This window comes from Candidatus Eisenbacteria bacterium, assembly GCA_026388185.1.
Lineage (GTDB): Bacteria > Eisenbacteria > RBG-16-71-46 > JAFGJU01 > JAFGJU01 > JAPLKG01.
Map to the genome: position 1 here is coordinate 173015 of JAPLKG010000008.1, position 57671 is coordinate 230685.

Genomic DNA, 57671 nt, shown 5'->3' on the forward strand with positions numbered 1-57671 from the left:
GGCTTAGGCCTCTGCGAGGGAGGCTCAAGGACTCTCTGACGGAGCTGAGGAGTGCCCTGGGCCACGTTGACAGGCTGGGTCGCTTCGCCAGGCTTCCCCTGTGGGGCGAGGAACGAAGACTCGCGCTCCTTCCTTTGGTCCTGTATGCGATTCAGGAATCCGTGAGCCCGCCAAGGGAGAACGGCTATCTTGAAGCAGCGTGCATGATCGAATTCGGGCGCAGGAGAGTCGAGGCTCAAGACTGGAATCTGTTGGCGAGCGCGCTTGTCGGGGAATCTCATCCATGAACAACAAGAGAAGCGTCAGGAGCAAGCGTGGATACGGGAGAATCTCCATTTTTGTGCTTGTGGACGCACTCGGATGGCAGTTTGCCCAGGCGCACGCCTTTCTCTCAGACATGTTGCCCTTCAGGTATCCCGTGGAGACAGTCCTCGGCTTCAGCTCGGCAGCGATCCCCACGATCCTGAGCGGAGAGATGCCGGAAGTGCACGGCAACTGGTGTCTGTTCAAGAAGGCGAAGTTCTCCTCTTGTTTCAAGTGGACTCTTCCCATGCTCGTCTTGCCCGCGCTGTTGAGAGAGAATCATCGTACCCGCAGCCTCGTGTCTGCGTTGACCCGCGCGATGTACGGAATCTCAGGCTACTTCTGTCTGTACGAAGTCCCCGTCTCGATGCTCCATCGTCTTGACTACGTCGAAAGGAAAAACCTGTGGGCCCCCGGCGCACTGTCAGGGTGTCCGAACATTTTCGATAGACTCACGTCGTGTTCTGTTCCCTACTACTCCAGCGGATGGAATCGCTCCGACGAGCATAGGACGGAGGCTTCGTCCGGCGCTCTCTCGGACGGGCCACTTCGGTGCTGTTTCTTGTACTTGAGCGAGCTGGATGCCGCCCTACATCGCTTCGGCCTGGAATCCAGACAGACCAAGGAGGCGCTTGCGGCTGCGGGCGTAAGAATCAGAAGGCTCGTTGCGAGGGCCGAAAGACTCTATTCGTGCGTTGAACTCTTTGTCTTCTCTGACCACGGCATGACACCCGTCACGGAATGTCATGACCTACAGTCGGTGATGACTTGTTCCGGGCTCGACGGCTCCCGCCATCAGGCATTTTTCGATGCGACGATGGCGCGCTTCTGGCCCAAGGACACTGAGGCGAAGGCACAGATCGAGAAGGTGCTCGCCCCGCTCCAATTCGGCAGAATCCTGTCCGACGCGGACAGGACAGAGCTGGGTCTGAGATTTAGAACCAACGAGTATGGGGAGATCATCTTCGTCATGAATCCGGGCCATCTGATCGTGCCGAGCCACGTGGGAAGCAAGGCTCTCGAGGCGATGCATGGCTTTCATCCTTCGGACGAGTACAGCCGTGCTTGCTTTCTCTCTTCGAAGGAGCTCGATGTCCCTCCGCATCACGTGCGCGATCTGTTCTCGTTTTTTGTGAGGCAGCTCGATCTCGATGTCACGAAAACTGTCGGGGCGACGGGACCGCGCCGGTCTGGGATCAAGGAAGGCGATCGTGAGGACACTGCGGGATTCGAGTCTGAACAATCCAGTGCGCCCCAATTCTAGGTTGACGAACAAAATACAGGGAGAAGCGTGAGAGACTGGGACGATCAGGGCGAGCCGACGGCCGATGGACAGGCCGCGGTGCCACATCGGAAGGGGTTGTGACCGGAGACGACGCGAGACGAAACTTCACTGCACGCAAGGTCTCCGTGGCGATGGGCTGGAGTGTCGGCGCAAGGGTGACACGGCTTGCCATAGGTGTGGCCACTTCGATCATCGTAGTGAGGGGTCTTGGAAGGTATGACTATGGTGTTCTGAGCATCGTAAGAACGATTCTGACCTTTTTGGCCTTCGTCTGCGGATTGGGATTGGGTCAGGCTCTTCTGAGATTCATGCCCGAGCTGAGGATCAAGCGTGACGTCGAGGGAATGAGAGGGCTTTTTGCTTTCGTGCTCGTCGTACAGGTAATAGCCTGGGCAGTATTTCTTGCCATCTTCACCTTTGGGGCGGGCAGCATTGAAGTTCTGTACCGGACACCCGGTCTGGCTTTCATTCTCAAAGTCGGAGTGGCCCTCATTCTGATCGATCTTGTGGGTCTTCTGCTTTCGCAGATGCTGACTTCTTTCTACGACGTGAAACTCCTCAGCGTGTACACGACCATCTCGCTTCTCGTCACACTTGGCCTGACCGTAGTGTTTCTGAAGATGGGCTATGGGGTCTTGGGTGTTCTGGTGGCGGCAGCCGTCTCGGGGGCCATGCTTGCGGTGGCTCTGTTTGATCGCTGCGCTCTTCATGTCCCCCTGAGTCTCAGACCCTCCCTGTCCGACGCGAGGAGAGTACTTAGGTACTCTATGCCTTTTGCCGTGATATCTCTGCTCAACCTCATAACGTGGAGACAGTCGGAGACGCTGTTCCTGGGCTACTTCAGGACTCCCGTCGAGGCGGGACTCTTTGATCTCGGCTACAGGATTCCACAACAGATGCTCGAGCTGGTGCCTGGAGCCGTGTGGCCGTTGCTCCTGGCCACGTTTTCGGAAGTCTATTCGAGGAGGAGAGAATCTCTCGGGGACGCCATCAGCGGCTACTACAAGCTTCTCTTTGTCTTGGTGGCACCGATCTCCATTTTTGGCGCGGCGATTTCGGGACCAGCTGTTAGAATACTCTTCGGTTCGGAAATGGCCAGCTCTGGAACGCTGGCTCAGATGTTCTTCTTGATTTTCTCGGTCTCGTTCTTTTCAACTCCACTGAGCATGGCACTGTACGTGAGGGAGCTCACCTGGTTGAATCTCGTCATATACATCTGCAATGCTACCGTGAACGTGGGATTGGATTTTGTACTGATACCCAGATACGGGTTGTACGGCGCGGTGGTGCCGGTGGGATTGGTAGTATTGGCCTCGCCTTTTGTCTATTACTACACGCTCAGACGAGTGGGCTTCAGCTATTCGATACCTTGGGGTTTCATCGGGAGATGCTACCTGGCCTCTTTGCCCTTGCTGAGTTTCTTTGTCTTTGCGAGGCGGATTAGCTCGGTCGGCAGTCTGATCGCGATATGCGTACTGGGAATCCTGGTTTTCTGGGGATCGGCCAGGTTGGTGCGCATTTTCAGGAATGAAGAAAAGATCCTTCTCGAGGGGCTCGGTCCCCCCATCAGGTCGCTCGTTCTGGGCGTGTTCGGTTGGAAAGGTCAACGTTAAGAGTGCCGATCCATATTGACTGAGGTGGTAAACATGGAAAAAGGAAGAGTCCTTGTCACGGGAGGGGCCGGCTACGTCGGCTCCCACTTGGTACGCAAGCTGCTCTCAAGGGGCTACGCAGTCAGGGCTTTGGACAGCCTGCTCTTCGGAGACGCTTCCGTCAGCGAACTCCACTCGAACCCCGACTTCGAGCTCGTGAAAGGAGACATCAGGCACATCGAGGACGTCGCCGAGTCGATGGAAGGCTGCTACGCGGTCGTTCATCTGGCAGGACTTGTGGGAGACCCGGCCTGCGAATTGAAGCCGGAACTCACGCATGCGATCAACTACGAGGCCACGAAATTGATGGTGGAGATCACGAAATACAAAGGGCTCAAGAGGTTCATATTCGCCTCTACGTGCAGCGTTTATGGGGCCGCAGAAGACTACGTCTTGAACGAAGGCTCCGTAGTCAATCCCGTGTCTCTATATGCGGAAACGAACCTCAGGTCCGAGCAGATAATACTCAGAGGCTTCGACGGGACCGACGTGGTTTGTTCAATCATGAGATTGGCGACGGTCTACGGCGCGTCCTACAGGATGAGGTTCGATCTCGTCGTGAACATCCTCTCGGCAAAGGCCGTGAAGGAAGGGAAGATCAAGATATACGGCGGCAAGCAATGGAGACCCAACGTACATGTCGAAGATGTGGCGGAGGCTTGCGTCATGCTGCTGGAGTCGCCCCCTTCACGGGTGGACAAAGAGACCTTCAACATCGGCAGCAACGAACAGAACTACAGGATCGCCGAACTCGGAGACATCGTCAGACAGTGTATCCCCGGCATCGGCGTCGATACCCTCGACGAAAGTCCTGACCCGCGCAGTTACCATGTCTCTTTTGACAAGGCGCGTCACGTGTTAGGTTACAGGGTAGGACGCACCGTGAAGTCCGGAGTGCTGGAGATTCAGAAGATGTTCTCGGATGGGCTGGTAAAGAATTACCTTGACGACGTGTACTACAACGTCAGGTACCGCTACAAGTGAGGAGGCCGATGAAATCTTCACTCGCATCCCTGGGGGGACGACCTGTACGTGAAAAGTTCTTGCCCTTCGCGCTTCCCCTTCTGGGCGAAGAAGAAAAACAGGAAGTCCTCAAGGTGCTCGACTCAGGATGGATCACCACGGGTCCCCGAACCTTCGAGTTCGAAAAGAGGATCGCCGCATACGTGGGGGCTTCCCACGCAATAGCGCTCAGCTCATGCACGGCGGCGCTCCACGTCTCGCTGGCCGCTCTCGGCATCAAAGAGGGTGACGAAGTCATTACGTCGACCCTCACGTTCTGTTCTACCGCGAACGTCGTATTGCATCTGAGAGCGAAACCCGTGCTCGTTGACGTCGAACGTGAGACTCTGACGATGGATCCGTCCCAGCTCGAAGGAAAGATCACACGTAAGACAAAGGCCATCGTGCCCGTCCACTACGCGGGCCATCCGTGCAGGATGGACGAAATAGCGGCCATTGCCCGGGCCAAGGGGATTCCGATTGTGGAGGACGCCGCTCACGCTCTTGGCGCCAAGTACAGGGACAAGAAGATAGGCACGTTGAGCGAGGTCTCCTGCTTCAGTTTCTATGCGATCAAGAACATAACGACCGCCGAGGGGGGCGCCGTGACTCTGGAGGACGAGGAATTGGCAAACAAGATTCGTCTCTACAGCCTTCACGGAATGAGCAAGGACGCGTGGAAGAGATACAGTTCCACGGGCTCGTGGTACTACGAGGTCTTGTACCCGGGTTTCAAGTACAATCTCACCGACATTCAATCTGCCCTCGGTCTCTGCCAGCTTGAGAAGATCGAAGCCTTTCTGGCCAAGAGGCACGAGCTCGCCTCGCTCTACGACGAGGCATTCTCCGACGTGGACGAGGTAAGTACTCTCTCCGTTCGGCGTGAAGCTACTCATGCGAGGCATCTCTATCCAGTGCTTCTCAATCTTGGCAGGCTTGGCATAGACAGAGCGAGATTCATTGAGGAATTGAGAGCGGAGAACATAGGAACTACCGTGAATTTCGTGCCCGTGCACATGCACCCTTACTATCGTGACACTTTCGGCTACAAGAGCGGCGACTTTCCGGTCGCAGAAGATGCCTACGCGCGGCTTATCTCCCTGCCGCTTTATCCTCGGATGACCGTGCGGGACGCTCAGGACGTGGTCGAAGCCGTGAAGAAGATCGCCCTCTATTACAGGAAGGGCTGACCGCGACGGAGGAGAAGAGAAGAATGAAGGCAAATCGAGTCTCCCTGCGTGCCCTGGGAGCAGAGGATCTGGAGAGAACGCTCCAGTGGGTGAATGATCCGGAAGTGACCAGATTCACTGGTACCGTGTTCCCTGTCTCCGGGAGTGAGCACCAATTCTGGTATCAGGAGCTTCTGAAGGACCACACAAGACGAATGTTCGCTATCATGACGTCGGACGGCAAGCACATCGGGAATATCGGCGTGAAGAACATCGACTGGGTCGCGAGAAACGCCGAAGTCTTGGTCTACATCGGCGAGGCAGACTTCAGAGGGAAAGGATACGGAACCGAGGCAATTGCGGCCCTGAGCGATTTCGCCTTCCGGAGGCTCAACCTGCACAAGCTCTACGCCAGGGTCTTTTCCTACAATGAACGCGCCGCGAAGAGCTTCGAGCAATGCGGTTTTCAAGGTGAGGGGCTCTTGCGGGAGCACGTCTTCAGGGACGGTCGCTATCATGAGGTTGTCATCCTGGGTCTCTTGAGAAAGGAACAGGAGTCTGGTTCCTGATCTTGCCAAATGATGTCGGGGAAAGTGCTCGTCATAGGGGCAGGCTTCCTACAGGCCTTTGTGATCAGACGAGCCTGCGAAATGGGGCTCACCGTCGTAGCCGTTGACAGAGATCCCAGGGCTCTCGGCTTCGAGTGGGCCCACAAGCGGGTGGTCGTGGACATAAAGGACCAGGGGAGCTGTCTCGAGGTCGCTGAAAGCGAGAGCGTTGACGCCGTCCTGTCGGTCTGCACCGATCTTGCGGTGAAGACGGTGGCTTTTGTTGCGGGCTCTCTCGGTCTTCCGGGGCTTCCCGCCGAAGCAGCGCGAACGTGTACAAACAAGGCGCTGATGAGAGAAACACTCGCGCGTGCGCACGTGGGGCGTGTCGCTTTCGGGAAGGCGAGCTCTCCGGAGGAGGCGGTCCGGGCTGCTTCTTCGATTGGTTTTCCCTGCATCCTCAAACCGGTGGATTCGGTGGGGAGCAGGGGAGTCACAAAAATAGATAACGTCTCGCTGGTTGTGGCAGGTTTTGAGGCCGCGGCTCGAGCGTCCGCTTGCGGAGACGTCATCGTAGAGGAATTCATAGACGGTCCGGAGATTAGCGTGGAGGCCGTCACGCGGGGAGGAGAAACTACGATTGCCGCCGTGACTGACAAGATTACGAGCGGCCCGCCGCATTTCGTTGAACTGGGGCACACCCAGCCGTCCGTGTTTTCGGACGAACGGGCAGTGAGAGAGACCGTTCAGGACTGTGTGCGTGCGCTCGGAGTGGACTGGTCAGCCAGCCACACCGAGCTAAGACTTACGGAAGAAGGCCCGCGAGTCATGGAGGTGGGTGCGAGGCTCGGAGGTGACAGGATCACTTCGGACCTCGTGCCTCTTTCTACCGGAATAGACCTCATGGAGGCGGTGATCCTGACTTCCTTCGGCCGTGCGCCGCAAATGACACCGCGGTACAGGAAGGGTTCGGCCATACGTTATTTGCGTGTGCCCCCCGGTAGGATAACAGCGATACGGGGAGTCGAGTCCGCCCGTTCGGTGGCGGGCGTGACGGACGTACACATGGACATGTCAATCGGGGACACCGTTCCTCGACTCAGGAGTAGCCTCGATAGAGTCGGGCACGTCGTGGCACAGGGTCCTAGCGCATCTGAGGCAGCCAGCGCGGCCGAAGAGGCCGTGGCCAGGATAGAAGTAGAGGTGAGACAGTGACAAGAGGTTCACGTATTCTCGTGGTGATTCCGGCTTACAATGAGGTCTCAAACGTGGGCAAGGTCGTGGAAGAGGTGAAGAGAGAGGCTCCCTCTGTCGACGTCTTGGTGGTAGACGACGGATCCATCGATGCTACGGCCGACGCGGCTCTCAAAGCCGGAGCCATCGTTGTCAAGCTGCCCTTCAACCTCGGAATGTTCGAGGCGGTGAGGACGGGTTTTGTCTACGCGGACAGGAAGGGCTACGACATCGCAATCCAGGTCGACGCCGACGGGCAACACGTTCCCCGTGAGATAGGAGCGCTGGTAGATCCAGTCGTCAGAGAGGGTTTTGATGTCGTAGTGGGCTCCAGATATCTTGAGAGTCGCGGATACAGAACACCTTTCTTTCGCAAGTGCGGCATCAGTCTGTTCGCATGGCTCACGTCGGTGGTGTTGGGACAGAAAATCACAGATACAACATGCGGTTTCAGGTCCTACGGCACGCGCGCAATAAGGATGTTTGCCAGGTACGACTCGGCCGAGTTCAAAGACTCCGTGGGGCTTGTGATTCTTGGAAGGGCAGGGCTGAAGATAAAGGAAATCCCGGTGACAGTGCGTGAAAGGATTGGAGGCAGGTCGACGATCTCGACCATCAAGGCGCTCATCTATCCCTTCGACTTCGTCCTTTCGCTCGTGGCCGTACTTGTGAGAACGAGACTTACCGTTCCTGGAGGTGAAGCATGATAACTCCCAGAGTAGAGCGCTTCGCTATTGTGATTAGTATAGTGCTCATACTCATCGTGCTGGACATGGTGAGAAGACGAAGGCTGAGAGAAAGGTATTCGCTCGTCTGGCTCTTTGCAGTTGTGGCAATGACGACACTCGTGGTGTGGGAGAAGCTCTTGGTCTCGATCACTTCCATGATCGGAGCCACGGATCCTTCTTCCACTCTGTTTCTTTTCGGAATCCTATTTGCACTCGTGATCCTTCTTCATCTTTCAAACAAGGTCTCGGATTTCTCAACGCAGCTCAGGATACTGGCCAAGGAAATGGCCGTGCTGAACGCCCAACTCTCGGAGGTTCGCCCTGCGCATTCAACTCGTGAGGAGGGGGCGCGAGACAAGAACCTGGGCCGTGAGTCGGAAGGAAGCAGAGTAATCGAGGAGGGCCGGTTATGAAAACCGCCGTCTACGTATTCGTGTGCGTGACCATGCTTGTGGCCGGGCAACTTCTGGTCAAGCATGGACTCACTCTGAAGGGTGGGTTTCAGCTTTCTCTCTCTTGCTTCTGGCCCGAGTTCACCAAGCTCATCACGTCCGGCTACATATGGCTGGGAGCGTTCGTGACCATGAGCAGCGGGCTACTCTGGATGGACGTGCTTTCGAAGAGAGAGCTCAGCTTCGTCTATCCCTTGATAAGCCTGACGTACGTGTTTTCTCTCGCCGCATCGACCCTCATCTTCAGAGAACATGTTTCTCCGCTCCGCTGGTTGGGAGTGGTCGTCATTTGTCTGGGTGTATACATGGTTTCGAGGAGTTGAGAACGTGAACACGGTGGCCAGCGAGAAGACCGTCGCGCGGTTCTTCCTCGCAGTGTTTCTCGTCTCTCTGGGCGGCCTCTGGCTTTGCCGCGCGTGTGGGATAACGAACGGATTCAGTCTCGCCCCATCCCTTTTTCTGTTTCTGATCGCTCCCGGTTTCATTCCTTCGCTCAGGATAGGACGGAAGCTTGGGCTCGGTCTCCTGGAAGTGCTTCCGTTTGCTGTCAGTTTGAGCTTGGGGCAGGCTGCTCTCTTGCTTCTGGTGTTCGATTGGCTTGGTCTCTCCGTGTTCAATGCAACGTGGGCACTGCCGACCTGCACTTTGGCGTGGTACCTTTGGATCGAACTCGCGGGCACGAGGGGAACGGAATTCGGAGCCGGATCGGACATCGACTCCGCCCAACCGCGTCTGAGTCGACGGGCCACGAGGTTCCTCTACTTGGCCTTGCTTCTCTACCTCATTGCCGTCTCCGTTCTGCTTCTCAGGGCCGGCGCCCCTCTCCAGTGGCAGACTGATGCGCCGGCGCATCTTGCTGCTATCCGCGGTGTGGTTGAGGAAGACAGGGTTTTCCCCGCGATGCAACCTTACGGCCCAAACGGAGTGGTGAAACCCGACCCACGATTCGGCGTTTTTCATGCGCTGTGCGCGCTCCTTTTCGTCGCCTCTGGAACAGAGATATACACTCTCTGGAAAGCGCTGCCCGCCTTCTTCACTCCATTCCTTGCCCTGGGGCTCTTTTCTGCCACGAGGTCTCTGACTGGAAACGTCAGAGCAGCCTTCGCCGCCGCCTTTCTTTTCCCGCTCTGCTATGGTGGTATTGGTGGTGGCGCGCTTCGCACAGTTGGTTACCCGAACAGAGTGTCCATGCTTCCGTACCTCGTCTCGTTGGCAGTGCTTTTCACGTATCTCCGAGCGGAGAGAAGATGGCTTCTGATGCTACTCGGGATTCTCGCCGTGACGACGGTCGCGGTACATGTCTACTATTTCATCGAGTTTCTCTTCGTCGTCACTTGTTTCTTCCTTCTGAAATTTCTGGTGTCGTGGGCCGACGCGTCTCGGATTGCCAAGTGTTGGGCTCGCGTTGTCGGGGTCACCGTAGGCATCTCACTGCCGTTTCTCGTGTACAGGCTTCTAAGCTCGTATTCCACGGCGAATCCATATTCCGTTGAGGGCCAGAACCTCCTCTACCTGGACGAACGGTTCTACATTCTGAACCCGTTCAAAGCCTACGGCTGGTTCGGTCTTGCCGGCACAGCCTCGCTCTTGCTCTTGCCATACTTCATTCTGCGTGCAAGGAAGAGCGACGCGTACGTCTTTGTCACGGCGGCAACCGCAGGACCCTTGCTTCTGATATTCAACCCCCTCGCCATGCCCGTCGCGAGCAAGGTGCTGAGTTATCTTGCCTGGCGATTGATGTGGGCCGTGCCGTACGTTCTCTCGATCGGGATCTTCGTGACAGAGTTTCCCGTAAACATCAGGCGTTCGTCGCTGAAGAGCAAGTTTTTCTCCTGCGTCGGGATGGGGCTCGTTGTGGCGGCGCTCCTCGGAACACTGAATTGGAGAGTGGATTTCTACAAGAAAGCCGTTGAGACGACGCGGGAATCCTTCGCGGACGATTTTGCCGTGGCTTCCGGAACTCTCGGCCGCCTCGACAAAGAAGTGAAAGGCAGACGGGTCTTTCTCTCGGATCCAGTCACCGCATACGCGATTCCTGCGTTGACGAGGCACTTCGTGACGGCGATACCCGTGGCTCATTCCGCGCCGACCGATTCCTTTCCCGTCAGCAGGGTCAGGGACGCTCTCGATGTCCTCAATCCCTCGGTGGGTCTTCGACGAACGGCCGAAGTGCTCCGAAAGTACGGCGTGGAATATGTGATGGTCAACACCGGCTTTTCTGAGAGACTGCACGCGTTTGAATACGAAATCGATCCCGAGGAGCAAGAACGTGTCCTCTCAAAGATCACCTCTGCCCGTGTCTTGTTCGAAGAAATCTTTTCCGAGGGGGACCTGCATGTTTTTCGCGTGACCGATTTGAAGAAGGCGGAATTTCAAGAGGGCGGGCTGTCGCGGAATCTCGTTCCGGGCGAAGCGGACTTCGTTTCGACGCCGATCGCTGATTTCGCGAGCCTCTTTTCCATGGAGAGAGTCCGCGTATCGCCGGCGTCCGTGGAGCCGGGCGACTCAGTCAGCGTTCACTTTCTCTGGAAGTGCCTTTCTCCTCTTCCACGTGAAGACGTCTACAAGCTATTCATAAGAATGGACACCGAGTTTCCAAGAGGGCGCTTCTTCGCGAAAAGCTTGGGCAAGCCCTACAGGAAGCTCCTCGAACGAAGGGTCGGAAAGAGGTTTAGACTCAAGGTGGACGTGGATCCAGAGGGGTGCGAGCCTCCCTTGCACCTCTGGAAGAGGGGGGAACTCGTGGAGCAGGTCGTAACCTTTCCGGTTCCGCTAACCCTGTCTCCGGGCAGGTACAGTGTGAAGGCCAATCTGAGAAGGACGCCCGCTTCGATGGACTTCCACGTTTCTGACTACTTGCGGGACGAAGACTACTTTTCTGGCGTTGAGATAGGAAGCGTGGTTGTTCGAGGCGAGAAGACGACCGACGCTCGTGTGCCTTGAAGGAAGGTGAACCCGGGATCGTATGAAGATCGCGTTTGTGGTGGAGAGTTTTCCGAACAAGGACGAGATGAGCGGCGGCGTCAAAGTGAGTGTAAGACGACAAGCCGAGTCCTTGAATCGCGAGCACGACGTGGTCGTCTTTGCTGCCCGCACGATTTTCCCGAGGCTTGCGCGATATTCCAAGATGAAGGAAGCTCAGGGGAGAGGTGGAGATTTCCGCGGCTCGGAAGGCGGCATGAGAATCTACAGACCTCCGTGCGTGCACGTCCCCTTGTTGTGGAAGGCCCTGGGCCCGCTTCAGCTGGCCTTCTGGATCGTCATCGTCTACTCGACCTTCGAGCGAAGGATCTCTCTGATACACGCGCACAGATGCTTTCCCGTCGGCTTTGCCGCGGCTCTTGCCGCCTTTCTCTTGAGGCGCCCCGTCGTCCTCACGACGCACGGCTCGGACGTGAACTTCGGCCTGAAAAGAGACGCCGTGGGCCTCTGGATAAGTCTTGCGAGCAAATACGCCCTGAGGCACGCGTCGATCGTGATCGCGGTGAGCAATGCGCTTGCAGGCAAGATAGTGTCGGCGGGCACAGAGAGAAACAGGATCCGTGTAATCCCAAACGGAGCCGAGGCCTCGCTCGTGAAGTCAATGGACAAGCAGGAGGCCAGGAGAAAGCTGGGGCTTCCGGCGGACGTTCGGATCATTCTTTTGGCGTCGAATCTCGTGCCCGTCAAAGATCCCCTCACGATGGTCAGGGCGTTCGCGATTCTCAGTGAGACCGTGAAGGATGTCATTTTGGTGATTCTTGGAAGGGGCGAGCTCGAGGAGACCCTGCGCAGAGAGATCGGTCTGCTTCCTGCCTCGAATTCCGTTCTACTGAAAGGAAGAAGGCCGCACGAGGAAATGCCTCTGTGGCTCGCGGCGTGCGATATAGTGGCTCTCTCGAGCCTCGACGAAGGTTCTCCCCTCATGGCCGTCGAGGGTTTCATCAGCGGAAAGCCGTTTGTGGGGACGGCGGTCGGTGGGGTGCCGGAAATCGTCTCGGATGAAAGCCTGGGTCTCCTGGTTGAGCCGGCGAATCCTTCGTCGCTGGCCGGAGGTCTCAAAGAAGCATTAGGCAGGAAATGGGACAAGGAGAAGCTGGCACGGCACGGTCTCAAGTATTCGTGGGAGAATCTCAGTAAGCAGATATCCCAGGTGTACGCCGAAGTGTGCGGGTGTGTCTGCGCGAGAACTTCTCAGGAAGGTTCTTCCGCGTGAGTACCAGGAACCCGGTCCTGCTGCCGGGAAGGAGCCGGAATGGTTTCCGAAAAAGAAAGGGTTCGAAAACTCCGCTTCACGATCGGCACCAAGATACGAGGGCAAGTTCTCGGAGAATACTACGTTAGCTTCAGAAACTGGGTGCCGTTCATAGAGTCTGGAGGCTACGGCCCCCTCGATAAGGACGGGATTCCCCTCGTTCACTACTCGGGTGACGCAAGGATGAGCGGGATCGGTCCAGTCTATTTTGCCATCACAGTGGCACAATATGCGCTCGGCATTTTCGACCTGTGGTTGGACACGGGCCTCGATAAGTACAGGCAGAAGTTCATGGAGCTCGCACGATGGCTCGAGCTCCACGCTGAACCTGTGGGCGATGCCGCTCTGGTGTGGCCTGCCGGATTCGACTTTCATGTTTACGGGCTCGACGCGCCCTGGATTTCCTCCATGGCCCAGAGCCAAGTCGCTTCAGTGCTGCTTCGCGCGTACCAGGTCGAAAAACGGAACGAGCTACGAGAAATGGCCGGAAAGGCCTTGGCCACTTTCTACATTCCTGCGGGCGAGCCCGGAGGAGTGAGGTACGTGGACGGTGACGGAGACGTGTGGTTTGAAGAATACGTGACGGACCCTCCCGCCCACGTGCTGAACGGCTTCATATTTTCGCTCTTCGGATTGGATGAGTTTGCGAGGGTCACGTCCGACGACGCTGCGCGGCAGGCCTGGGACGAGGGACTCCGCACCCTTGAACGAAAGCTGTACCTTTATGACACGGGCTACTGGTCGAGATACGACCTCTTGCGCGACTCCGTGGCGAGCACGTTCTACCACGGCAACGTTCACGTGCCCCTACTCAGAGCACTTCATCTTGTGACCGGCAAGAGTATCTTCCTCGACTTTGCGGACAAGTGGCAAGAATATCTTGAGAGTACCGTGTGCAGGTTCAGGGCAAGGTATTACAGACTGCCTTCGAGGGTCGTGCGAAAACTCGGCGGGGTGGTGGGAGGACCGAAATGAAGATCCTCTATGTTTGCTCTGACCCGAGCATCAGGCCCGGCAGTCGCGGGGGCGGATTTACGACGCACATGGAAGAAATGATTGAGAGCTTCAGGAAACTCGGGAACGAAGTCGTCGTCGTCGACACAAAGACTGGCTCTCACGAGGGGCCGCAGGCCGCGAACCCCAAGAGCGACTGTCTTGAGAAGGATGACCCCCGGACGGAGAGAACGCGTAACGAAGGCTCGCAAGAAGTCGGCCCGAGCGTGGCAAGATCACGCGGAGTGGATTGGCGCAACGCGCGGAAGGTGCCTCGCGTGCTGAGGGTGACTCTGCGAGATCTGTTCTACTGCCTCCACAACGCCGGTTTCTATTTCCGAGTCGCGGCGGTTCTAAAGAAGACGCGCAATCTCGATTTTGTGTACGAACGTTACTGCGTCTATCAGTTCGCGACCTCGATGGCCGCGCGCAAGCGGGGCGTCCCGCTCATACTTGAAGTCAATGCTTCAACGGACGAATTCAAGCTGACGGACGGTCTCGGCTTGAGACCGCTCGCTGCCCTTGTGGAGAGAGTGTTGACCAGGAGAGCAGACGCCGTGATAACCGTCTCGGGTTTTCTCAGGGACCGTCTGGTGCGCAGGGGCGTCCCGCCGGAGAAGATCCACGTGATGCACAACGGTGTGAACCTTTCCAAATTTTGTCCGGACACGCCGGGTGACGCGATTCGGCGGACGTTCGAATTGTCGCGAGAGGACGTCGTTGCGGGCTTTGTCGGAGGATTCTCCGCTTGGCACGGGGCACACCTTCTGCTCGACGTGGCACCTCTTGCCGTGAAAGAAAACAAGAGAATCCGCTTCTTCATGGTGGGGGGAAGAGAAGGGAGCCCCAGGTTCGAACGTTTTCGAAAAAGCGTGCGCGAGAGGGGGCTCACCGAGATATTCCGCTTTGCGGGAGAGGTGCCTCGGGAACGCGTTCCCGAGCACATAGCTGCCATGGATGTCGCCGTAATATCCTGGGCGACAGATTATGGCTCTCCGACCAAGACCTTCGAGTACATGGCAATGGCCAAGGCGCTGGTTGCTCCACGGGTTGCGGCGCTAGAAGAAGTCTTGACGCACGAGAAAACGGCTCTGCTTGTGGCCGCCGCCGACGTGCAGGACATGGCCAGGGCCATCGTGCGTCTCGCTTCTGATCGGAATCTGCGGGACAGTCTCGGCGCGAACGCGAGGAGGGCGGTCGAGGAGAAATATAACTGGGACCGTAACGCGGCCGCGACCGTCGAGATCGCGAAGGGTCTTATTGGATAGAAAAGTGTCACGGAAATGGAGAAAGAGAGAAGTCGTGTGACGAGAGTCATGTATTTCAGCGACGCCCCCTATTTTGGCGGAGCGGAAAGGTACCTCGAGCTTCTCATCTCGGGACTCAACAGGGAGGCGTACGAGCCCTGCGTCCTGACAACCGGAGGAGCGCGACTCCGGGACTTCCGAGAGCGGCTTGCAAAAGCGGGAGTGGCCGTCTTCGAGATTTCTCTGAGCGGTCCTTACGACGTGCCGGGATACATCGAGATCGTGAGGATCGTCAGGAAGTGGAAGCCCGATCTCTTGCACATAAACCTTCCAGGAACGTACGACGCACAGGCCAGTCTCGTCGCACCAGTTGCAAAGCTCGGTCGCCGCGTTTCTGTCGTAACTACCGAGCATCTCGCAATGGTTGAGGGAACGTGGAAAAGACACTGCGCAAAAAGGTTCAGTGATCTCTTCGTGAGGGCAGTGGTCTCCATTACGCGATCGAACGTAGAGTTTCTCTCGGGCACCCATCGAGTGCCGCTCTCTCGTATTGTGGTGATTCACAACGGGGTCGACATTGCCGAACTTGACAAGGCTGCCTCTTCACACGTACGTTCTGATCTTGGGCTCGACGCCTCCACGTTCGTTTTCGCGACGGTGGGAAGCCTCGTGGAGAGAAAGGGACACCGTTACCTGCTGGATGCGTTTGCCGAACTTTGCGTTTCCGGCCATCGCCGGAGTGCGCTTCTGATCGTCGGCGAGGGAGGAGAAGAGACGTCGCTCAAGAGAAAATGCTCGGAGCTGGGTCTCGCCGGGAAGGTCTTCTTTTTGGGACACAGGGAAGACGTGCAGAGTATTATGCGTGATGTAGACTGCCTGGTCGTTCCTTCGACCGTGGAAGGCATGCCGTTCGTGATCCTTGAGGCGATGGTGGCGTCTAAGTCTGTTATTGCCAGTCGAATACATGGAATACCTGAGGTAATAGTTGAGGGAGAGACGGGCTTTCTGGTCCCTCCTCGCAACGTTGACTCGCTTTACGAAGCAATGCGGAGAGTGCTCGAAAATCCGGCGCTCTCCCGTCAGATGGGTGCGGCTGGCAGGCGAAGGATTGAGGCTTATTTCTCTCACGAGCGGATGGCGCGGGAGATCGAGTGCGTCTACGACGTGGTTCTTTCCGGAGGCAAGCTGCCCGGGCCGAGAACGTTGTGTGGATCCGGCCCATAGAGATGGTGGTTTGGAATTGACGCTATGACAAGAATATTGATAGTCAAACCCACGTTGCCCTATCCGCCTGACCAGGGCACGAAGATCGTCACCTTCAATCTGCTCAAGTTGCTTTCGACGCATTTTGAGGTAAGTCTGGTCTGCGGTCTGTTGAACAGAGACGATGAATCCAAGGCGGAGAATCTCAGGCCGTACTGCAAGAATGTTTTTACGTTCCTTCTGCCCAACAGAAAAAGTCTGGCACACTCTGCCTACTACAAGGCGCTCTACAAGACCAAGACGTTCTTGACAGGCTTTCCCCTCGAAGCCTACTACTGCAGTTCTCCAGAGCTTTCTCGGATGGTTGCCCGGGTGACCCGTTCCTCAGAATACGACGTCGCACTGTTCGAGTACTGGTTTACGGCAAACGCTGCGCGTTTTGCAGAAGTGCCGTGCAGGGTGCTTCTGGAGCATGACGTTGACTTTCTCAGGTTACAGAGAAGACTCACCGTCACCCGGGGTTTCTGGAAGAAGCGCAGCATGGAGAGGACTCTGTCGACCGTGAGAAACAGGGAGGTACGTGCCTATTCGGAGTTTGACAGGGTACTCGCGCTTTCGGGAACGGACAGCGTCCTTGTCGAGAAGCTAGCTGGGATAAGGGGGGTCTCTGAGCAACTGCCAGTGATGGTGGACTGCCGCAAGTACCTTCCGAGGCACGAAGGAAAGATTCCCTCGTCGATCGTCTTTCTGGGAGCCTTGGATGCCGACTTCAACGTCGACGCCTTGGAGTTCTTCTGTCGCGAGATATTTCCACGCGTTCGAGCTGAAGTCTCTGGAGCCAGGCTCTTCATCGTTGGCCGCAGGCCACCGGTGTCTGTCCAGAAGCTCGCGGACGGGGAGCGAATCGTCCTTTCGGCAGACGTGCCCGACATAGCCCCCTACGTCGGCCGTTGTATGGTTCAGGTCGTGCCGTTGCGCTTCGGAGGGGGCGTGAGGATCAGGACCCTTGAAGGCATGGCGATGGGAATGCCCGTCGTGAGCACGACGATCGGAGCGGACGGGATAACCGCCGTTCCGGGAAGGGATCTGCTTCTGGCGGACACGCCTCGCGATTTCGCGGCCGGAGTCTGCGAGATTCTGCGCAGTCCACTTCTGGGACGGAGACTTGGGGAGAGAGCGAGGGAGTTTGTGGTTGGGGAACACAGTGAACGCGTGGTGGAGACGCGCGTCGTGGAGATATTCCAGAGGCTGGCGGAGCAGGCCAAACAGAAAAGAGAATACATAAGCCGGAGAGCCGAGGAGGTCGCCCGGTGAAAGTGACGCTGATGGGTCATTATCCTCCTCCTTACGGCGGCGTGGCGGCACTGATGAAACAGATGGAGGCCGCCCTTTCCGCGAAAGGCTGTAGGGTGAGCATATTCAATCTTGGCTCGGGCCGGCCCGTCGGAAAGAACGTAGTCAATTTCAGCACCAACAATAGAGCCCTCGAGTTTTTCCAGCTCTCCAGGTACGTTGTTCTTTCCGACACGGACGTTTTTCACTACCTTTCGGCAAGTTACAGATCCTTCTGGCTGGGGGCAGTCTGTATAGTGTTGGCAAGACTCGGGAGCCACAAAATTGTGATCTCGTTTGTCGGAGGTGCTTTCAAAGACTTCGTTGACGGACTTAATCCTGTGGCAAAAGGCGTCGCCAAGGCCGCTCTCAACCTGGCCCACGCGGTGGTTGCCTGTAATTCTGAGATCGAGGAAGTGTTGACGATGCTCTTGCCGCGGAAGCATATCTTGACGCTGAGCAACTGCTTTCCACCTTTGGCGGCGAGTTCGCCGAATCTACCGCAGACGGTCGAGAATTTTGTTTCTTCTCACTCGCCCGTGGTCTGTTCGACGGGGGCCGCCTCTACGGAGTATGGTTTGAAGAGTGCCTTGGAAGCCGTCGCGATGTTGCGGAAGGACTATCCGAGAATAGGTCTCGTTCTTGTCTTGACGAGATACGGAGAAGCTCCTTACGAAAGGGAACTCTTTGCCGCCATTGAATCGCTCAAGCTCGGAGAGCACGTCATCGTGGAAAGAGAAGTTCCGGATTTCATCTCCCTTCTCAAGCGTTCCGATGTTCTGCTCAGAACCGCCCTGGTTGACGGTGACTCCGTGTCTGTGAGAGAGGGCCTTTTTCTCGGGTTACCCACCGTGGCAAGTGACACGCCATTCCGTCCCGGGGGTGTTATCCTGTTTCGTAAGGGAGACTCCGTTGACATGGCACAGAAGCTAGGCCAAGCGCTCAAGACGGAGAAGGGGCGCTCCGCCTCGGTGGGGGGGGTCCAGAGGGAGAGCGACGAGAACGTGGAACGGCTTCTAGGCGCGTACCGTGCTACCCTCGGGTCAGACCCTCCCGCGAAATCGTGCACGCGAGCCAACTCTGCCGACCGCAGGTCGGGCGCATGAGACTGTGGCGAGATGGAGTCGCGGCTTTTCAGGGCACACACTTTAACGCGTTGATACACAGCGCGTTACTGGCCGCAGAGCCCCTTTTTGGTCTCATGTCGAGTCGTCTTATTGACGATAAGTATAGGGAAGTAGTAAAATTAGAAGATTATGGCTGGTTGATTGAACTGGAGATTCGATGAGAGCCCTGGTAACTGGAGCCAACGGCTTCGCGGGATCTCACCTCGTTCAGCTTCTGCTCGGCGAGGGTTGGGAGGTTCTCGGGATTACTAACGACGTCAGGCTGAATCCTCACTTGAATGCCACTTCGGGCAACTTCACCCTCGAAGAAGTTGATATTTGTGATAGACGAAGGCTGGTTCCGCTTGTGAGGAAATTCGCACCCGAGCGCGTGTTTCATCTCGCTGCCGTCACTCTCAAAGACGTGAGCAGGGTCGCCGTTGACGAGCTCTACCGGGTAAACGTGCAGGGAACTCAGAATCTCTTCTTCTCTACGCTTGAGGCTAAACTTGAGCCTTTCGTCCTAGTCACTGGATCTAGCGCAAGTTACGGTCCACTAAGCTCTGTAGACGACAGGCCGTTGGCCGAAGACAGTGCCCTCTGTCCGCAGAGCATTTACGGTGCAAGCAAGCTGGCTCAAGAGGTCTTCTCCGCCTCGTTTGGCACTAGTACAGGACTCGATGTGGCGCGCACGAGGGCCTTCAATCACACGGGCCCCGGCGAAGGCTCTCACATGGCCTGTTCTTCTTTCGCCAGGCAAATCGCGGAGTGCGAACTGGGACGAGGTTCCGTCATCGAGGTGGGCAATCTGGATTCCTACAGAGACTACTGCGACGTACGAGATGTAGTTCAAGCTTATCTCCTGGTTGCCACAAGATCGCGTGCCGGAGAGGTGTTCAACGTGTGTTCGGGAAGGGCAGTGTGCATGCGCGCAATCGTTGAGCTCCTTGTTTCGATGTCGACGAAGAGGATCAGCGTCTCGGAGGATTCGAGCAGACATAGGGCCGCCGACGTGAGCTATCAACGGGGCGATTACACGAAAATCAGGAATACACTGGGTTGGGAGCCCAGGATTCCTTTGGAGAAGAGCATGTCAGATTTGCTGGACTACTGGCGCAGTAGACTGAAGGAAGACGGACCCAATCTGAGCAGCAGAGCCGCCGAAAGGAGAACGCCGTAATGAACTGGCAAGAGCAGAAGGTTCTCGTAACAGGCGCGGGAGGTTTCATAGGAAGCCATCTTGTTGAGCGACTCGTGTCCCTGAAGGCCTCGGTGAGAGCGTTCGTTCGTTACAGCTCGAAAGGCACTTACGGACACATTGATAGCTTCGCCCCGCAGACAAGAGAGAAGATCGAAATCGTCGCAGGTGATTTGAGAGATCCCGAAGCCTTGAGGGCGGCCTCCAAAGATGTAACGGTGATATTCCACCTGGGAGCTCTCGTGGCGATCCCGTATTCCTACGTGCATCCCGTCGAGGTCGTGGAGACAAACGTTATCGGGACACTGAACGTGCTTTGCGCCGCCAGAAGTTGTGGGGTCAGGCAGGTCGTTCACACTTCCACGAGCGAGGTGTACGGGACCGCGCGATACGTCCCCATTGACGAGAAGCATCCTCTCTGTGGCCAGTCGCCCTACTCGGCGAGCAAGATAGGCGCAGACCAACTGGCGGAGAGTTTCTTCAGGTCGTTCGAGCTTCCCGTTGCGATCATACGCCCATTCAACACGTACGGACCGCGACAGTCCGCCAGGGCCGTCATCCCCTCGGTGATAACCCAGGTCATTTCGCGCGGCACTGTCTACGTGGGAGCCACGCACCCAACTCGCGACCTGACGTTTGTCGATGACACCGTCGAGGCGTTCATCAAGATCGCCGAGACTCCGGAAGCGATAGGGAAGGTCACAAACGTGGGCTCAGGCAGGGAAACCACCATAAGGGAGCTTGTCGACATGATTTGCTCCATAGTCGGCAAGGATGCCAAAGTCATCTTTGATCCTGCGCGGCTAAGGCCTCCCAGGAGCGAGGTCGAAAGGTTGCTCGCAGACACAAGCCGCATGAGAGAACTCACGGGCTGGCAGCCGTCCGTCTCTCTGGAGGACGGTTTGCGTAAGACGGTCGACTGGATATCGGATCATTTCTCACTGTACAGGCCCGACGTGTACGCCATCTAGCCCGTCTGCGCCGGTCGCGGGAGGGCGGCCCGCCGGGCGACCGTGGAGCAACCGAAGACAGGAGAAGCGCAGGGGAGAACGCAAGAGAGGCGCAGCGAAGAGCACCGGAGAAGAGGGAAAGAATGACAGCCGTAGTGATGGCAGGTGGTCTGGGTTCGAGGATGAGACCCCTCACCTATACGATTCCCAAGCCGCTTTTGCCCATCGGTGAAAGGCCGATACTGGAGATAATCCTCTCGCAGATGAGAAAGGCCGGTTTTTCCAGGGTGTTCATAACGACCGGCTATCAAGCGGAGCTCGTCAAATCGTACTTCGGGAACGGTTCCCGTTTTGGAATAGAGCTGGAGTATACGCAGGAGCCTGAAGTGCTCGGCACTGCGGGAGCGCTTTTTCTCTTGAAGGGCAGGATAGATGAACCCTTCTTGGTCATGAACTGTGACATCCTGACGTGCCTTGACCTGCGCAAGTTCTATGATTCTCACGTCGAGAGTTCCGCCTCAATGACGGTCGGCGCCGTGAGCTACGAAGTCCAGGTGCCCTACGGTGTGCTTGAGATCAGAGACGGCGACATAAAGGCGATCGCGGAGAAGCCCAGAACCTCTCACCTCATCGTGGCGGGCATATACGTCATGAACCCCGAGATCTTCGACATCACGAGGCCTGGAAAAACAGACATACCCGAAGTGATAGAGATCCTGATTGCTCGGGGGAAGAAGGTGGCGGTGTGCGAGATCAAAGAGCGATGGATTGACGTCGGGAAGCTGAGTGACTACGAGAGGGCAAACAACGAGTTCAAGCTTTGGAACGATCTGTAGTGCTTCTGAGGAGGGGGAATGGAAAGAGTGATTCATGAAACCGCCAGGATAGATTCGAGCGCGACTCTTGGTTCCTATCTTGTGATAGGAGAAAGAGTCGTCGTGGGCCCGGGCTGCGTTGTTGGAAACGGCGCCGTGATTCACGCCGATTCGCTGGTCGGGGCAAACGTCAGGATCGATGACCACGCGGTGATTGGGAAACTCCCGATGCGAGGCGCGATAAGCATTCTGAAGGAAAGTTGCGAGCTTCCTCCTGCAAGGATAGGGGACGGATGCATCATCGGGACTTCGGCTGTCATATACAGGGGCGCCGAAATAGGCGCGAAAGTCCTGATAGCCGACCTTGCAACGGTCAGGGAAAATGTGACAGTGGGGGAATCTACGATTATTGGCAGGGGTGTCACCGTCGAGAATCTCTGCACGATCGGGAGCTACTGCAAACTGGAGACCGAAAGCTACATCACGGCCTATTCGGTTCTTGAGGACTACGTATTCATAGCCCCTCAAGTTTCCACTTCCAACGACAATTTCGTCGGACGCACAAAGGAGAGACTCAAGCACTTCAAGGGAGTCACAGTGAAGAGGGGAGGTAGGATAGGGGTCGGGGCCGTCATCCTGCCCGGCAAGGTCGTCGGAGAGGACGCTCTGGTCGCCGCGGGTTCCGTGGTGACACGAGACGTGCCTTCCAGGAAGATAGTGATCGGCAATCCGGCGAGAATATGGAAGGACGTCCCGGCAGAACAGTTGCTTGAGAATCAATAGTCCGGCGAATTCGTTTCCCGCCGAGCTGCACCTCCGGCCTCCGTCTCAAGGCTTCTCGAAACAAGGTCGGCGATCGAGTGGTTCAGCTTGAGGAGACGTGAGGAGTTCAGGCTGCGCGAGGAGGATTGAGTGAACGTACCATTCTTGGATTTGAAGCAACAGTACCTTTCGATAAAGGAAGAGATCGACCAAGCAATAGCGGGCGTTCTTGAGAGCTGCAATTTCATTCTCGGCGAACCAGTCAAGGAGCTGGAGGAACGCATCGCGCATTATTGCGGAGTCAAGCACGGCGTGGCAGTGGCCTCCGGTACGGACGCCCTCTACCTTTCTCTGAAGGCATGCGGAATCGGGCCCGGAGACGAGGTCATCACGTCTTCCTACAGCTTCTTCGCATCAGCGGGAACCATCTGGAACGCGGGCGCCAAACCTGTTTTTGTGGACATAGATCCCGGCACCTTCAACCTGGATGTTTTCCAGGTGAGAGAGAAGATTACGGGCAAGACAAAGGCCTTGATGCCCGTCCACCTTTTCGGACAGTGCGCCGACATGAGACCCCTGCTGGAGGTGGCCAAGGAATCCGGACTCACGGTGATAGAGGACGCCGCCCAAGCCGTAGGCGCGACTTATCAAGGAAAGCGGGCGGGCTCGATGGGCACCGCGGGCTGTTTCAGCTTCTATCCCAGCAAGAACCTGGGTGCCTACGGTGACGGAGGAATGGTGATCACCGACGATGCGGTCGTCGCGGACAAGGTCAGGCTGCTGCGTGTACACGGGGCGAGGCCCAAGTACTTCCACAAAGTCACCGGAATCAACAGCCGGCTTGATGCCCTTCAGGCGGCGGTGCTCCTGGTGAAGTTCAGGCACCTGGACGGCTGGAGCGAAAAGCGAGGACAGAATGCCGCCGTGTATGACCGTCTACTTGGCAATACCGAAATTGTGATTCCAAAGGTGGCGCCGGGAAACGTCTCGATCTACAACCAGTATGTTGTAAGGATTCAGAGAAGGGAAGCGGTGAGAGAGTTCCTCAAGAAGAGGGGCGTCGGAACTGACGTTTACTATCCGCTTCCTCTTCACCTTCAGGAGTGCTTCAAGGATCTCGGATACGCGAGGGGACAACTTCCACACTCCGAAAGAGCCTCTCTCGAGGCCCTGGCGATTCCCATTTATTCGGAGCTCACCCTGGAGCAGCAGGAATACGTAGTGTCGGCTCTCACGGACGCTCTCAAGGAAGCGCGATGACAAGTCTGAGCTGGAAGATACAGAGAATGCGGATGATGGGTCCAGTCGAGATAGGCGTAAGGACGGGGAGAGAAGTGCGGAATCTCCTCGAACACGTGCTTATTGCGGCCGGCGTGTCGCCCCGGTCTCTGGACGCCGAAATTCCCTGCGGTCAAGATGCCGCGGGCCTTCTCTTCCGGGGAAGATTCTTCCTTGATCCGCAGGACGAGCTTCTGCGGGCACGGTTGGGTGGTCTCAGCGCTCGCTGTCTCGAAGAGGCAGACGACGCACTGGCCCATCGGCTGTCTCTGTTGGGACAGAGCTACGACCTCGGTCCTGACATTGACTGGCAGTACGACTATCGCCTGGGCCGTAGATGTCCAAATCGTTACAGCAGTTTCATAGACTTGAAGGACCCCGGTCTTGAAGAGTCAATACGGTGGGTGTGGTACTTCAACAGGCATAGACACCTCGGAGCTCTGGGCCGGGCTTACTTCGTTACGCAGAAAAAGGAGTACGCCCAGGAGATCTTGCGCCAGCTTTGCGCGTGGATAGAACAGAATCCTCCGTGCGTAGGCGTAAACTGGACCGCCCCGCTTGAGATAGCACTCAGGTTGTTCTCCTGGATGTGGGCGATCGTTCCCCTGGGGAGCTTCGACGGCTTTACGCCGCCGGTCCAGAGGACCGTCGTGCGTTCGATCGTGCTTCAGATGAGACACATGTTCAGAAACCTCTCCACCTACTCTTCGGCGAACAACCACCTGATCACACAAGGGATGACGCTGTTTGTGGTCGGCACGTTATTCTCAGGCGCGCGCGAGGCGGATAGATGGAGGGACAGGGGGCTTTCTATTCTCTGGCAAGAAATCCTGGCGCAGACCTACTCCGACGGGGTGAGCAAGGAGCATTCTCTGCATTACCACTGCTTCGTGTGCGAACTGTACGCAATCGCGCTGATTTTCGCGCAGAGAAACGGAATCGAGATCCCGGGCAGAGTCAAGGAGCGATTTGCCAAGATGTGCGATTTTGTTCTGAGTGTGTCGGGCAAAGACGGGAAGATGCCCGCCATCGGCGACTCGGATGACCAGACAGTAATCCTGCCCTCCGACGAGAAGAGTTTTTTCGACGGGCTCATGGCCTGCGCAAGCTACATTACCGGGGAGAGCGCGTTTGCCCGAACGTTAGACGAGATTCCTCCGGAGGCGGCCTTTCTCCTGGGTCACGAAGGTCTGGATCGACTTCAGGGCAGAACGCATGTCGCGTCTGACATCGACGGCGTCGAGGCTCGAGTCGAGAAGGGAAAGTACGGAGAGAGTCACGGTTCCAGAGTCTTCTCGGAGGGCGGCTACTACGTGCTTGCCGACAAGAACGACGGCATAGAGAGCCGTTGCGTCCTTGATTGCGGTGAGCTCGGACTCGGGAAAACCTCTGCCCACGGCCACGCAGACTGTCTTTCCGTCACGATGACCGTGAACGGAATGGACGTCCTGATCGATCCCGGTACGTTCACCTATCACAGTCAGCCCGCGTGGAGAGCGCATTTCAGATCTACAAACGCTCACAACACTGTCACGGTAGACGGGCTCAGCCAGTCCGACATGCTGGGACCCTTTGTGTGGGGACACGGAGTCACTCCGAGACTCGAAGACGTGGCGATCGAAGCCGGTTTTGATTTCGTTGTGGGTTCTCATAACGGATATCAACGGCTTTCCGACCCCGTGAGGCACAGGAGAGTCGTTGTCTTCGTCAAGCCGGCCTTTCTAATAATAGTGGATTCATTGACCGCGAAGGGTCGGCATCAATACGAGCAGAACTTTCATTTCGCCGGCGAGGCCTCTTTGTCCACCGAAGCCGGCCTCGTTCGGATCTCGTCTCTCGGCGCAGATCTGGAATCGCTGTTTTTTTCTCCGCTTCTTGCGAGGGGAATGGGCGCGCTCTTCTCCGGTCTGGAGGAGCCCATCGTGGGCTGGCGCTCTCGAGCGTTCTGGCAGAAAGAGCCGTGCCAATGCCTTTCTGTGAGGGGAGAATTCAGGGGATCTCTGCTTATCGAAAGCTGCATTCTGAGTGTTCCGTCGGGTCATTCACAGGAACACGTTGTCTCGTTCTCGAATGCGAATCCGGAGGGACGAGGCTACAGTCTCGTCGAGAGAAAGACGCCACTCTACTCGGAAACCTCACTGATAAACCTGAGCGGGGGACAAGTGGGTGAGAGACGTCTGGAGTCTGACGCAGACTACTTGTGCGTGCGCGAGTTTCCCGCAAGCGGAGCACTGGAACTCTTTGGGAGAAACGTGGGAAAGGTTTTGCGCAACGGCCAACCCATTCTCGAGGCCCCCAGTAAGTTTGCCTTTATCAAGGTGAGAGTCGAGGAAGAGAAGGTCAGATTCGAAGGCAGAGGCGCCGGCACGGTTCTGGTGCGTGCGCGGCAGACCGCCAACGTCGTCTCGTCCGTGCCGATCGTGACCTGCTCGAGAGAAGGGGAGTTCATAAGAATTTCCTCCGAGACATAGTGGAGGCAGGAGCAGATGAGTAGGACTGGCAACACAGAACAGGAATACCGGAGGAGTTGATGCACGAGAAACTGAGGATTGCTATTGCCGGAATGGGTGAGATGGGAATGGTCAGGGCGGTCATTGCCAAAGGCCTTTCTCAATACGAGCTGGCGTGTGTGATCGACTCTCGCGGGACCTTCGCCCGCCTTGCGGGAAAGCAGCTGGGCGTCGGCCACTACTCCAGTTATGAGAAGGCCGGTTCCGCAAAAGAGTTCGACGCCTTGATAATCTCCACGCCGCTAGAGTCTCACTATGAACTTGGAATGCAGGCGGTCCGCGACGGCAAGCATGTTTTCTGCGAGAAGCCGCTCGCGGGAAGCTCCACGCGCGCCATCGAAATGCACAGAGAGGCTGCCGAGCGCCGCGTGACGGCGCAAGTGGGGTACAACTGGCGTTTCTACGTGACCTTCAGAAGGGCCAAAGAGATTCTCGACGGAGGCGCTCTGGGCGAGCTCAAGTACGTCAGGCTGGCGGTCTACAAGAGTGAAGTCACAAAACCTGAAGAAAAGAGCGAGAAAAGAAACAGGGAAGAGCGATTTGGAATCTACGGTGCGCTTGCGGTCCACGGGCTCGACCTCCTCCTGTGGTATGCCGGAAAACCGGCCAGCCTGAGCGCGCAGACCTCACGCGTGTTCAGCTCCGGGCTTTCGGACCTGATCTCCGCAGTTTGTAGGTTCGACAACGGAGTGCACGGAGTGATAGACCTCGGGTGGAGTCACCACGGATTCGTCGAGAAGGACGAGCTGTCCCTCTATCTCACGGGAACACTGGGTTCCATGAACGTGAATTCGGACTGCATAGAGATGTACCTGGAGAGAGAATGTGGAGGCTTCCCGTGCGGTGACTCGATCACGTATGCGTCGGAGATTCCATATCACACAGAGTTCTGGTTTACGCACAGGGGGCTGTCCCACGAGATGGAGGCGTTCGCGCGCGCTGCTCTTCAGCGTACCGACGCCAGCCCTTCGTGGTACGACGGTTATCTCGTGGACAGACTCGTTGAAACGTTGGAGGAATCCGGCAAGAGCAGGAAGATAATCTCACCCGTGATTGAGGAGTCAGAATGAAACTACCGAAGGTAATGCTGGGGTCGAATCCCTTTCACGCTGTTTCTTACAGGAGCACTCAAGAGAGGAAGGAGTTCAGAAGGCGCTTCTCCACCGTCGAGAGCATATACAAGGTGATGGAGCGCTCGGCAGAGATGGGCGTGAGGGGTTTCCACTCCTATGCCAAGGACATGGAGATAAGGGCCATCGTCAAGTTGAGAGAAAAACTGGGTGATTCGATGACTGTGGTTTCGATCCTGCCCGACATCTACGGTGCGATGTCACGTCAGGCGGGAGGCAGTTCGCAGGACAAGAACCTGGCCAAGATCAAGATGCTGTTCAAGAACATGCCCGCCCTCATGTCAGCCGGGATGACGGGTAACCTGACGCCGATGGTTGACTCTATTCTCAAGGCCGAGCTTGCCTTCATAAAAGATACCAGACCCAACTTTGTCCTTCTTCACGGCACCCTCGTGGACATTGCTTGCGTTACGGAACAGAAGAAATTGCTGGTTCTCTTCAAGGAGAGGGTGCTTGACGCCGGAGCAGTGCCCGGGCTGACTACCCACAATCTTGGGACGACGTACAACAAGTTGAAGGAAATGAGCGTTCACTTTCCGGTCATAGAGGCGCCTTTCAATCCCAAGGGTTTCATGATGCAGCCGTCGGTGGAGGCGTGTCTCAAAGTGAGGAAAGAGGCCGGCGATGTGCATTTCATAGGAAAGAAGATTCTGGCGGGAGGTTCGGGAGATCCGCGCGGCGGCCTTACTTATGCTTACAGGGAGGCCGGAGTTCAATGCACGGTCATAGGTATCGGTAGCGTCAGCGAAGCGGACGAGACATTCGGCATCGCGAAGGAAGTGCTGGGAGAGGAATTTTCCTACGAATATGACGTCAAGGCAACCTGACGGCAGGAAGCCGCACTGAATCAGAGGAGCTTTGAAGATGGAAATCTCGGTCTTCGGACTTGGTTACGTCGGAACGGTCACGTCCGCCTGTCTTGCAAAACTGGGACACGTTGTCACCGGGGTCGACATAAACGAGTTCAAAGTTGACTGCCTTGCAAAGGGCAAGAGTCCCATAGTCGAGACAGGCATCGAGGCTCTCATCCGCGAGATGAAGGCCGCCGGAAGACTCACCGCCACGTCTTCGGCTGCGGAGGCCGTGAACTCGTCCCGGGTCAGTGTCATTTGCGTAGGAACGCCTTCTCGCGAGAACGGCTTCATGAATCTTGGATACGTCGAAAGAGTGTGCAGGGACGTCGGCAAGGCCCTGGGCGCGGTCGGTCACTTTCACGTGCTCATGTTCAGAAGCACCATGCTGCCCGGCACCGTGGAGAAGGACCTGATTCCGATGCTGGAAGAGACTTCGGGGAGAACGGCGGGTTCCGACTTCGGCGTGTGTTACAACCCTGAATTTCTGAGGGAAGGCAGCGCCGTTTCCGATTTCTTCAATCCACCTTTCACGCTCCTCGGGGTAAGCGACGAGAGGACCGCTCGCGTTGCAGAGGAAGTTTTCTCGTCTCTCAGCGCCCCGGTCGTCAGGACGACATTCAAGGTTTCCGAGATGGTCAAGTATGTGTCCAACTGTTTTCACGCACTCAAGGTTACGTTTGCCAACGAGATTGGAAACCTATGCGGGCACGAGGGAATGGACAGTCACGAGGTCATGAAGATTTTCTGTATGGACAAGAGGCTTTCCATATCCGAACAGTACTTGGTTCCCGGCTTCGCTTTTGGCGGTTCGTGCTTGCCAAAGGATGTCAGGGCGCTCCTGGCCAAGTTCCGCGAGGCAAAGATCGAAGCTCCCGTCGTTGACGCGATCTTGAGGAGCAACGATAACCAGATACGGATTGTTCAGAGGATGATCGAAGACACCCGGAAGAAAAAGATAGGAATACTGGGCGTGAGTTTCAAGGCGGGCACGGACGACCTGCGCGAAAGCCCGATTGTCAAGGTGATCGAGAGTCTTGTCGGCAAAGGATTTGCAATAAAGGTGTACGACGAGAATGTCGAGCTTTCCAGGCTTCTCGGCGCAAACAGGCAGTTCGTGCAGGAAGAGGTCCCTTATCTGCCGTCGATCATGTGTTTTTCTGTGGACGAACTCCTCGACTTTGCGGAGGTCGTGGTCATAGCGAATAAAGGTGTGGGATTCGCCGAAATGGGCAAGAGGCTGCGGAAGGATCAGGTCGTAATAGACCTCGTGCGGGTTGTGAAGGACGGTTCTGAAACGGCCGGCACTTACAGGGGAATAAGCTGGTGAGAAAGAGTTTCCCGCCGGAAGGCGGTGCTCCGGCCGGAGAGCCATATCATGTCACGTTTCTGGCTTCTACCCTGGGGACGGGAGGGGCAGAAAGGATGATTCGTGAATTCGCGCTGAGACTGGACGGGCACAAGTACGCGCCGTCCGTCGTATGTCTGAATGCGCGCGGCGAGGTCGGCAAGGAAATCTCCTCCCACGGGATTCCTGTCGTTGATGGCATAATGGGCTCGAGATCCGACCCTTTCGTCCTTCTCAAGCTCAGACGAGCTCTGAAGAACCTGGCAACGGATCTCCTCTTTTGCCTGGAGCATCGCGACGCCGTGGTCCTGGGCACGCTGGCATCGCTTGGGCTGGTGAGGAGAACCTTTGTGGCTGTGCATTCCACCAGGTTGTGGGGAGGTCAAAAGAGCCTGGGGTTGACCACGCGCTGGTGTCTCAGATTTGTAGAGCGAGTCCTGGCCGTGGGTGAAAACCAGGCGGCCTATCTGGCTCAGGAAGAGGGAGTCGCGCGCAACAAGATAGCGGTAATACCCAACGGAATCGAACTCTCCGAGTTCGAGAAGATGCCTTCGCCTGCCGAGGTGCGGGGTTTGATTGGCCTCAAGCCCGACTCGCTCGTCGTCGGCATAGTGGCCGCCCTGAGGCCGGAGAAGAATCATGAACTTTTCCTCGAGGCCGCCTCAGTTGTGGCAAGAGAGATGGAGGAAGTCCATTTTGTGATTGTCGGAGGAGGAAAGAGAAGGGCCCTGCTCGAGGGTCTGGCTGCCGGCCTCGGGATAACGAGCAACGTTCACTTCGTGGGCGAACGAAACGACGGAAGACTACTTATCCAGGCCTTCGACGTCGCCTTGCTTTGTTCGCATCCGGTCGTGGAGACTCTGCCGATCTTTCTGATGGAGGCCATGGCTCTCGGAAAGCCGGTCATATCGACGAGAGTGGGAGACGTGCCCTCTCTCGTAGAGGCCGGGACAACCGGTTTGCTGGTGCCTCCGGGTTCACGCGAAGAACTATCCGGCGCGATGCTCAGACTTCTTCGAGACGAAAGGCTTCGGGTGGAAATGGGCAGACGCGGTCGAGAGAAAGTGGCGCGAGAATTCTCGCTCGACCGCTCCGTTCGGATGCTGGAGCGTCTCATAGAGATGAATTGAGAGCGCGTCGCAGGAATTCAGGAATCGAGGAAAATGTGAGACCTACTTCTGCCGTCATCGCCGTCACATACAGATGTAATTCGCGTTGTGGGACTTGCGACATCTGGAAGAAAGACGTAACACCGGAGCTGCGCCCGGCTGATCTCAAAAGACTCCCGGCGGGTCTTCGCAACATAAACGTGAGTGGCGGCGAGCCCTTTCTGAGAGACGATCTTGTAGACGTGATCGGCGTCCTGCGCGAGAGAAATCCGAGAGCGAGCATAGTAATCTCCACGAACGGCCTCCTTCCGGAGCGAATCGAGAGAGACGTGCGAAGAATGGGACGGGTCGGGGTGCGGGTCTCGATAGACGCGATGGGAGCGCTTGACGACGAAGTCAGGGGAGTGAGCGGGGCCTTTGCCCTTGCCTCGGAGACGCTTGACCGCCTGCAGGCGCTCGGGCTCGGAGACCTGGGTATCTCGGCGACCATCGGCCGGCACACTGCCGGAGACTTGAAGAAACTCAAGGAGATGGCCGAAACTCGCGGCGTCGAGTTGGTGACGAGCCTCGTGCATAGCTCGCCTACCTATTTTGGAGAGCAAAAGGACGAGCTTCCCGAGAAGGGAAGCCTCGAAAGTGACGCCATCCAGAGGGAACTTGTCTGGTTGAGAGATCGAGAGCTCCGTTCCGCGAGACCTAAGGATTGGTTCAGGGCATATCTCACGGCCGGCATCGTAGACCAACTCCGCGGGAAACGGAGAAGGATAAAGTGCCATGCAGGCGCGTGCTTTTTCTTCATGGAACCGGCGGGAGATATCTATCCCTGCAACGTGTGGCCCGAGAGAATGGGCAACATAGTTCTCGAGAGCTACGATGAAATGGTGGCCAACTCAGGACGGATACTTGCAGGCGTGAATGAGTGTCCGTTTCAGTGCTGGATGAGTTGCACGGTCGCACCCGCGATGAGGAAGCACCCTCTGAGACCGGCGCTTTGGGTGGTCGCGAGGAAGCTCGGAGTGAGCGAACGACATGAAGATTCTTCAGGTAAATAAGTTCTTCTTCCTCAAGGGGGGAGCCGAAAGATACTTTTTCGAGCTGTCCGGGCTTCTTTCCTCAAGAGGCCACAAGATTATTCCGTTCTCAATGCAGGACCCCGCAAACGTGCCCTCACCGTATGCAAAGCATTTTGTGAGTAACGTGATTCTTGACGGCACAGGTTCGACCTTCCAGAAAATCAGAACCGCGGCCAGGGTGATCTACTCGTTTGAGGCGCGCAGAAAGCTGGAGGAGCTCATACACGAAGAGAGACCCGACATTGCTCACGTGCACAACATCGCCCATCAGATTTCTCCGTCGATAATAGGCCTTCTCAAGAAACACGGGATCCCCGTCGTCCAGACTCTCCACGATTACAAGCTGGCTTGTCCTGCGTACTTGATGATCGTGAGAGGTCGCCTGTGCGACGCGTGCGTGGCCGGGAAATACTACAACGTTCTGCTGAAAAGATGTACGCACGACTCACTGCTTGCGAGCGGCGTGGCGTGCGCGGAGATGTATGTGCACAGACTGACGGGAACCTTCTCGAAGGTAGATGCATTCTTGTGCCCCAGCGAGTTCATCATGGGCGTCATGCGGCGCTCTGGCATCGAAGCCCAGAAGCTCTTTCACGTTCCTCACTTCATCGATCTGAACCATTACGAGCCGCGTTACGGAGGCTCGGAGTCTTTCATATACGCGGGTCGTCTGTCGGCGGAGAAGGGCCTCAAGGTGCTTCTCGAGGCCAAGCGGAACGTGAAGGGATTCAACCTCGTGGTGGCAGGCGAAGGCGAACTCCGCGAACGGCTTGAGGCGTACGCAACGAATGACGGCGACGTTTCATTCATGGGGTTCCTTCCGAGGGAGAGACTGGCTCAAGTCTGGAGAGACGCGGCTTTCACGGTCGTGCCGTCCGTGTGTTACGAGAACTTCCCTTATACCATTCTCGAGTCGTTTGCATTCGGGAAGCCCGTGATTGCGGCCAGAATAGGCGGTATGCCTGAACTGGTCAGAGACGGAGAGAACGGTTTCCTTGTGGAGCCTGGAAACGTCCGTGACTTGACCGAGAAGATACTATATCTTGTCTCGAGACCCGACGAGATCTTGAGGATGGGAAGACTCGCGCGTGAAACCGCCGAGAGAACGTACTCTGCCGAGAGGCATTACGATAGCATCATGAAGCTCTACGAGAGGATGGCAAGATGAAGATAGCCATGATAGGCCAAAAGGGAATCCCCGCAACCTATGGCGGCATTGAACGCCACGTGGAAGAGGTGGGAATACGGTTGGCCAGTCGGGGACACGAAGTGAGTGTGTACTGTAGGTTCTACTACACGAGGGTCACGGACAAGTATCGAGGCGTGAGGCTCCTTAGACTGCCGAGCGTGAAGACAAAACACTTCGATACTCCGACGCATTGTGCCATCTCCACGTTGGATTCCGTGTTCAGGGGCTACGACATCGTTCACTTCCACGCCCTGGGACCTTCGCTCTTCAGTTTCATGCCACGCCTCACGGGAGCCAAGACGGTGGTTACGGTGCACGGTCTTGACTGGCAGAGGGAAAAATGGGGACCCGCCGCCTCGTGGATTCTGAAGCGCTGCGAGTATCCCGCCATCCACTTTCCTTCAAGAACTGTCGTCGTCTCACGCACTCTTCAAGAGTACTTTCGAAACAAGTATGGGATCGAGACTACGGTTGTTCCGAACGGAACAAACATCCCCACCTCCAGAGCGTTGTCCAAGCTCAAGAAAGCGGGGCTCGAAGCGGGCAACTATGTGCTTTTCGTGGGAAGGCTTGTGCCGGAAAAAGGTTGCCACTTTCTCATCGAAGCCTTTGAGAAACTGGACACGCGTACGAAACTTGTGATTGCGGGAGGGTCGAGTTTCTCGAGCGAGTACGTCGATACCCTCAAGAGGCACGCCAGTTCCAGGGTCGTCTTCCTCGACTACGTCTACGCGGACACGCTTGAGGAACTCTGGAGCAACGCGCTGCTTGTGGTACAACCCTCCACGCTCGAAGGTCTTTCCATCTCTTTGCTAGAGGCTCTCAGCTACGGCAGATGCGTGCTCGTGAGCGACATCCCCGAAAACCTGGAAGTGGTCGAGGACTGCGCTCCGTCGTTCAGGAGCAAAGACGTCGAGGATCTGAGAAGCAAGCTTGAGATGCTGTTGGGCTCGCCCGAGTTGCTCGCGGCGTACGAAAACAAGGCCAAGCGTCACATATTGAACAGATTCACGTGGGACGGGGTGACGAACTCACTCGAGCAAGTATACCTCGAGCTTCTCTCCAAGTAGGTCGTTCAGGTCGGCCGAGCTTATTTGTGTTGAAACTGTCACCTCCCTGTGCTATAGAGAGTCAGAAATCTGAACAACGGGGAGGGACGTCTTACGCATAAACTCTTTGCCGTCGTATTGGCTGGCGGTAGGGGAGAAAGATTCTGGCCCTTGAGTCGGGCTTCTTCTCCCAAGCAGCTACTTCCTATCGTCGGGCGAAGAAGTCTTCTGGAATCGACCGTTTCCAGAATTGTTTCGCTCGTCCCGCCCACACGAATCTACGTCATCACCTCAAAGCATCTTCAAAGTGAGGTGGCGAAGAGACTCGCCGGCTTCAGAGGAATTACCGTCGTCGGAGAACCGGCCGGAAAGAACACGGCTCCTGCGATAGGGTTGGCGTCCAGCTTGATCTCGATGGTCGAGCCCGACGCCGTGACACTTGTGGTGCCGTCGGACCACATGGTCAAGGGAAAGAGGGAGTTCATCAGTGACGTTAGGAAGGCCGTGCGGGTAGCCCAATCACGCAAGCTCGTCGTGTTCGGCATCAAACCTGACAGGCCGGAGACGGGCTACGGATACGTGCAGGTGGGGGGGCGCGCAGGCTCGGTTGGGAAGGGTGTTTTCACGGTGAGGAGCTTCGTGGAGAAGCCTGATCACAAGAACGCAGTCAGACTGTTGCGTTCGGGGTGTCACTATTGGAACAGTGGTATGTTTGTGTGGCGTGTAGACGCCCTGCTGGGGGAAATCCGAAAGCACCTACCCGCGCTTGCCAAGTCCATCGAGGCCTTCTCTTCGGAGTCTTCCGGCCGCTCGTTTCGCGAGAGGCTCGACCGGTTCTATTCCGGCGTGGAGGCCGTTTCGATTGACTACGGACTCCTGGAGAGATCGAGCGACATTGTGATGGTGAGGGCCAGTTTCTCGTGGGACGACGTTGGTTCCTGGCTTTCACTCGAGAGAATCTTGAGCAAGGACAAGCGGGGCAACGTTCTGTCCGGTGAGACCGTTGCGGTTGACACTCGCAATTGTGTGCTCGTCGCGTCCAGCGGTGTCGTTGCCACGTTGGGTGTCGAGAATCTTGTGGTTGTGAGAACCGAGAATGCGACCCTGGTGTGTGCCAAGGAGCGGGCGCAGGGAATAAAGAAGATATCGAGAATTCTCTCCTCTTCCAAGAAGTTGAAGAGGCATCTTTGACACAGGCGAGCGTTAGGGTGCGGTCCGGACGCGTGCTCGACGCGTGGACTCTTTCTTTCTCAGAGCGTCGAGGAGGTTGTGATGTCTTCAAGGTTTGTTCTGATTCTCTTGGTGACTTCGCTTTTTTTGAGCCTTCTCTCGGGCGGCTGCGCCACTGAACGCCCGCTGCAGAAAAAGGCCACGACTTCGGGGGGAGCGGTAGGGTCTGAGGGCCAACTGGAGGCAATCCCGGAGCCGGTCGACCCGCAGAAGAAGGCAGCCTCCCAAGCGGAAGCTTCCTCCTCTTACGTCGAGCAGGAAGTGCCGGTCAACGTGGAGGAACGGGACGTCGCGTCTGGATACAGTGTGCAGATTTTCGCATCTTCGAGCCTGGAGAAGGCAGAAGAGGTTGCGAGGAAGGCGAGGAACTCTTTTCCCGATAGCGTCTACGTGGAATACTCGACCCCTCTCTACAGGGTGAGGATCGGCAACTTCGCTTCCAAGGACGACGCCCTGAAATTCAGGGAAGAAGTGGTTCAAGCAGGTTATGAGGGCGCATGGATTGTAGAGGCCCTCGTCGAGCGGAAGTAGGGAGTCAATGGCCAGGTTTGGCGTGTGTATTTTTGAGGATTCTGCTCACGCGGGGTTCCTGCCCCTGGTCCATTCGAGGGCCGTGTTTGAATTAAGGTGTGGAATCTCTGCGTTGTGGGAGAAGATCGCGCGACATTACGCCGGCGACGTGGAGCTTTTCTGCGTTACGAGGCCTCATCTGGTGCAGATTCTCTCCGAACGGCTGGGTCTCCGAGTTAATCGTGTGGCCGATTTCGCAGGCGAGACGATGCTCTTCATAAACGGTCGGCTCCTCGCTCCGCCGGCTCTTTCCCAGCTTCTCCCGGTCGAGGGGAGGCCTGCCTGTTTCTTGAACGAAGGCGAGCTCGTCGCCTTCAGGGTGGATCAATCCACTTTGCGCGACAAGTTCGCCCGTCCCGAAGCATTCCTGTCGCCCGAGTTTTCCGACAACGTGGCAGAGCAACTGCCCGGCAACGTCGTCAAAACGACTCTGCTCAGGTTCCCGTGGGAAATCGTGTCCAACAATCCGGGTCAGATCGGTGCGGATTTTGACGTGGCGCGTCAGGGCGGCAGGATCGAGGGGGACGTGGATGAGAGGGCAGTCATATACAACGCTCGAGCCGTTCACGTAGGCCAGGGTGCGAGGATTGATGCCGGTGTGGTGATAGACGCACGGGGAGGGCCGGTGTACGTCGGGACTGGTTCGAGAGTCCATTCCTTCAGCCGGATAGAAGGGCCTTGCTCGATCGGAGAAAACTGCGTCGTCGTGGGAGGAAGGATGGTCGGGGGGTGTTCTTTCGGCCCTTGCTGTAGGGTAGGAGGAGAGGTGGAACAGACTGTTTTCCAGGGATATTCCAACAAATATCACGAGGGTTTCATCGGCCGTTCATATCTGGGAGAGTGGGTGAATCTTGGAGCCCTCACAACGAACAGCGATCTGAGAAACACCTACACAAACGTCAACGTGATCGTCGGAGGCCGGCCCGTGCAAACCGGCATGCTCAAGGTGGGCACTTTCATTGGAGATTTCACCAGAACAGGAATCGGCACTCTCCTTGACACCGGCTCCACGGTCGGTTTCTCGACGAACGTGTTCGGGGGGAAAGGAGTTCTTCCCAAGTCCATACCCTCGTTCGTCTGGGGCGATGGAGAAAGGTTTACCGAATACGTTCTGGAGAAAGCCACGGCAACTGCCCGGCTCGTTCTGGAAAGGCGAGGAGTTGCCTGGAGTTCCGGCTTCGAGGGACTGATGCGCGAGGTTTTCGAACTCACGAAGGAAGAGAGGCAAGGGCTGCTTGCCTGCTGAGCTGAACCCGGGACTGGAGACAACGATGACAAGATCAAGAGCGGCGCTGAAGAGACTGTTTCGGTCGCACAATCACTCTGAGGAGGCATGATGCCAGAGCTGCGAAGAGACCCCATCATAGGGCGCTGGGTAATCATCTCAACCGAACGCGGCAGAAGACCCATGGCGCTTTCTGAAACCGCCAAGGCAAAGAAAACGGACGCGATCTCCTGCCCTTTCTGCGAAGGCAACGAAAACAAGACTCCTCCGGAGATCTTTGCCTTCAGGGCTCCGGGTACCGCGCCCAATACTCGTGGTTGGACCGTGAGAGTCGTGCCGAACAAGTTCCCGGCTCTTCAGATCGAGGGGAACCTCAATCGAAGGGCCGAGGGCATGTACGACAGGATGAACGGGATAGGAGCCCACGAAGTGATAATAGAGACATCCGACCACAATGAAGAGACCAGTGATCTCTCGGCGGAGCACATAAGGCAGGTTCTTATCGCGTTCAGAGAGCGAGTGCTCGATCTGAAGAAGGACGCAAGGTTCCGGTACATCTTGATTTTCAAGAATCATGGCGAGTCCGCCGGCGCGTCTCTCGAACACAGCCACAGTCAGCTTATCGCCACTCCGATTGTCCCGAAGAGAGTGACCGAGGAGATCGACGGGGCAAAACACCACTTTGACCTGAAAGAGCGATGCATATTTTGTGATATGTTGCAGCAAGAGACCACCGAAGGAAAGAGGATGGTCATAGAGAATGACGAGTTTGTCGTCTTTTCCCCTTTTGCCGCGCGTTTTCCCTTCGAGACTTGGATTCTTCCGCGCACGCACTCCGCGGCGTTCGAGAAGATTCAGGACCTGGAGCTCTTCACTCTTGCCACTACTCTCAAGGAAGCACTCAAAAGAATGAGCATAGCCTTGAATAATCCGTCCTACAATTATATATTGCACTCTGCACCGATCAGGACTCCGGACTTGGAGTATTATCACTGGCACATAGAGATTATCCCGAAGTTGACCAGGGTGGCGGGATTCGAGTGGGGGACAGGTTTCTACATCAATCCCACGTCGCCAGAGGATGCCGCTGAGTTTTTGGGTCAAATTCCAATTGAAAAACTGAAGGAGGGCACATGAAAGCAAAGCTACGCGTGTGTATTGTGAGCGCCGAGATGATTCCTTTTGCCAAAGTGGGAGGACTCGCTGACGTGGTGGGTTCTCTCTCGAAGACTCTGGCGTCCATGGGGCATGACGTTTCTGTTTTTCTGCCAAGATACGCTTGCGTCGGGAGCAAGGAATTCGGGCTCAAGAAGGTGAAATTCAACGGCCGCCTTGCCGTGACGCTCGGGACTCAAGAGAAGAAGATAGACGTCTGGGAGTGTGCCGCCAGGGGTTCACGCGCCAGGATCTATTTTGTGGGTAACGAATCGCTTTTTGGCAGGGAGGGCATATACACTGACCCCAAGACGAGGGAGGACTATCCCGACAACGGGCAGAGGTTCACATTTTTTTCCAAGGCCGTTCTCGAAGTCATCAAGAGCCTCTCGCTCCATTTTGATGTCATTCACTGTAATGATCACCAGACGGGTCTAATACCGCTCTTTCTGCGCGGGGAGTACTCGGGAGAAAAAGTGCTTGCAAATGTCGCGACTCTTTTCACCATTCACAATCTTGGCTACCAGGGAGTCTATCCGCTCGAGAGCATCGCGCAGACGGGCCTTCCCGAGGAGCTTGCTTATCCCATGGGACCCCTCGAATTCTGGGGGAAGCTCAATTTCATGAAGGCAGCGATCGTGTACGCCGATCTGATCTCGACGGTCAGCGAGACGTACGCGAAGGAGATCCAGACGAGCGAAGAGTACGGATTCGGCTTGCAAGGGGTGCTCACCGCAAGAACCGAAGATCTTTTCGGTGTCCTCAACGGTGTGGATTACACCGCCTGGAATCCCTTAAGGGATAGATATGTTCCTTACAAGTACGGTCCCGGATACACAGGAAACAAGACAAAGGACAAGATGCATCTCATCGAGCAGCAGAGGCTGACCGGACTTACGCAGAACAGCTTTTTGATCGGAATAGTCTCAAGGCTTGCGGATCAAAAGGGGTTTGACCTCCTGGAAGCTGTTTCGGAAGAAATGCTTTCATTGGACGTCGGCTTGGTGATGTTGGGCACGGGCCAGCAGAAGTACCACGATTTCTTCTCGCAGCTCAAATCAAGATATCCTGGCAAGGTTTCGTTGACCCTGGAGTTCAATGAGAAGATGGCCCATCTCATCGAAGCAGGCTCGGACGCATTTCTCATGCCCTCCAGGTACGAGCCTTGCGGGCTGAACCAGATGTATAGTATGAGGTACGGAACTATTCCGGTGGTGCGGTTCACGGGAGGCTTGGCCGACACGGTGAAGGAGTTCGATCCGACGTCTGGAACGGGTACCGGTTTTGTGTTCCAAGAATACAGCGCCGAGGCTCTGATGGAAGTCGTGAGAAGGGCCTACGCGACCTTCCTTGACAAGGAACGGTGGGCAGCGGTCGTGAAGAACGCCATGGAGGAGGATTTTTCTTGGAGACGTGCGGCACGGGGCTACGTGGAGCTGTACAGAAAGGCGATCACGAAGAAGTGCAGCGCCCCTTTCGCTGATTGGGTTTCTTCCGTGGCCGAAACAACTCTGTGAAGGTCCGGAGAGACCCTGGGCAATTGCTTCGGCGAATCAACGCGGGATGCTTCACGCATTAGGAACTGACGCTTCCTCTATGAAGGCCCTGTGCAACTCTCTCACTGCCTGCTCGAGCCTTTCCTCCGGAACCAGGCATGACAAGGTGATGGCAGTGCTGATCGAGGCGTAGGGAATTATTCCGAGGGACGCCAGGGTCACGAACGTCTCCGAGCATGTGTTGGCCGCCCAGAGGAGATTCGACCCGACTATCGATACAAGCCCGACGCCGGTGACAAGCTCCATTTTTCCACCCATCTTGTCCAGGACGGATCCGCATGCCTCCACGAGCGCTTTTTTGTCGGACTCGTGAACGACAAAGAGAAGCGCGGCCCCGCCGGATGGAACCAGCGATTCGTTGAAGAGTCTCACTTCCACACCGGTTCCTTCAAGCCTCTTGAAGAGCGAGGACGTGGTTTCGTTTACCTTCGCGATTCCGCTGAGTCTTGCCAGTATCATCCCTCCCGTATGAGCTATCCCCGTGACGCGTTTTGTGTCCGTGATCGACTTCCCGGTCACCATTGTCCCCCTTTCTGACGAGAAACTGGAGCGCACATGAAGCGGCACGTCGTACTTGTAGGCGAGCTCGACGGCCGTGTGATGCACTACACCGGCGCCAGATGCGGAGAGTTCCAGCATCTCTTCGAAGGAGACGCAGTCGAGCTTTTTCGCTCCAGGCACGATCCTCGGGTCCGCGCTGAAGACACCTGCGACGTCTGTGTAAATCTCGCACTCCTTCGCCCCGAAGGCGGAAGCCAGCGCGACGGCCGTAGTGTCTGACCCACCCCTTCCCAGTGTCGTGACCTCTCTGGTCGGGCTCACACCCTGGAAACCCGCCACAATCACGATTCGGTCCTTGCTCAGTTCCTCGCTTATCCTGAAAGCTTTTACGTCGACTATCCTCGCGCGGGTGTGTTTGGAGTCGGTCATGATCCCGCTTTGTGAACCCGTGAAGGAAATGGCCTCACATCCCCTGTCGTTGATTGCCATCGAAAGCAAAGCCATAGAGATTCTCTCGCCGGCGGTGAGAAGCATGTCAAGCTCTCTCGAAGAAGGGATTCGCGACACCTTCATTGCCAGGCCGAGAAGCTCGTTTGTGGTGTCACCCATCGCCGACACCACGACGATGAGATCGTTGCCCAATCGTTTTGTCCCTACTACTCTGTCGGCGATCGACATCACCTGCTCGACGGTCGCCAGGGAAGAGCCCCCGTATTTCTGCACTACAAGGTTCATGGGAGTGACTCAGAACCCAGCAGCATCGCTGCCGGGGCTTTGTGTGAGAGAAAAGTGCGTCCGATTGACCAAGAACGGCAGCACAACGATTCTCGTCCTTGTCTCTCTGACCAGCTTCAACGTGATGTGCTCCAAATGATAGCAGAACGCGATTACGGGTCTAGTCAATTGTTCCGGTACTTCTTGACAAGGGCTCCATCAGAAGGTATATTCTAGCCGTAAACAAGGGAGAATCATGTGAGCGGAAGTAGCTCAGCCCGGTAGAGCTCCACCTTGCCAAGGTGGCCGTCGCGGGTTCAAATCCCGTCTTCCGCTCCATTGACGACATGCCTCTCAACGGCCGCCAGCCTCTTGGACCGCTTGCGGCTGGACCGTGGCGGCATAGCCAAGTGGCTAAGGCGACGGTCTGCAAAACCGTTATTCTCCGGTTCGAATCCGGATGCCGCCTCCAAAACCTCTTTTTTCCTCCTAGGCTCTCCTACAGTCCCAGCCGTGGAGAGAACACCGAGCACTCAGAGCAGAAGAAAAAAACAGCCGGCGCGCCCGCTCGACGGGAAGCGCCGGCTTATGCGCGAAGTTTCTCAGCACTTCTTTGCTTTCTTCGCGACTTTCTTTGTCTTTGCTTTCTTCTTGGCCATGAGTTTTCCCTCCTTTCACGGTCAGGGGTGTTGCGCGGGCGATTCACCCACCGTCCTAGCCTGTGCCCGGCGGGTGAAGGTTGGAGTTGGTTTCGGGGCCGGTACGCCGGGTAGTTGACTTTTCCTTGACGTATCGCTCCAGCTCGGTCCTCATTATTCTCCAGTTGGTTCCTATCTTGAACGCCGAGATCTCCCCCTTCTTGATGAGATTCCTCAGGGTCGGCCTGGAAATCCGCAGGAGCTCGCATGCCTCCTTGGACGTTAGGATGCCCTCTTTCTCAAGTCTTGCCACACAATACTCCTTTCTTTCGAAGAGAGCGTCATTGTCCTAAGTATTACAGTATTTGTCAAGAACAATGTTATTATTACTGTCCATGCCGAACCTGGCTTGATTTGTTCTGAGGCGCCGTGTTCTTGCCGACGGCGACCTGTTCGTTCCAGATTCGGAAGGCCACGGTGTTCTTAAGACTGGACCGTCTGCTTTGGGTTGACAGACGCACCGGCCGATGCTAATTTCCTGGGAGGCCGGGGGCAGTTCGAGTTCCCTCCGTGTCAACGTAATCCGTTGGCTGACCCGCCGTGCCCCGCTGTCCTCGCGGGGTCGCACGAGAGGGGAGATCAGTCGGGGCCCCAAAGACGAAGAGGTGACAGGTTGGAGCGAATGAAGAATCTTGAGAAGCTTGTTCCGGAAGTTCGAAAGCTTGTTGAGCCCTACGTCCGCGGTCTCCTGGATGTTGCGGGAGAGGACATCATTTCGGTCTTGGTCTTCGGAAGCGCGACGGGACCTGACTACGTGCCAGGTCGCTCAAACATCAACGTGGCGGTTCTGGTTCGAGAGATCGACCCGGCTTTTCTCAAGAAATGCCTCACGCACGCCGCGGGTGGTTTCAAGAAGCGGATAGTAGCCCCGCTGTTGCTTACGCATAAGTACATAGGCAGCTCACTTGACGTTTTCCCCGTAGAGTTTCTTGACATTCGAGAAACGTGTCTTGTCCTTGTCGGGAGCGATCCTTTTACAGACGTTGATTTGAGCAATTCGAGCCTTCGCCTCGAATGTGAGCAACAACTCAAAGGCACTCTTCTCAGAATAAGACAAGCCTATCTGGAGCTCGGCCTTGCTCACAGGGGAATCGAGAGAGTCATGAGCGAATCGCTCAATTCCCTGATACCGGTCTTCAGGGCCATGTTGGTGCTCAAGGGCGAGCAACCTCCGCGCCGCAAGCAGGAGATCATTGGTTCCGTGTGCCGGGTTTTCGGGATTGCCTCCGACGTCTTCGTGCAGGTTCTCAGATTCAAGCTCGAGATGAAACTTGTGCCCCCTGAGACAGAAGAGAAGATTCTCCGCGACTACATCAAGAACGTTGAGGTGCTGGCGCAGCTTGTGGACGCTCTCGCAACCCAGGAGAAACGTTGAAGACCGGCAGAACGCTCGAGACTGACGGAGCCTTGAGAATTGATGGGCCACCCCCGTCCCGATTTTCTCACCCTTTCGGTTTCTCGTCTCTTGAGACAGGAACCAGGGGACTGCGGCTTGTCACGGTCTTCCTTCTGATCCTTGGTTTCCTGGGTCCGGTATGCTTTCTGCCTGCAGGTTCCCCGTCGAGCTTGACGGGTTCGATGGGAGGCTTGGTGTCTGCCCTCGATTCCCGTCCAGGAGTGGCTCTGGCGCAAGAGTATCCCGAACCTGTCGGGTTTGTGAACGATTTCGCCGGCGTCGTAAACGAGGAGATTCGAGCAAGAATCGAGGCGATCGCCGCGGAAGTGAAGCAGAAGACGGGGGCGGAAATCGTTGTGGTGACCGTCAAGACGACGGGCGGAATCGACATTCACGACTACGCGGTGGAGCTATTCACCAAATGGAAGATTGGTAAGAAGGGCCGCGACGACGGGCTTCTCATCGTCGCAGCCACAGACGATAGGAAGCTGTGGATCAAGACAGGATATGGGCTCGAGGAGACGATACCTGACGCGGTGGCATCCCAGGTGTACCGCAACGTGCTCGTTCCCTTGTTCAGGGAGGGAGAGTACGGTAGGGGGCTGCTGTCGGCTGTCCAGGTCCTTGCCGCACGGATCGCCAATCAGGCGGGAGTGACGTTGACGTCGCTGGACGGGCTTCCGGCTGTGCCGGAAGGGAACTCCTCCGGCAAGGACGCTCGGTCCTTCGTGCCTATGGCCTTCGTCCTGGGAATCATGATTCTATTGATCATCGCACGAACGCGTGGAGGCCCCGGCTCGCGTAGGCATGGTGGATTTCCCTTCTGGACAATAGGGGGGTTCTACGGTGGGACGAAGGGGGGCGGTTTCGGAGGCGGCTTTGGCGGTTTCGGTGGGGGGAGTTGCGGTGGAGGAGGGGCCGGAGGTGGTTGGTGAGGCCGCCGCTTGGAGCGCGCCGGGAGATTCGGAAGTCACTCGACTGTAGGGACGAGTAGAAGCAGAGCAAGGTTGGGTCAAGGCTCAAGGAGGTAGCATGAAAGCAGGATGGATCGTCGCCGTTCTCGTCATAGCAGTGCTCGCGCTTGTCGTTGTGTCCTGGTACATAAGCGGCCTAAACAAGGTTGTGAGACTGGACAAAGAAGTCGAAAAGCAGTGGGCAAACGTCAACGCTCAGCTTCAGAGGCGAAATGACCTGATACCAAATCTCGTAGAGACCGTCAGGGGATACGCGAAACACGAAGAGGGCGTTTTCGAAGAGGTCGCGAGACTCAGGAGCCAATGGGCCGGGGCCGCGACAAAAGAAGACAAGATGGAGAGCGCCAGGGCCATGGATGCTGCCCTGTCGAGACTGCTACTCGTCGTGGAGAACTATCCGCAACTTCGAGCCACGGAGAATTTCCAAACGCTCCAGGCTCAACTCGAGGGGACCGAGAACAGGATAGGGGTGGAGCGCATGAGGTACAACGAAGCGGCCCGCGCTTTCAATACTTACACGCAGGAAGTATTCGGGAGTTTCTTTGCGAAGCAAAGGGGAAAGACGAAGCCTGCTCCGTACTTCGAACCTACGCCGGGCGCCGAGCAAGCGCCACAGGTGAAATTCTAGTGTGAACCCTGTGCCGAGGTGGCGGAATGGCAGACGCAGCGGACTTAAAATCCGCTGGAGAGTTTTCTCCGTGCCGGTTCGAGTCCGGCCCTCGGCAAAGAGATCGTTGTGTGAGCGTAATCCGGAAAGGATAGTGTGTTACAGCCTCTTATCCGGAAGTGGCTTAAGCCACACCTTTCGATCATGGTTTGTCTCGTAGGCAGGACGAGGTGAAGCGATGAATTTGGGTGCAATCCAATCCGCGCTTTCTGACGCCAAACTGGACGGTTGGCTATTCTATGACCATCACCACCGAGATCCGATTGCGTACCGCGTGCTCAAGCTCGACGCTCCAATGTGCACACGCCGATGGTACTACTTGATTCCTGCCGAAGGTCAGCCAACGAAGCTCGTTCATCGTATCGAGCGGAGCAATCTTGAAGCTCTACCGGGAACCGAGCATCAATATTCGTCCTGGCGCGAACAGCGCGAGAAGCTGCAGGAGATGCTCGCTTGCAAGGCAAAGGTTGCGATGCAGTACTCTCAGTTGAACGACATTCCCTACATCGGTCTGGTAGACGCAGGCACGGTTGAACTGGTAAGGAGTTTTGGGGTTGAAGTTGTATCCTCGGCGGACTTGGTACAACTGTTTGAAGCGCGCTGGTCGACCGAAGCCCTGGCTCTTCATCTCGAAGCGGGGAAAGTAGTCCACGCTGCTGTCGACACAGCATTCAGAACGATCCGCGATGCCGTACAAACACGCGAAGCAATCGGCGAGTACGAGGTTCAACAGGAAATCGTCCGATTTTTCGAAACGCACGGCGTCGAGTCGGATGACCCGCCCGTTGTAGCAGTGAACGAAAACACCGCCAACCCCCACTATTCGCCAACGCTGCAAACCTCCCGTCTGATACGGGAGGGCGATTTTGTTCTCTTGGACGTTTGGGCGAAGCGAAGAGCCCGAGAGGCCGTCTATTTCGATATTACCTGGACGGGATATGTCGGCGAGGCCGTTCCGGATCGGTACGCGAGGATCTTCGAAATCGTTCGAGAGGCCCGTGACGTGGCCATCGAACTTGTCCAACAAGCCTTGCGCGGAGGTCGCCCTCTGCGCGGCTACCAGGTGGACGAAGCCGTGCGCGATGTCATCACGCGCCACGGATATGGTGAGTATTTCATCCACAGAACGGGACATTCGATCGGCGAGGATGTCCACGGCAACGGCGCCAATATTGACAACTTCGAGACGCGCGATAACCGCGCGATTATTCCTCGAACATGTTTCTCTATTGAACCTGGAATTTATCTACCTGAATTCGGCGTGCGAAGTGAAGTGGATGTTTACATCGAGGAAAGCGACGCGCGAGTGACCGGTGACATTCAAAAGGCCATTGTTCCCATCCTCGCCAAGTAGGGAATTCGCGCCATATCTAGATCGTGTTCTTTTTCCCCACGTGTGCCCCGAGAGCTAATGATGCTGTCAGAATTTTCGACGCGTGAGTCTCAAGGGCAGTCAGTTCCTCTTGTCGCAGTTCTGTACAAGCCGCGCCCTCGGCGACCACACTACCACATGCCGTTTCGTGATTGACACAGGACTTGTCTTGTGATATGTTTGCAGCACTCGACGCGACAGGTATATCGCCTCTTGCATGACCAGCAGTTACGCGTCCGCACAGTTCAGGAACTTTTGCGGTATTAGGGACCCCTAGACCGTGACGGTCTACGCACACCCGCTGAGCGGGGGAAGGGCAGGGCGAACGGAATCATAGGGTGTGGGTCTAGCGACACGAGTGTGGTCTTATGCCGAAACAGCGCAACACCACGTGAGATCACGGGAGTTTGGCTAATAGTCCGAACGAAGCGTAGCTGGGAGCCAATTGACAATGAGTGTTATCTGGAAGAGATAGCGTTCTACATGCTCTTATCCGGAAGCGACGTAAGGCATAGTTCGGGAAAGGAGCAGAAGATGGGTGAGAACAAAGCACATAAGGCAGTAGTCCACCGCATCATTCACCAGTATGGTGGAAAGTGCGATCCCGAGAAGGGAGCTGACGTCAAGATCCCCTTTATTGGGACTGTGGAGGCCGAAACTGACAAGATAGTCTCCGTGGCTCTTACTCAACTCCGAGGCTACCGCGGACCCGTGTATGTCGCAGGAACAAACGCTGTCGAGAAGACATTTGAGGTCAAGACAGGCACGACGATTGGTGTAACGGATAACAAGGGCAATATCATCAAATCGTCAACACGAAAAAGGCGATGTCCCTGACCAGGCCCTGGAGCGTATGGGCTACCGCGCCGCTCAACGCCATCGTTAGGCCTTCAGCGAAGACACGAACATCCACGTTGCCTGAAAGGAGGTGCGACAATGAGCCGAGTTGTCGCAAGCACGTCCGCAGCGCTGTTGATCCTGTTTCTTGGCTGCATGGGCCAGGAGCACACTTCATCTGACAAGGCGAAGAGTTTGCCCACGCGTCAGTACGAGTCAGCGGCCACAGGGGCTCGGACGCCTCAGGAGGTCGACAAAGCGACCACCGCACCTACCACGAGTCCCACGGACCCGCACAGAAGTGGACAGGCGCGGGATAGGATCACCGCAATCAACCCGTCGAAGATTCATATTGATTCTGAGGGCCGTATTGTGACGAAAGATCTTTCCTATGAAGAAATGGGGAAATTGGCAGAGGCCCTAGCGGAGGCTGATGAATCTGGTGAGCTTCAATCATCTAGAGAATACGACGTAAGTAAGGACAATAGAGGCAGAACTACTGACATGTCGGAAAGGCCACAGGGCGAAGCGGCTGGCGAGTGGCGCGTCGAGTTCGAATACACCGATCCACAATTGCGTGCAGTCGGCATCGCGGACGCGGCGCGCGCCATTGATGAGCATGGTAATGTACTGGCTCAGGCTACGCTTCTCAGGCTGCTCACGGGCGAGGGTAACCAGTTCAAGGGTGCCGAAGTTGAGGAAAGGCATTTCGATGCTAGAGGGCGCGTTTACTTCAGCTGCAAGAGCCAATTCAGCTTCCCGCTTGGACGAAAGACCGGCGAGTCGGACGCACGAGGACGCAGGACCAGGGACTATTTCTCCCAGTGGCCACTGCTGGCGGGGATCCCGTAGATCGACGATGCAGCCCACCAGCGAACACGTCCGCCCTGGCTCCGATGACCATCAGTCCGCCTTGCGTGGCCCACGTGCGAGAGACCACGATGGTACCTGTAACGGGACTCTACGCGGGCGGCAAGCATCCGCGCGACTCGGCAATCTTGTTGAGATTGCCGAGGGCATTGAATACACACCCGAACTATCCCAGGACGGAGCGATGGCTGTTGTGCGTTCAGTCTTTCGTGGAACGAGTAGGCTGCTCGGCCCGTCCGGGTCATGGTGAATCTGCAGCGGCAGAGTGGAACGTGTGGGCGCAGGCGGTGCCATATGTGGAAGCGGAGATCGCCGTTCTTGCCGAAGGCCGGTGGCTGGACCCGGCTCGCGACGCAGCGCGTGTGCACATCTGCATCAATCCAGCAAATGAAAACCGATTCTTCGCGGTTCCTTACAGAACGGCTGGCACGCTGACACGCGTTCGTTTGACCATCGTAGACAACGCGACCGTTTACAAGTTTGCATCGCCTTAGCCAACTTCATTGGCAAACGGAAGAGATACTTGGGATACTGGAGCTGAGCACGACGGGAACCCGATGGGTGCAGATCCGAATCAGGAATGAACGAGATGGGAGGTGCCCCCCCGTCCTCGCGGCAGGAACGGTTCGGGTCACCCCGGAATGCTAATTGCGCGTACGTAACATCTCGCCAGCTCAACACGCGACCAGAACATGTGGTGCTTACATCGGAGGACCAAAGACTGGGCATCAACGCACAACACAGATCGCATTCTAGCTGATTCGGAGAGCCGCGGTTTGCGCAGCGTGATTCGTGCCTGGTGATACGAGTCACTGCTTAGCATGATCGAGCTTGGTCATCGGGAGACACAGCTTAACGGAAGGATTGACGTCGCGATTGGGGGCGGTCGCATTCAGTTCGGCAGAGTGGGTAGTTGGCGTGCGGCTGCCTGACTATCTATGTCGCTGATCTTATCGTTGAGCGAATTGCAGATGGGATACCGACTCAACGTTGTCCTAATAATGCCGATACTTGCGGGCTGTCTGCTCACATCATGCCGGGGAACAAATCACTATGATAGGAAAGAGGAATCTAAATCGCTCGGAGACACGCCTAGTCATGGTTCGCTATGGACACGGCCCACGACTTATGCGGGCAACCTCTACAACAAGATACAGTTATCAGACATTCACGTTGAAGGCGATTATACAAGGACTACGTCCCCGGATGGACGAATCGTGATTAGTGAGAGTGTGGTGGTTGAAGCACACAATTCCTTCAATGGAGTCACCGAATTCGAGAAGATTAACCTAACTGTCGGCAGGCATCCAATATCCAAATACAGGAGAGTTCATAAGGATGACCTAGGCAGGACCGTTGTCCTAGAAGAGGGCGAAGAGCCACCAGAGGATATCCTTGTTGAACAAGCTACTAACTTCAAGCCAACTCTGACCTACTATCGTTTCTATTCCGATTGCGAATACTCTTTGGGCAGGTGCGAGTTACCTGAAATGATTGTGAGAACAACATGGGACGATTCTAGTGACAAAAGAATACGCGATTTGAGCATTAGAAAAGAGACACTCACCAGGGAAGTAGCTGAGGTACTGCACCACGACGGCCCTTTCTCCCTTGCAAAACTCTGGAGATGGTACATTATGGCAGAATATCAAAAGGACGCGAACGAGTGCTCCCGAGAACACCTGTTCAATAAATACTCTCCTTCTACCAAAGCCAGAGAGGAGGTGGCGGTAAGAATTAGGATAATTGACAGCATCAATGTTGCAGTGAAAAACCTCGACAATCAGAACATTCGGAGAGAATTCATCGCGCTTCTTTCAAAACCCGATTCAGTTTACGGGAATGGTAATACAGAGTATTACACACAAAGGGTGATAACTACTCAACCACTTACGGGCAAGGATGTTTTTCACTGCTATCACGAGATTTTGAACCATCTGAGAGAGAGTCAGTATTCGCACAGCCCCCTGTTGGACGGGATAATCGAATCGTTCAAAGAGATAAAAGACGATCGTGGCAATACTGTGATTGTTCTCACTGGTTACAGTGTAGTTGACCCAAAGACTGGTTTTGTTGCAGGAGCCCCTCGCTACATTGAATTTCGCGTTTTCCCTCCGCCGTTCAGAGTACTGACACGTAGCCAGATAAGCAGTCGTATAGAACAGGTTGAGAAGCAACTTGAGAGAGGAGTAGGTGAGGATGAGATAGGATTGCCGTACTTTGAGACTCTTGAGTACATGCAGAAGGAAAAGGAGATTCTCGAAGAGATGATTGAGGAGTGGTCCCTGACAAACGAACCACAGATGATTGTTTATCTACCCGAGATCCTCCTTTTCCACGCTGGTATTCCCATAGAGAGTTACACGTACAAGTATGATCCGCAGAAAGGAAACGGGGCAGACCATTATGTAGGTCTGAAATGATTCATGAAGAAGGTGAGCATGTTCAGCGGCGAACATGTCGCAGCTTCAGTCAACAAGGGATTTGCGCGAATAGCACTGGCAGAATAAAGAGCCGAGAGTGGAAGCGTGGTTTGACATGGAAGAAAGGCTATCTCCATTTCGGTGCGGTCTCATTGGCGAAGGTACATGGAATGCACATAGATATGCTGAGAAGCGGCGGGAGACGACACGATGTCGGTTCAGTGAAAACGCGGGAACTCCAACAAAGGCGCGCACGTGCACTGAGATTCCGCCGCGCTTCATCCCCGCCGGTAATGCCTAACGCTGGGGCGCAGGAGGAGGGTATCTTATGTCTGGAACTACTGAATCGATTCTCGTAGGTCTTGGTATAGGTCTTGTTGTTCTTGCGGTCAGCATGGCGATCAAACCTGTACCACGGCGCGCTGCGATCCTGATGGCCGTTGGCACTGGGATTATCGCGTTTGTGCTTTGGCCGCGGGCCGTTCTGGTAGAAGTGCCAGATCTGTCTGACCTCAGTAGAGATGAGGCCGAACTGGAGCTATCCTCCGCGAAGCTCGACGGAGCGCCGCAACCTCAGGAGGCTCCAAACACGCGTCCAGACCACGTCGTGCCGATGTCACAGAGCCCACTTCCAGAGACTAAGGTTCACCGCGGCACCCTGGTTCGGTATTCCATCAGCACGCCAACATCCACAGTGTCTGGGAAGGCCACCGACTCCGATAGCACACGGGGGCATGTCTTGGTGTCAATATTCTCGCCGAGGCATGGCGGTGAGGTTGTGCCTGTGCGCGGGGCGGATAACATATTTAGGTTCGATGTGGAAGGTACACTCGAAGGTGTCGATCTCGCAAGATATTCTCTGCTCCTATGGGTCCAACCTGTTGCGCCGCCGAGCGACCAGCCCGGATGGTACTTGCAGCGGCTCCCAGCCAATGGCGTTCGTTCAATCTCGGGAAACAGGTGGTCCGGGGTGTGTCAGATCGGTAACCAGCAGTATCCGCCGAATGAGGGCGACATGCTCGAGGTCGTAGCCTCTGTTGTGCCAGCCGGCGAGGCCGAACGCCTGGAAGCTAGGCAAGGACCTCTGACGGCTGTTGTGGTTCCCGGGTCCGTGTCACAGGTTGTTAGAGTCAAAGTGCGCTTGAAGTGAGATAGCGCTCTAACCAGTAACTTGAGACGGACGAATGCTGCGGCGTCACAGGTCTTGCGCGAGTGATGGCAACAGTCACGCCGCCTCCGCCCCGCCGCTCAGCGACATCTTTGGTATGACTCCCGCTGCCAACGTGACTCCGATTTAGCTCTGCCGCGGGTGACTCGGCCCGCCGCGTTGCCGGATGCGCAGCCTTGCATCGCGGAACGATCTTTGCGAAACCCGCTGCAAGTCCGCGTATCGGCAGTGGCGAGGTGGGCGATTTGCTTAGCCATCCACCGCGCGATGGTGACTCTTCCGGACGCCGGCAAGACAAGAGTTCCACCGGCGAAGGAACACCATGTACATTTGTCAGGAGATGAGGCCGTGAAAGGGGTTAGTAGTCCATATGCAACAGGGGGAGGCGGCGTGCGTTTAGAGCATGAGATCGCCGCGTCCGCCTTGGCAAGCTTGCTACTGGGCCAGCCCGTCGATGGACTGGGCGATGATGTCACGCCGATGCGCGTGGCGATGCAGCAGGAGGTGTATTCACCTGTTGACGATATTCACGTGCACGGTACCTTCCCGGGCGGCGAGCGTACACTTCAAATCGCGTGTAGGCGGCGACCCACGGTTGGTAAGAGTGATGAATCTACAGTCAAGCTGTTCACTGACTATGTGAAGGTCGTGCTCGACAAGCGGACCGCGATTGACAGAGGTGAGATACGACTCGGCTTGGCAGTCGCCGGGCCATATGGGCCGGCGACTGAACTTGCGGTTCTTACAGATACCGCTCGGCTTCAGCCTGACCGTGCCACCTTCGAAAGCGCTGTAGCTGCACCTGGCGCATACTCCGCGGACATCCGAGCGCGGCTAACGTATGTTGACGAATTGGTGGCTGAATCTCTGAGCAGGGTGCTGCGGCCCGCAGGGCCTACGCCTGATCCCAAGGAGTTGAGCTGGGTCCTTCTTCGCGCGCTGTTTGTTCTTCAGACGCAGCTTGAAGGAAACGTGGCGCCAGGGCGGACCAACGTTGTCGCCAGGCTGCAGGTTCTTACAGGAAATACTCCGCGCGCAGAGCAGCTACGCCTGCGATTGGTTGAGATCGCATCACAGGCAGAGATTCGAGCTGGATCGATTGACCGTCCGATGCTGAGAAGACAGCTGCACTCGTTCGGGCCGCTCGGACCATCTCCCGACTTCGGCTTAGCGAAGTCACAGATCACCCTCCTTGAATCCGAACTGAACCGAAGAACGCAGCGCTCCTTGGCGGCTTCGGCTGCGAGCGGTTCATTCATACTCGACCGATCGAAACAGCAGGCGGAACTCGTGGACTGCATCTCAAAGGTACCACAGAGTTCCGTCGTTCTCGTGCGAGGTGAGCCGGACGTTGGGAAATCCGCGCTGGCACTTGAGGCGATAGCATTTATAAGAGAAGCTGGTGGTGCAGCAATCGCGATGAGCCTTCGAGATCTGCCGCCGAGTGCACTGAGTCTCAAGTCTGCCCTAGGCCTTGCACCTGTCGATCTATTTGCCGCAGCGCCCTCGGCCCCCGTGAGCGTGTTGCTTCTCGATGGGGCTGAAGTGATACAGGAAAGTGACGCCGGTGCAGTCGGCGTCCTACTCGACGCCGCCTCGACTACGGGAATGACCACTGTTCTGGTAGCACGCGACGACGCGGCTGGATCTGTGCTCGACTTGCTGCGATCACGAGGCCATGACATTGCGCTCGAGTTCTCAGTGGCGCCGTTGTCCGATGAGGAGATCGCGACGATCGTGGAAGCGATTCCCGAATTGGCGCGGCTCGGTTCTGATCCGCGATCGGCGTGGTTGCTGCGTCGGCTCGGTCTCATCGAGCTCTTGCTTCAAGCTACGCAACGCGGGACGAGCCTGCCGGGGACGCTTTCTTCAGAGGCCGAGGTCTTCGCCACGGTGTGGTTGAGCCTGATTCGCCAAGACGGAAGGAGTGTCGGCGGGATCGCACCGGATGACCGTGAAATCGCCGCAATTAGTGTCGCACGTCAGCTCTTAACTGGTGCACCGAGTGTGGTCACTGGCCCCGCACCGGCTTCGCTGCGCTCTGACGGCGTTCTTCTCTCACTGGACCGGTCAGCAGCCTGGCAGAAGAGCGACCGATTCGCTTCAGATGTTCTTCGCGATTTTGCAGCAGCACGACTCCTCCTGCGGGAAGGCCTGCAGGTGTTGCTCGGCTCCACTGCGCCGAGGTGGGCAATTCGGGCAACGCGCCTCTACTCGCAGGCTAGGCTATCGGATGCCGCTTCCCGCGGAGAGGGTGCAATCGCAGCTGCCTGGGCGGAATTGCGAAGCGAGTTCCGAGGACTCTCGTTGAAGCACGGTGCGCGATGGGGTGAACTTCCGTGGGAAGCGCTGCTGACGGCTGCGTGGGCCGATCGTGCCCTATCTGAACTTACGCCACAACTGCTCAGTGACCCTGATTTGCAAGCAGAGGCAATTCGCTGTGTGAAACTCCGCTTTTCGGACGCGGGTGCTTGCGACCCAGTCGTCGCTGCCCCGCTGGTATCATGGCTCACGAATAAAGCCGCCGCGCTGGACCGACCTAGGTCTTATGACAAAGATCCGGTTGTCGAACTCGTTCGATCGTGGCTACGCGGCGTCGGCCGGCGCGAAGTGCTGGGGAAAGAGATCGATAACTTCAGGCAGCTGCGGTCTCAGCTGCGAGACGCTCTCTTGCGCCGAGCAGTGGAGCGCAGCGAGGAGGAGCGTATCGAGTGCCTGGGTCTGCTGGGGTCTGAGGCAAATGAAGCAAGCACGCAGGCCTTGCGATCGATCACCGAGCATCATCCCGAATCTCTACACCCGATTGTAGAGAGTTTGGACGCGGCCGGGCTGCTGGCGAAGCAGAACGTGGCGCTGCTCGCGGATCTTACGGAAGCGTACTATGTCAAGAAGCCGCACCGATCTTCCCGGGACAGTTCGTGGGACGATGAAGGCATCCGCCGTCACCGGGGCGGTGACCTATACACTCCGCTGGCGGCGTGGTATCGCGGCCCGTTCCTTTTCCTCCTTAGAGGGGATCCAGAACGTGGCATCCGGATGATCAACCGCATGCTGGAGCGCGGTGCTCGTCGGCGCGTCGAAGTACTTCAGGAGCTCAGCGGACACCCACGCAAGAACACCCCACAGGATGAGAAAGAGAACGGCATTTCATTAGACCTTCTTGGGTACGGCGACCGTCTGTACATCGGCGACCCGCATGTTTGGTGTTGGTACCGAGGGTCGTCAGTCGGCCCTTATCCATGCATGTCCGCGCTCTTCTCCGTCGAGATGATGCTGGACGAGCTTGTGAAAGCAGACTTGCCAGCTCGAACACTTGCGTCCTGGGTGCTGCACGATGCAACGACCCTAGCTAGCCCAGGACTGATCTATGGATTTCTCGTGCGTCACATTGAACAGGTCACGGACGAACTTGATGGCTTCCTTTCCGTGCCTGAAGTATGGGAGCTTGAGATCAGCCGAAGGGTTTCTGAGGGTCAGCTTCATGTCCAGGGCGCAGATTCACCAGAGCGTGTCGGCAGAGAGCGCCGCCGCTGGACACCCTTCGAGGTTGCAGCGAAGCTCGTCTTCGACGCCGCTCAGCGCGGTGACACTAAAGCGTTGGAAAGACTGCGGAGCATAGGAGAGCGCTTGCTTGAAAGGGCCGGAGGCGTGAGTGCCCCCCCGCACGTCCGCCAATGGGTGGCCTATCTTGACAGGAACAGTTATTCGGTGGAGCAGCAAGGTGATGATATAGTGCTGAAGGTGAAATTTCCCGAGGATGTCGTCCAGGCGATGGCACCCGCGCGGACGCAGTCTGCAAGAGTGTCAGAAATGTTCAGGTTGCTGAACCGCTACCGACCGCGCCACGATACTCCCTACCGGTATGCTCCAGCAAACCCACCGGACGAACTCGAGCTTGCCAAAGACATCGCGACGGCCAAGGAGCTACAGGCAGAGTTGGTGGATCAGCCACTTGACACATTACGTGCCGCGCTCGCAGGCGTGGCTGCGACGGTGATTCAGGCCGCGTCGGGTAGCCTTGTTGTACCTCCCGAGAGCTTCCGCTGGGCCGTTCCGCTTCTTGTGGAGTGTGCGACACGGCCTCACATGGACGATCTTGCGACAGAAGGGACGATATTCCCTGATGGGGCCGATCGCAAAGCAGCACTGGTCCTCCCGAGGGCGCTGGAGGCCGTCGATCAACTCGACGCTGCAGCGACTGGGCAGGTGGGAAGCGCCATCACTGCATGTGCGACGAGTTTCTTCTTGGAGGTTCGGCAGAACGCTGCTGAAGGGCTGCGTCACATACTCCAAAGCCCGTGCAAACTGATCAGCGGCGGGCGTTGCTGGCACGAGCTAGCCTGGGCAGCCATCGAGGCGGCCGCCCGGAGTGTCATTCTGGGTCCTCAGTCCGCGAATGGCCGGCGTCAGTTAGGAGCGATAACGGGTGACGTTATCACAGGGCTTGAAACAAGTTCGGAGCGTGACCTGATGCTCACGCACATCGCACCGGCTGTAATCTGCACGATCGACGCGGCTCGGGTGAGCTCCTGCATTAGCACACGAGCAGCACACTTACGAGATGCATTGCTAAACGCTTACGCGCGGTCGGCATGTCATTGGGCGAAGAACAACTACGACTGGCGTAACGAGCAACATGCCGCATTCGCAGCAGCAGTTCTGCGCTGGGCGTCAGGGGGAAATCATTCCGTGATTGTTGAGATCGCAAAGCGTCTGCGGTCCTCGCCTTTGGCGTTGGGCAATTTCCTTCACGCACTTACGATTGTTGCAACCTATCAGGCCTCAGCCGTGCAGCCGCTGGCGGAGACATGGTCCCAACTGATGGACTTGGGATTGGCAGTGCTTCGTGACCGAACGCTCGCTAGCGATCGGCACGACGTCGACGAATTACTGCAAGACCTTGTTCCTGATCCTAAGCCTTCAGCCTACGTCCAAAACATAGATGAGGTTTTGAAACAGGCCAAGGCACACTGGCTCTCGATCGAGGTTGTAGCCGCACACATCGATGAGTGGCTCCGGCACGCTTTCGGTCGCCATTGGTGCATAGACCCACTCCTGGCCTTCTTGCAGGCACAGCCGGTTCAACAACAAGCGAACCCCGGGCTGAAGTGGATCCGACGACTCGTGATTGGGGAGGGCGGAATTGCTCAGACGAGCGGATTTTTCTTGGTGGGTTGGCTCGGGGAGCTGCGTGACTCACATGTTCTCGGCACCGACACCTGGCCAGAGTACCGGGCAATCGTTGACGGTCTGGTTCTGGGCAATTTCGCGGGAGCGCGCGATCTGCAGCGCGGCGACGAGTGAGTCCTGGGTACACGATGCGGCGTCGAGCCATGACGCGACCAACACGGATGAGGTCTCCGCGAAGACGTGCGCGCGTACATATGTGTGTTTATGAGTAGGATTTTCCGCAAGTGCAACTGCCCACCGGACAAGCAGGAGAGGGCGACGCTGACTGTCGCTTGACCAGGCGGAGGTACTGTCGGAACTATGGGCTGGCTGAGGGTTGGTGTCGTGAACTAATCGAGGGGGGTAGGGGCCGATGCTCTGATCTTCAACCCAATGAGGGAGCAGGAATCGCAAGAGAGGCACAGAGACGCCGCAGGAGCAGGTGGGTGAGCTTCAACACATATCCTTATCCTTAGCCCTTTTTCTCCCCACATGTGCCCCGAGAGCTAGCGATGCTGTCAGAATCTTGCCCACGCGAGCCTCGAGCCACGTCAGTTCTTCCGGTCGCAGTTCTGTACAAGCCGTGCCCTCGGCAAGAAGAAACCTCATGCGGTCGAGCCGGCCGGAACGGCAGTCTCTTCTTTCCCGGTCTCTTCCGCTCTTGTCTCCTCCGTCCCATCGATGTTTCTCGGCAGACACACCTTGAACGTGGCTCCTTTGCCTTTTTCGCTCTCGACCGTAATCTTCCCTTTGTGCAGGTCCACGAATCCCTGCACGAGGTACAGACCGAGGCCCAGACCGTGATAGCGACCTTGCGCCGGCTTGGAACCCTGGGTGAAGAGACCGAAGATCCTGCTCATCTCGTCGCTGTCCAGTCCTATTCCGTTATCCTTCACGCACAATTCTATCCACTCGCTGGTCGCGCGAGTGCCCACCACGACCTCGCCTCCCTCTTCAGTGAACTTTATCGCATTTCCTACCAGGTTGAGCACGATCTGCCTCAGCTTCGTTCCGTCTGCGCGAATGGGATCCAGTTCCGGGGCCAGGTCCAGCTTGACCTCGATTCCCTTGCACTTTCCGGTAGGCTCTAGCGCAATGACCGCGGAGCGAGCGATTTCGTTGACGTCCGTTTCTTCCAACTCAAGTTGCAGCGTGCCCTTCTCGAGCTTGGAAAGGTCCATGAGCTGTTCCGTGAGATCCAGCAACTTGGATCCTTGTTCATGCATTATCGAGACGAATTTCTTCCTGTCGGTTTCCGAAAGCTTGCTGTCCTGCTCGTCAAGAAGCTCGGCGAGCGAGACGATGCACGTGAGAGGCGTTCTCAATTCGTGGCTCAGCGTGGCGACAAAGACCTCCTTCATCTGGTTCAACGTGGCAAGCTCTTTGTTGGATTCTTC

Annotated in this window: 49 protein-coding genes and 3 tRNA genes (2 of these 52 running past the window's edge); 48 read left to right on the forward strand and 4 right to left on the reverse strand. The window is 56.5% G+C overall.

Going from position 1 to position 57671, the window contains the following annotated elements:
- The 35 genes from NTX17_03565 to NTX17_03735 all read left to right on the forward strand — a co-directional run.
- Nucleotides 1-287, forward strand: the 3' portion of a protein-coding gene (locus NTX17_03565) for a hypothetical protein (GenBank protein ID MCX5800447.1). The gene continues 874 nt to the left of window position 1, outside the view; the window shows 287 of its 1161 coding nt (coding positions 875-1161); the start codon falls outside the window, past its left edge; its stop codon occupies nucleotides 285-287.
- Nucleotides 284-1567 (forward strand): alkaline phosphatase family protein, encoded by a 1284-nt coding sequence (locus NTX17_03570; GenBank protein ID MCX5800448.1) that lies wholly within the window; start codon nucleotides 284-286, stop codon nucleotides 1565-1567. Before NTX17_03565 ends, NTX17_03570 begins: the two co-directional genes overlap by 4 nt.
- 98 nt (nucleotides 1568-1665) lie before the next feature.
- A complete protein-coding gene (locus tag NTX17_03575) occupies nucleotides 1666-3201 on the forward strand; it encodes a flippase (protein MCX5800449.1) in 1536 nt (511 codons plus the stop codon).
- 33 nt (nucleotides 3202-3234) lie between these two features.
- Complete coding sequence (locus NTX17_03580) at nucleotides 3235-4224, forward strand: NAD(P)-dependent oxidoreductase (GenBank protein ID MCX5800450.1); 990 nt, start codon at nucleotides 3235-3237, stop codon at nucleotides 4222-4224.
- An 8-nt stretch (nucleotides 4225-4232) separates the two neighbouring features.
- Nucleotides 4233-5432 (forward strand): DegT/DnrJ/EryC1/StrS aminotransferase family protein, encoded by a 1200-nt coding sequence (locus NTX17_03585; protein MCX5800451.1) that lies wholly within the window; start codon nucleotides 4233-4235, stop codon nucleotides 5430-5432.
- 23 nt (nucleotides 5433-5455) lie between these two features.
- Complete coding sequence (locus NTX17_03590; protein MCX5800452.1) at nucleotides 5456-5980, forward strand: GNAT family protein; 525 nt, start codon at nucleotides 5456-5458, stop codon at nucleotides 5978-5980.
- Nucleotides 5981-5989: 9 nt separating this feature from the next.
- On the forward strand, nucleotides 5990-7174 hold the full coding sequence (locus tag NTX17_03595) for an ATP-grasp domain-containing protein (protein ID MCX5800453.1): 1185 nt from the start codon (nucleotides 5990-5992) through the stop codon (nucleotides 7172-7174).
- Entirely contained in the window at nucleotides 7171-7899 is a 729-nt protein-coding gene (locus tag NTX17_03600; GenBank protein MCX5800454.1) for a glycosyltransferase family 2 protein, read from the forward strand. The genes NTX17_03595 and NTX17_03600 overlap by 4 nt, the downstream gene beginning before the upstream one ends.
- The gene (locus NTX17_03605) at nucleotides 7896-8333 is read left to right on the forward strand and encodes a DUF2304 domain-containing protein (protein ID MCX5800455.1); all 438 of its coding nucleotides are present in this window, start codon (nucleotides 7896-7898) and stop codon (nucleotides 8331-8333) included. The genes NTX17_03600 and NTX17_03605 overlap by 4 nt, the downstream gene beginning before the upstream one ends.
- Nucleotides 8330-8695 carry an EamA family transporter gene (locus tag NTX17_03610; GenBank protein ID MCX5800456.1) on the forward strand — a complete coding sequence of 122 codons (366 nt, stop codon included), beginning with the start codon at nucleotides 8330-8332 and terminating at the stop codon, nucleotides 8693-8695. The genes NTX17_03605 and NTX17_03610 overlap by 4 nt, the downstream gene beginning before the upstream one ends.
- 4 nt (nucleotides 8696-8699) lie before the next feature.
- Complete coding sequence (locus tag NTX17_03615) at nucleotides 8700-11315, forward strand: hypothetical protein (protein ID MCX5800457.1); 2616 nt, start codon at nucleotides 8700-8702, stop codon at nucleotides 11313-11315.
- A 22-nt stretch (nucleotides 11316-11337) separates the two neighbouring features.
- Nucleotides 11338-12567 (forward strand): glycosyltransferase, encoded by a 1230-nt coding sequence (locus NTX17_03620; protein ID MCX5800458.1) that lies wholly within the window; start codon nucleotides 11338-11340, stop codon nucleotides 12565-12567.
- Nucleotides 12568-12606: 39 nt separating this feature from the next.
- Nucleotides 12607-13581 (forward strand): D-glucuronyl C5-epimerase family protein, encoded by a 975-nt coding sequence (locus NTX17_03625; protein MCX5800459.1) that lies wholly within the window; start codon nucleotides 12607-12609, stop codon nucleotides 13579-13581.
- Nucleotides 13578-14867 (forward strand): glycosyltransferase family 4 protein, encoded by a 1290-nt coding sequence (locus NTX17_03630; protein MCX5800460.1) that lies wholly within the window; start codon nucleotides 13578-13580, stop codon nucleotides 14865-14867. Before NTX17_03625 ends, NTX17_03630 begins: the two co-directional genes overlap by 4 nt.
- A 15-nt stretch (nucleotides 14868-14882) precedes the next feature.
- The gene (locus tag NTX17_03635; GenBank protein MCX5800461.1) at nucleotides 14883-16070 is read left to right on the forward strand and encodes a glycosyltransferase; all 1188 of its coding nucleotides are present in this window, start codon (nucleotides 14883-14885) and stop codon (nucleotides 16068-16070) included.
- A gap of 24 nt (nucleotides 16071-16094) precedes the next feature.
- Complete coding sequence (locus NTX17_03640; GenBank protein MCX5800462.1) at nucleotides 16095-17363, forward strand: glycosyltransferase; 1269 nt, start codon at nucleotides 16095-16097, stop codon at nucleotides 17361-17363.
- A complete protein-coding gene (locus NTX17_03645; GenBank protein MCX5800463.1) occupies nucleotides 17360-18487 on the forward strand; it encodes a glycosyltransferase in 1128 nt (375 codons plus the stop codon). The genes NTX17_03640 and NTX17_03645 overlap by 4 nt, the downstream gene beginning before the upstream one ends.
- 178 nt (nucleotides 18488-18665) lie before the next feature.
- Nucleotides 18666-19667, forward strand: coding sequence for a GDP-mannose 4,6-dehydratase (locus tag NTX17_03650; protein MCX5800464.1), 1002 nt, complete (start codon nucleotides 18666-18668; stop codon nucleotides 19665-19667).
- The gene (locus NTX17_03655; protein MCX5800465.1) at nucleotides 19667-20656 is read left to right on the forward strand and encodes a GDP-mannose 4,6-dehydratase; all 990 of its coding nucleotides are present in this window, start codon (nucleotides 19667-19669) and stop codon (nucleotides 20654-20656) included. The genes NTX17_03650 and NTX17_03655 overlap by 1 nt, the downstream gene beginning before the upstream one ends.
- 122 nt (nucleotides 20657-20778) lie before the next feature.
- A complete protein-coding gene (locus tag NTX17_03660) occupies nucleotides 20779-21471 on the forward strand; it encodes a sugar phosphate nucleotidyltransferase (GenBank protein ID MCX5800466.1) in 693 nt (230 codons plus the stop codon).
- An 18-nt stretch (nucleotides 21472-21489) separates the two neighbouring features.
- On the forward strand, nucleotides 21490-22233 hold the full coding sequence (locus NTX17_03665; GenBank protein MCX5800467.1) for a DapH/DapD/GlmU-related protein: 744 nt from the start codon (nucleotides 21490-21492) through the stop codon (nucleotides 22231-22233).
- A gap of 129 nt (nucleotides 22234-22362) precedes the next feature.
- Entirely contained in the window at nucleotides 22363-23472 is a 1110-nt protein-coding gene (locus NTX17_03670) for a DegT/DnrJ/EryC1/StrS family aminotransferase (protein MCX5800468.1), read from the forward strand.
- Nucleotides 23469-25961, forward strand: coding sequence for an alginate lyase family protein (locus NTX17_03675; GenBank protein ID MCX5800469.1), 2493 nt, complete (start codon nucleotides 23469-23471; stop codon nucleotides 25959-25961). The genes NTX17_03670 and NTX17_03675 overlap by 4 nt, the downstream gene beginning before the upstream one ends.
- Before the next feature lie 59 nt (nucleotides 25962-26020).
- A complete protein-coding gene (locus NTX17_03680) occupies nucleotides 26021-27070 on the forward strand; it encodes a Gfo/Idh/MocA family oxidoreductase (GenBank protein ID MCX5800470.1) in 1050 nt (349 codons plus the stop codon).
- The gene (locus NTX17_03685) at nucleotides 27067-27957 is read left to right on the forward strand and encodes a hypothetical protein (GenBank protein ID MCX5800471.1); all 891 of its coding nucleotides are present in this window, start codon (nucleotides 27067-27069) and stop codon (nucleotides 27955-27957) included. Before NTX17_03680 ends, NTX17_03685 begins: the two co-directional genes overlap by 4 nt.
- A gap of 37 nt (nucleotides 27958-27994) precedes the next feature.
- On the forward strand, nucleotides 27995-29311 hold the full coding sequence (locus tag NTX17_03690) for a UDP-glucose/GDP-mannose dehydrogenase family protein (GenBank protein MCX5800472.1): 1317 nt from the start codon (nucleotides 27995-27997) through the stop codon (nucleotides 29309-29311).
- Nucleotides 29308-30459, forward strand: a complete 1152-nt coding sequence (locus NTX17_03695; protein ID MCX5800473.1) for a glycosyltransferase — start codon at nucleotides 29308-29310, stop codon at nucleotides 30457-30459. Before NTX17_03690 ends, NTX17_03695 begins: the two co-directional genes overlap by 4 nt.
- Nucleotides 30456-31490 carry a radical SAM/SPASM domain-containing protein gene (locus tag NTX17_03700; GenBank protein MCX5800474.1) on the forward strand — a complete coding sequence of 345 codons (1035 nt, stop codon included), beginning with the start codon at nucleotides 30456-30458 and terminating at the stop codon, nucleotides 31488-31490. The genes NTX17_03695 and NTX17_03700 overlap by 4 nt, the downstream gene beginning before the upstream one ends.
- Nucleotides 31468-32679: a glycosyltransferase family 4 protein gene (locus NTX17_03705; protein ID MCX5800475.1), complete on the forward strand. Its 1212-nt coding sequence runs from the start codon at nucleotides 31468-31470 to the stop codon at nucleotides 32677-32679. The genes NTX17_03700 and NTX17_03705 overlap by 23 nt, the downstream gene beginning before the upstream one ends.
- On the forward strand, nucleotides 32676-33770 hold the full coding sequence (locus NTX17_03710) for a glycosyltransferase family 4 protein (protein MCX5800476.1): 1095 nt from the start codon (nucleotides 32676-32678) through the stop codon (nucleotides 33768-33770). Before NTX17_03705 ends, NTX17_03710 begins: the two co-directional genes overlap by 4 nt.
- Before the next feature lie 117 nt (nucleotides 33771-33887).
- Nucleotides 33888-34940 (forward strand): sugar phosphate nucleotidyltransferase, encoded by a 1053-nt coding sequence (locus NTX17_03715; protein ID MCX5800477.1) that lies wholly within the window; start codon nucleotides 33888-33890, stop codon nucleotides 34938-34940.
- An 81-nt stretch (nucleotides 34941-35021) separates the two neighbouring features.
- Nucleotides 35022-35510, forward strand: coding sequence for an SPOR domain-containing protein (locus NTX17_03720; protein MCX5800478.1), 489 nt, complete (start codon nucleotides 35022-35024; stop codon nucleotides 35508-35510).
- Between the two features lie 7 nt (nucleotides 35511-35517).
- A complete protein-coding gene (locus NTX17_03725) occupies nucleotides 35518-36795 on the forward strand; it encodes a putative sugar nucleotidyl transferase (protein MCX5800479.1) in 1278 nt (425 codons plus the stop codon).
- A gap of 90 nt (nucleotides 36796-36885) precedes the next feature.
- Nucleotides 36886-37911 (forward strand): galactose-1-phosphate uridylyltransferase, encoded by a 1026-nt coding sequence (galT, locus tag NTX17_03730; GenBank protein MCX5800480.1) that lies wholly within the window; start codon nucleotides 36886-36888, stop codon nucleotides 37909-37911.
- Nucleotides 37908-39446, forward strand: coding sequence for a glycogen/starch synthase (locus NTX17_03735; GenBank protein ID MCX5800481.1), 1539 nt, complete (start codon nucleotides 37908-37910; stop codon nucleotides 39444-39446). The genes galT and NTX17_03735 overlap by 4 nt, the downstream gene beginning before the upstream one ends.
- 51 nt (nucleotides 39447-39497) lie before the next feature.
- Here the strand turns inward: NTX17_03735 and NTX17_03740 are convergent, their stop codons facing one another.
- Nucleotides 39498-40721, reverse strand: coding sequence for an aspartate kinase (locus tag NTX17_03740; GenBank protein MCX5800482.1), 1224 nt, complete (start codon nucleotides 40719-40721; stop codon nucleotides 39498-39500).
- A 9-nt stretch (nucleotides 40722-40730) separates the two neighbouring features.
- Complete coding sequence (locus NTX17_03745; GenBank protein MCX5800483.1) at nucleotides 40731-40889, reverse strand: hypothetical protein; 159 nt, start codon at nucleotides 40887-40889, stop codon at nucleotides 40731-40733.
- A gap of 73 nt (nucleotides 40890-40962) precedes the next feature.
- Between NTX17_03745 and NTX17_03750 the strand changes: the two genes are divergently transcribed.
- Together NTX17_03750 and NTX17_03755 are read left to right on the forward strand one after the other, a co-directional pair.
- Nucleotides 40963-41039: transfer RNA gene (locus NTX17_03750), tRNA-Gly, on the forward strand.
- Nucleotides 41040-41096: 57 nt separating this feature from the next.
- Nucleotides 41097-41172 (forward strand) — tRNA-Cys (locus NTX17_03755).
- 242 nt (nucleotides 41173-41414) lie between these two features.
- On the opposite strand, the gene NTX17_03760 is transcribed toward NTX17_03755, so the two are convergent.
- Nucleotides 41415-41651, reverse strand: coding sequence for a helix-turn-helix domain-containing protein (locus NTX17_03760; GenBank protein ID MCX5800484.1), 237 nt, complete (start codon nucleotides 41649-41651; stop codon nucleotides 41415-41417).
- Between the two features lie 369 nt (nucleotides 41652-42020).
- On the opposite strand from NTX17_03760, the gene NTX17_03765 reads away from it, so the two are divergent.
- The 11 genes from NTX17_03765 (at nucleotide 42021) to NTX17_03815 (ending at nucleotide 56409) form a co-directional block, all read left to right on the forward strand.
- Nucleotides 42021-42773 (forward strand): hypothetical protein, encoded by a 753-nt coding sequence (locus NTX17_03765; GenBank protein MCX5800485.1) that lies wholly within the window; start codon nucleotides 42021-42023, stop codon nucleotides 42771-42773.
- Nucleotides 42770-43729: a TPM domain-containing protein gene (locus NTX17_03770; protein MCX5800486.1), complete on the forward strand. Its 960-nt coding sequence runs from the start codon at nucleotides 42770-42772 to the stop codon at nucleotides 43727-43729. Before NTX17_03765 ends, NTX17_03770 begins: the two co-directional genes overlap by 4 nt.
- 97 nt (nucleotides 43730-43826) lie before the next feature.
- Complete coding sequence (locus tag NTX17_03775) at nucleotides 43827-44396, forward strand: LemA family protein (protein MCX5800487.1); 570 nt, start codon at nucleotides 43827-43829, stop codon at nucleotides 44394-44396.
- 12 nt (nucleotides 44397-44408) lie between these two features.
- Nucleotides 44409-44493 (forward strand) — tRNA-Leu (locus tag NTX17_03780).
- A gap of 120 nt (nucleotides 44494-44613) precedes the next feature.
- Nucleotides 44614-45789 (forward strand): M24 family metallopeptidase, encoded by a 1176-nt coding sequence (locus NTX17_03785; GenBank protein MCX5800488.1) that lies wholly within the window; start codon nucleotides 44614-44616, stop codon nucleotides 45787-45789.
- Between the two features lie 552 nt (nucleotides 45790-46341).
- Entirely contained in the window at nucleotides 46342-46644 is a 303-nt protein-coding gene (locus NTX17_03790) for a hypothetical protein (protein ID MCX5800489.1), read from the forward strand.
- Between the two features lie 99 nt (nucleotides 46645-46743).
- A complete protein-coding gene (locus tag NTX17_03795; protein ID MCX5800490.1) occupies nucleotides 46744-47496 on the forward strand; it encodes a hypothetical protein in 753 nt (250 codons plus the stop codon).
- Between the two features lie 89 nt (nucleotides 47497-47585).
- Nucleotides 47586-48008 (forward strand): hypothetical protein, encoded by a 423-nt coding sequence (locus tag NTX17_03800; GenBank protein MCX5800491.1) that lies wholly within the window; start codon nucleotides 47586-47588, stop codon nucleotides 48006-48008.
- A gap of 723 nt (nucleotides 48009-48731) precedes the next feature.
- Nucleotides 48732-49937 (forward strand): hypothetical protein, encoded by a 1206-nt coding sequence (locus NTX17_03805; GenBank protein ID MCX5800492.1) that lies wholly within the window; start codon nucleotides 48732-48734, stop codon nucleotides 49935-49937.
- A gap of 328 nt (nucleotides 49938-50265) precedes the next feature.
- Nucleotides 50266-51087, forward strand: a complete 822-nt coding sequence (locus NTX17_03810) for a hypothetical protein (protein MCX5800493.1) — start codon at nucleotides 50266-50268, stop codon at nucleotides 51085-51087.
- 408 nt (nucleotides 51088-51495) lie between these two features.
- The gene (locus NTX17_03815) at nucleotides 51496-56409 is read left to right on the forward strand and encodes an ATP-binding protein (protein MCX5800494.1); all 4914 of its coding nucleotides are present in this window, start codon (nucleotides 51496-51498) and stop codon (nucleotides 56407-56409) included.
- 470 nt (nucleotides 56410-56879) lie between these two features.
- Here the strand turns inward: NTX17_03815 and NTX17_03820 are convergent, their stop codons facing one another.
- A protein-coding gene (locus NTX17_03820) for a GAF domain-containing sensor histidine kinase (protein MCX5800495.1) crosses the window boundary here: on the reverse strand, nucleotides 56880-57671 show its 3' end. 825 nt of this gene lie beyond the right edge of the window; 792 of the gene's 1617 nt are visible here — the last part of the coding sequence; its start codon lies beyond the right edge, outside the window; the stop codon is at nucleotides 56880-56882.

Excerpts from the sequence above, each read along its gene's own strand:
- NTX17_03570 (MCX5800448.1), top strand. The coding sequence starts at position 284 with ATGAACAACAAGAGAAGCGTCAGGAGCAAGCGTGGATACGGGAGAATC.
- NTX17_03580 (MCX5800450.1), top strand. The coding sequence starts at position 3,235 with ATGGAAAAAGGAAGAGTCCTTGTCACGGGAGGGGCCGGCTACGTCGGC.
- NTX17_03585 (MCX5800451.1), top strand. The coding sequence starts at position 4,233 with ATGAAATCTTCACTCGCATCCCTGGGGGGACGACCTGTACGTGAAAAG.
- NTX17_03590 (MCX5800452.1), top strand. The coding sequence starts at position 5,456 with ATGAAGGCAAATCGAGTCTCCCTGCGTGCCCTGGGAGCAGAGGATCTG.
- NTX17_03595 (MCX5800453.1), top strand. The coding sequence starts at position 5,990 with ATGATGTCGGGGAAAGTGCTCGTCATAGGGGCAGGCTTCCTACAGGCC.
- NTX17_03605 (MCX5800455.1), top strand. The coding sequence starts at position 7,896 with ATGATAACTCCCAGAGTAGAGCGCTTCGCTATTGTGATTAGTATAGTG.
- NTX17_03610 (MCX5800456.1), top strand. The coding sequence starts at position 8,330 with ATGAAAACCGCCGTCTACGTATTCGTGTGCGTGACCATGCTTGTGGCC.
- NTX17_03620 (MCX5800458.1), top strand. The coding sequence starts at position 11,338 with ATGAAGATCGCGTTTGTGGTGGAGAGTTTTCCGAACAAGGACGAGATG.
- NTX17_03625 (MCX5800459.1), top strand. The coding sequence starts at position 12,607 with ATGGTTTCCGAAAAAGAAAGGGTTCGAAAACTCCGCTTCACGATCGGC.
- NTX17_03630 (MCX5800460.1), top strand. The coding sequence starts at position 13,578 with ATGAAGATCCTCTATGTTTGCTCTGACCCGAGCATCAGGCCCGGCAGT.
- NTX17_03635 (MCX5800461.1), top strand. The coding sequence starts at position 14,883 with ATGGAGAAAGAGAGAAGTCGTGTGACGAGAGTCATGTATTTCAGCGAC.
- NTX17_03640 (MCX5800462.1), top strand. The coding sequence starts at position 16,095 with ATGACAAGAATATTGATAGTCAAACCCACGTTGCCCTATCCGCCTGAC.
- NTX17_03650 (MCX5800464.1), top strand. The coding sequence starts at position 18,666 with ATGAGAGCCCTGGTAACTGGAGCCAACGGCTTCGCGGGATCTCACCTC.
- NTX17_03655 (MCX5800465.1), top strand. The coding sequence starts at position 19,667 with ATGAACTGGCAAGAGCAGAAGGTTCTCGTAACAGGCGCGGGAGGTTTC.
- NTX17_03660 (MCX5800466.1), top strand. The coding sequence starts at position 20,779 with ATGACAGCCGTAGTGATGGCAGGTGGTCTGGGTTCGAGGATGAGACCC.
- NTX17_03665 (MCX5800467.1), top strand. The coding sequence starts at position 21,490 with ATGGAAAGAGTGATTCATGAAACCGCCAGGATAGATTCGAGCGCGACT.
- NTX17_03675 (MCX5800469.1), top strand. The coding sequence starts at position 23,469 with ATGACAAGTCTGAGCTGGAAGATACAGAGAATGCGGATGATGGGTCCA.
- NTX17_03680 (MCX5800470.1), top strand. The coding sequence starts at position 26,021 with ATGCACGAGAAACTGAGGATTGCTATTGCCGGAATGGGTGAGATGGGA.
- NTX17_03685 (MCX5800471.1), top strand. The coding sequence starts at position 27,067 with ATGAAACTACCGAAGGTAATGCTGGGGTCGAATCCCTTTCACGCTGTT.
- NTX17_03690 (MCX5800472.1), top strand. The coding sequence starts at position 27,995 with ATGGAAATCTCGGTCTTCGGACTTGGTTACGTCGGAACGGTCACGTCC.
- NTX17_03705 (MCX5800475.1), top strand. The coding sequence starts at position 31,468 with ATGAAGATTCTTCAGGTAAATAAGTTCTTCTTCCTCAAGGGGGGAGCC.
- NTX17_03710 (MCX5800476.1), top strand. The coding sequence starts at position 32,676 with ATGAAGATAGCCATGATAGGCCAAAAGGGAATCCCCGCAACCTATGGC.
- NTX17_03720 (MCX5800478.1), top strand. The coding sequence starts at position 35,022 with ATGTCTTCAAGGTTTGTTCTGATTCTCTTGGTGACTTCGCTTTTTTTG.
- NTX17_03725 (MCX5800479.1), top strand. The coding sequence starts at position 35,518 with ATGGCCAGGTTTGGCGTGTGTATTTTTGAGGATTCTGCTCACGCGGGG.
- galT (MCX5800480.1), top strand. The coding sequence starts at position 36,886 with ATGCCAGAGCTGCGAAGAGACCCCATCATAGGGCGCTGGGTAATCATC.
- NTX17_03735 (MCX5800481.1), top strand. The coding sequence starts at position 37,908 with ATGAAAGCAAAGCTACGCGTGTGTATTGTGAGCGCCGAGATGATTCCT.
- NTX17_03740 (MCX5800482.1), bottom strand. The coding sequence starts at position 40,721 with ATGAACCTTGTAGTGCAGAAATACGGGGGCTCTTCCCTGGCGACCGTC.
- NTX17_03765 (MCX5800485.1), top strand. The coding sequence starts at position 42,021 with ATGAAGAATCTTGAGAAGCTTGTTCCGGAAGTTCGAAAGCTTGTTGAG.
- NTX17_03775 (MCX5800487.1), top strand. The coding sequence starts at position 43,827 with ATGAAAGCAGGATGGATCGTCGCCGTTCTCGTCATAGCAGTGCTCGCG.
- NTX17_03785 (MCX5800488.1), top strand. The coding sequence starts at position 44,614 with ATGAATTTGGGTGCAATCCAATCCGCGCTTTCTGACGCCAAACTGGAC.
- NTX17_03790 (MCX5800489.1), top strand. The coding sequence starts at position 46,342 with ATGGGTGAGAACAAAGCACATAAGGCAGTAGTCCACCGCATCATTCAC.
- NTX17_03795 (MCX5800490.1), top strand. The coding sequence starts at position 46,744 with ATGAGCCGAGTTGTCGCAAGCACGTCCGCAGCGCTGTTGATCCTGTTT.
- NTX17_03800 (MCX5800491.1), top strand. The coding sequence starts at position 47,586 with ATGGTACCTGTAACGGGACTCTACGCGGGCGGCAAGCATCCGCGCGAC.
- NTX17_03810 (MCX5800493.1), top strand. The coding sequence starts at position 50,266 with ATGTCTGGAACTACTGAATCGATTCTCGTAGGTCTTGGTATAGGTCTT.